Here is a 57,671-nt window from a genome sequence, read left to right as displayed (position 1 = left end):
GCGTCAACGATAATGCTGCGCCCGGCTCCCAAAGCGCGCTCGCTGCGGACCAGGAGTTCGCGGTAGGTGGCGTCGGTCCAGCTTTGGCTGTAGATCCCTTCGCCATACTCGCTCCCATCTTTTCCAGACAGTGCGATCTCTTTTCTGACCACATCGGAGAGGGCGGATTCAAGCCCCAGTTCCAGCGCCAGGGCTTGGGCAAAGGTGCTTTTGCCGCTCCCCATTAGGCCACAGGTTATGAAAAGCGTCGGCCTCAGCTGGCTGCGCAGCTGGTAGCCCCGTGCCAGGTGGAGATAGAGGGAGGCCTTCAGCTCCGCCTCTTTCTTTTCTCCCGCCGGTATTTCCGGCTCTTGCAGCTTGAAGCTTTCCACCTTGCCCCTGACAACGGCGCGATAGGTCTTGTAGAAATCCAGCAATGCCGGCATGCCCCGATCCCCGGTCTGCACCAGGTATTCATTCAGCAGCACGTCCCCAAGAAAACTCTTTCCATTATAATCCAGATCCATGAGCAGAAAAGCCAGATCCGCAGCCGTGTCACAGCAGCGGAACCGCTTGTTGAACTCGATGCAGTCAAAGATGCAGACAGTGTCAGTGAGACAGATGTTTTCAGAGTGGATGTCGCCGTCACACTCCCTGATGAAACCATTCCCTATTCTTTCCAGAAACAGGTGTCGGTTTTGATCCATAAAGTCACTGACCCATGACACGAGTTGCTGTAGCTGACACCTGGATATGGTAATTCCGACAAAGTTCTCCATCTGCCGGAAATTCTCTTGCCAGTTGTATGCAATGCTGTCGAGGCTGCCATAGCTTGCCGTTTCGGGGCTTTGTTCCGCGTTCTTGTGGAAATCGGCAATGGTCACTGCAATACGCCGCATATCCGAATCGGTGGCGTTATTCTCCCTGAGCAGGACATGCAGCATGCGCTCTTCCGGCAATCTTTTCATCTTGACCGCATAATCGATGATAGTTCCTTCACCGTCTATGGCTATTCCCGCCCGAGTTTTCCTGATCTCCACCACGCCCAGATAAATGTCGGGGCAGAGCCGGCGGTTCAAGCGGACCTCTTCGTGGCAGTAGAAACGCCTTCGGTCCAAGGTGGTGAAATCGAGAAAGCCGAGATTGACCGGTTTCTTGATCTTGTAGACGAAACGATCAGTCACCAACAGAAACGACACGTGGGTCTGCAGGAGGTTTACCGAGGAGGTGCTTTCAGGGAAGGCTCGCAGATTCAGCAATGATCTTATCCACTTCTGAGCCATTGTCAGTCCTTAAGCGTCTGAATTCATTTGCAAATGGTATCACATTAAACCTGCATGGCAACCGGCGGCTCATGATAAAGTTTGTTTGACGCTCCTACCTATTTATGTTAGCTTTTCTACTGCTGTAAGCGCTCCAAGTGCAGCTGGTTTTCAGACCAATCTCCACCCGATTGCCCATTGGTAATATGACCTTATCCCGAGGCTGTTTCGTAACCGGAAACCACATGAAAAAAGCGTTTTACCTTCTCATCCCACTGTTCCTTCTCGTTCTTCCGGGATGTGCCGCCAGTCGCGTCCAAGAACATCCTCCTCTTCAATCCCGGGCTGTTCAGCCGGCATTGGACATCGCCGGATCCCGGGCCAAATACATCTTCTCCATGTCACGCCTCCATCTCCTGGAGGGTGACCTGGACGGCGCTCTGTCGCTACTGCAAGCTGCCGCCGAGGCGGACCCTCAATCAGCCTATATCCATAAGGCCGAGGCGCAGATTTACCTGCAGATGAACCGTTACCAGGATGCCCTGCAGGCCTGCGAAAAGGCCATAAATCTCGATCCAAGCTTTGCCGAGGCCCAGATCCTGGCAGGAAACATCCTGGTGGCCCTGCAACGGGACAAGGACGCCATTCCCTATTACAAAAAGGCCATAGAGCTCGATCCCACCAAGGAAGACATATACCTTCACCTGGCCATTGCTTATGTGAAGACCTTCGAGTATGAAGGGGCCGTCAATACCCTCAAAGCATTGATCAAGGTTTCGCCCGATTCTGCACTTGGGTATTACTACCTGGGCAAGACCTATGATCAGATGAAACTGTCAAACGAAGCCATCAACTACTACAAGAAAGCAGTCGAGCTGAAACCGGATTTCGATCAGGCACTCATAGACCTTGGTATTACCCAGGAAATGCAAGGTTTGACCAAAGAGGCGATCGGTACCTATAAGGAACTGTTGAAGGCAAATCCAGCAAATCATACCGTGGTACAGCATCTGGTTCAGCTCTATATACAACAAAAAGATCTGGAACCCGCCCTGGCCCTTCTGCAGGACCTGGCCAGGAACAACATCGGCGGACAGGAAACCCACCGCAAGCTGGGGCTTATCCTGCTGGAGATGGAGCGGTACGAGGATGCTATTACCGAATTCCGCGACATCCTGCGCCAGGATCCGGAGGCTTATCAGGTCAGATACTACCTGGCATCCACCTATGAGGAGATGGAAGACTTCGAAACGGCCATAGAGGAATTCAGGAAAATACCCTCTTCATCTAGCTATTACTATGACGCTGTCGGCCATCTGGCCTACCTTTACAAGGAACTGGGCCAGGAAGCCAGAGGTATCGATATCCTCAAGGAATCGATCGCTGCGCAACCGGGCAAAATCGAACTCTACCTGAACCTGGCCGGACTCTATGAATCCATGGACCGTTTTGTCGAAGGGTTGCAGGTGCTTTCCGAGGTCGAGGAGAAATTTCCCAATGACCCGCGCCTTAATTTCCGCATGGGTGTGCTATACGACAAGATCGGCAACAAGGATGCTTCCATTGCCCGGATGAAGAAGGTTCTACAGCTGACCCCCAACGATGTGCAGGCATTGAATTACCTGGGGTATACCTATGCCGAGCTGGGAGTCAATCTGGATGAGGCGTTGCAGTATTTGAAGAAGGCCGCCGCACTCCGTCCGGACGACGGCTTCATCATCGACAGCCTGGGGTGGATATATTTCAAGATGAAGCACTACGATCAGGCGGTCTACCAGCTGGAACGGGCTGTGGATCTGGTAGACGGCGGCGACGCCACCGTCATCAGCCATCTGGCCGAGGTCTACTATGCGAAAAAGGAATACCGCAAGGCTCTGGCGGGATTCCGTCGTGCCCTGAAGCTTGAGCCTGACAACAGGGGCATTGCTGAGAAAATCAAAAAAATCATGGTGGAGACCGGTGAAAAATGAAGATCGGCCTGATAGCCTGTCTCTGCCTGTTCGTTATCGCCCTCCTTTCATCCTGCACCGACAAGAAAACACCCACTCCCGCCGCCAGGACCGCCGGTACTCCGGCGTATGGGGATGCGATCGTCATTGGCTCCATTGGTGAGCCTTCCACCCTTGTCCCTATCCTTGCCTCCGACTCCGCTTCCAGCGACGTGTCGGGGCAGATCTACAACGGGCTGGTACGGTACGACAAGAATCTGAAGCTGGAACCGGAGCTGGCCGAATCATGGGATATATCCGCCGATGGGCTGACGATTACCTTCCACTTGCGCAAGGGGGTGACGTGGCACGACGGACAACCTTTCACTTCCCGCGATGTCCTCTATACCTACCGTGTCACCATTGATCCGAAAACCCCCACAGCCTACGCTGAAAATTTCAAACAGGTAAAAAAAGCGGAGGCCCCCGATGCCTACACATTTCGGGTTACCTACAGCAAGCCTTTTGCTCCGGCCCTGGAGTCGTGGAGCCAGGCGATGCTTCCAGCCCACCTGCTGGAAGGGAAGGACATCACTAAAAGCGAACTGGCCCGTCACCCAGTGGGCACCGGACCATACCGGCTCAAGGAATGGATCGCCGGACAGCAGCTGGTCCTGGAATCCAACCATCATTACTTCGAAGGGCGCCCCTGGATCGATCGCTACGTTTACCGCATTATCCCCGACAGCTCCACCATGTACATGGAACTGAAGGCCGGCGGGCTCGATTACATGGGCTTGAGCCCCGTGCAGTACCAGCGGCAGACCAATACACCGGAGTTTCTCTCCCTGTTCAACAAGTACCGCTATCCCGTTTCGGCCTACACCTATCTGGGTTATAACCTGCGCCATCCCCTTTTTCGCGATAAAAGGGTCAGGCAGGCCATTGCATCGGCCATCAATAAGGATGAGATCGTCCAGGGGGTTCTGCTCGGCATGGGACAGGTGGCCCACGGCCCCTATAAACCGGGGACATGGCCTTACAAGGCCGACCTTCGGGATCTTGGCTACAATCCGGAACGGGCGAGAAAGCTTTTGACTGAGGCCGGCTGGAAGGAAAAGAATGCCGCCGGCTTTCTGGTGAAGGATGGCCGCCCTTTTTCCTTTACCATCCTCACCAATCAGGGAAACGACCTGCGTCTGAAGACCGCCCTGATCATCCAGCAGCGCCTGAAGGATGTGGGGATCCAGGTGAAGATCAGGGTGGTGGAGTGGGCCTCGTTTCTGAAGAATTTCATCGACAAGGGAGACTTCGAGGCACTGGTCATGGGCTGGACCATACCCCCGGACCCCGACATCTTTGACGTCTGGCATTCCAGCAAGACCGGCCCCAAAGAGCTCAATTTCATCGGATTCAAAAACAGCGAGGTGGACCGGCTTATCGAGCAGGGGCGGAGCACCTTCGATCTTGCCGAGCGGAAGCGCTGTTACTTCCGCATTCAGGAAATTCTCGCCGATGAGCAGCCCTACACCTTTCTCTATGTGCCCGATGCCCTGCCTGCCGTCAGCGCCCGTTTTCGCGGTATAGAACCGGCACCGGCAGGGATCATGTACAACTTCATCAAGTGGTATGTTCCAAAGGAGGAGCAGCGCTACTGATGGCCTACTATCTCGCAAAACGTCTGTTACTAATGATTCCGCTTCTCATCGGCATTACCGTCATTACCTTCGGCGTCATCCATCTTACGCCGGGTGAACCGGTGGAGATGCAGACGGCCATGAACCCCAAAGTTTCGGCAGAGGCCAGGGACCGTCTGCGCAAGTATTACGAGCTGGACAAGCCGATCCACGTCCAGTACTACCGGTGGGTTTCCCGTCTGGTCCGCCTGGATCTGGGCAAGTCATTCTCTCCCGATGGCCGGCCGGTGGCGGCCAAAATCCGGGAACGGCTCCCCATCACTATAAACCTGAACATCATTTCCCTGATCCTGGAGTTTGCCCTGGCGATTCCCATCGGCGTTATGGCCGCCACCCACCGTAACGGTCCACTGGACCGCTGGACGACCGTCTTCGTCTTTCTCGGCTTCGCCACACCGCTGTTCTGGCTGAGCCTGATCCTCATGTACCTGTTCGGCATCCAGTTTGGCTGGCTCCCCATTTCCGGCCTCCATTCCCTGGGATACGCCACCCATGGCTTCTGGTGGCAGCTGTGGGACCTGGCGAAACATCTGGTTCTGCCGGTAAGCGTCGCCACCTTCGGCAGCCTGGCCGGGCTGTCACGGTACATGCGCAGCGGCATGATCGATACCCTGGGCCAGGACTACATTACCACCGCCCGGGCCAAGGGGCTTTCGGAGCGGGTCGTGGTCTACAAGCATGCCCTGCGTAACGCCCTGCTGCCGGTCATCACCCTGCTTGGGCTTTCGGTCCCCGGACTGATCGGCGGCAGTGTCATCTTCGAGAGCATCTTTTCCATTCCCGGCATGGGACAGCTCTTCTACCAGGGGGTCATGGCCAGGGATTATCCGCTGGTCATGGGCATCCTGGTTATCGGTGCTGTCCTGACCCTTCTGGGCAACCTTCTGGCCGATTTGGGCTATGCCCTGGCTGATCCTCGCATCAGGCACGGCAGGGGAGGGGCGTTATGACCAGGCGGGACAGCTATTTACGGGATGTGGTCTTAAGACGGCTGCGGAGCAACCCCCTTGCCGTTTCGGGCGGAATCGTGGTCCTGGTCATGTTCCTCGTCTCATCTCTGGCGCCGGTGATTACCCCTTACCAGCCGAACACCCTGGATGCCTACCATGTGCTTCTTCCCCCCTCGGCAAGCCACTGGTTCGGCACCGACGATCTTGGGCGCGATGTTTTCAGCCGCATGGTCTATGGCGCCAGGGTTTCACTCAAGGTTGGTTTCGTTGCGGTCGGCATCGCCACGGTCATCGGCACCATCATTGGTCTCATTGCCGGTTACTACGGTGGCTTGGTGGACAGCCTGCTCATGCGCTTCGTGGACATCATGCTCTGCTTTCCCACATTTTTCCTCATTTTGGCCATTGTGACGATCCGTGAGCCCTCCATACTGAACATCATGCTCATCATCGGCTTTACCGGCTGGATGGGGGTTTCCAGGCTGGTGCGGGCGGAGGTCCTTTCCCTGCGCGAACGGGATTTCGTCCAGGCGGCCCGGGCCATGGGCTGTTCGGACCTGCGCATCATTTTCCGACACATTCTGCCCAACGCCATGGGGCCGGTGCTGGTCTATGCCACCTTGGGCATCGCCACGGCCATTCTGACCGAATCCTCCCTCTCTTTTCTCGGTATCGGCGTGCAACCACCCGAGCCCAGCTGGGGCAATATCCTTGCCTCGGGAAAAGAGTTTCTCGAATTCGCCTGGTGGCTTTTTCTCTTTCCGGGGCTGGCCATCACCGTTACCACGCTCTCCTACTACTTGGTGGGTGAGGGGATCAGAGATGCCCTTGACCCGCGCAACGTACGGTGATTAAATAAAAACAATGAGGTGCTGCCATGGCAGAGCGCTGCGATGAGGATTTTGAAACTCTTCGACTGGATAAAAACGACTTCGATCCCGGCACACTGGAGGATGAACTGCGCATTGACGGATTATGCAAGGATCTCCTGCTCCGCTTTTATGAAGAAACCTGTGCCCAGGGAGTTCCTGCGGCAGAAGCGACAGCCCTTGCTTCCTCAGCCGATTATTTCATCCGCGACTTCGTCCTTTCCATCAAACAAATGAACATCTTCAGCGAGCGTCCCGGCATTATCAGGCAGTTTGCCGGGAACTGGTACATCGTCAATACCCTTGAACCCGATGCTGCCGAAATTGAGCGTCATTTACAAGGGATACGGGCCTTTTACCGTTTTCTGCACGGACATGGGCTGATCTCCCTCCATTACCTGCAGACCATGGAGCGGGAGTGCGACGAGCGGGACTTTTACGCGAGCCGCATCGATTCGTTCTGGGATATCCAGGGGGACGGGTATGGAGAATGGGAGCGGCAGTGTTCCCTGAGGGACCAACCACATTAATAGCGAGGGGAGGGTACAGGTCATGAAGAGCTTTCGCATCGTTTTTCTGTCGCTGCTGCTCATGTGCCTGGGGAGCGGCTGTGCCATCAATCCTGAGAAGGTCGGCGGTTTCAACCTCATTTCCGTGGATGAAGAAAAACAGCTGGGGGACAAGTTTGCTGCCGAGATTGAGAAGGAGCAGAAGGTGGTGAACGACCCGGAGGTCCAGGCATACATAAACAGGGTGGGACAAAAGCTTCTGACCGGCGTGGAGAAGGTGGAATTTCCATACACCTTCAAGGTGGTGAAGGATGACAGTATCAATGCCTTCGCCATTCCGGGGGGGCATACCTATGTCAATACCGGTCTCATCAAGGCTGCCGACAATGAGGACGAACTGGCGGCTGTCATGGCCCATGAGATCAATCATGTGGTGGCGCGCCACTCCACCAGGCAACTGACCCAGCAGTACGGTTATTCACTGTTGCTCCAGCTGGTGCTCGGCCAGAACCCCAACATGCTGGCCCAGCTTGCTTCCCAGGTCTTCGGCAAGGCGGGATCATTGTATTACAGCCGCGGCATGGAGAGTCAGGCAGATTACCTGGGGGTTAAAACCATGTACAATGCTGGTTACAACCCTGTCGGCATGGAGAAATTCTTCAAAAAGCTCCAGGCGGAGAGCCAACAGGAACCGGGCAAACTGACCAAGTTTCTCTCCTCTCATCCACTGACTTCGGAGCGCATCCAAAGCGTCGATGCGGAAATCGCCAAGCTTCCCCCCAAGTCCTATCAGCCTTCGCCGACTGAGTCCGAATTCACGAAGATAAAGGCGAAGGTGCAGAAACTGTGACTGAAGAAAAATGGAGGGGGGTGGCAGTACGGCTGGAAAACCTGCTGACGCGGGTTGAAGGTTTGATCGACCGGTTCGATCCCCCGACCGTGCATGAGCCCGAGCTTTTCCACCGTTACCATGCCTTTCGCTGGCAGAGAAACGGCAGCGGCGGCCGGTTGGTCGCCGTTGCCAATCCCCATCTGGCCGATCTGGAAGACCTGGTGGGGATAGATCCGGTTATCCGGGAACTGGTGAGAAATACGGCCCAGTTCGTCGCCGGTTATCCCGCCAATAATGTTCTGCTCTGGGGGGACCGGGGGACCGGCAAGTCGTCATGCGTCAAAGGCCTGTTGAAGCCATATGGCGGGCAGGGATTGCGCCTGGTCGAGATCCAGCGCGGCGATCTGCTCTGTCTGCCGGCCATCATCAACCTGATCCGCACACTTCCCTACCGTTTCATTCTTTTCTGCGACGATCTTTCCTTTGCCGAGGGGGACGCTTCCTACCAGGAACTGAAAACCCTCCTCGACGGGGGAATCGAGGAGCATCCCGCCAACATGCTCATCTACGCCACCTCGAACCGGCGCCACCTGATGCCGGAACGGATGGAAGACAACCTGAACATGGAGATACACCCGGAGGAGGCCGTATCGGACAAGCTTTCCCTGGCCGACCGCTTCGGCATAACCCTGGGTTTTTACCCATTCAACCAGCAAACCTATCTGGCCATCGTCGAGCACTATGCTGCGCGGAGGGGGATAGGGATGGAGCAGGATGAATTGCACCGGGAGGCATTGCGTTGGGCAATGTCCAAAGGACAGCGCTCGGGGCGTTCTGCCCGACAGTTCATCGATGACCTGTCGGGCAGGCTGAAGATCAGGATATAATCAGCGATTTCAGATTCTCCAGCAGGTCGCGCAGGACATCGTAGCCGCTCTGCCAGAAATCGGGGGCAGCCAGGTCGATGCCGGCCGATCTGACGGTGTCCGCCGGCGATTTCGAGCCGCCGCTGGCGAGGATCTCCCGATAGACGGGGATGAAAGCCTCTCCTTGCTCCAGATACCTGCGGTAGAGGGAGAGAACCAGGAGTTCGGCAAAGGTGTAGGAGTAGCAGTAGAAACGGGCGTGGATGAAGTGGGAAATATAGCTCCACCCCCAGCGGTAGGGCTCGATCATTTCCACCGCATCGCCGTAGAGCCGGGTATTTTCCTCCCACCAGAGCTCACAGAGCCGTGTAGCTGTCAGGAGCCCCTCCTGCCGCTCCAGATGCATCCGTTCCTCAAAACGGGTGAGGACATTCTGGCGGAAGGTGGTGGCGATAATGTCCTCGATCTGGGCACAGAGCAGGGCAATCTTCACCTGTGGGTCGCTTTCCTTCTCCAGCAGATGCCGGGTGAGCAGCATTTCGCCGAAGACGGACGCCGTTTCCGCCAGGGGGAGCGGGGCGTGGTAATTGACCATGATCTGGCGCTGGGCCAGGGTGAAATGGATGCCGTGCCCCAGTTCATGGACAATGGTAGCCACATCCCGGAGGTTGCCGGTGAAGTTGAGAAGCACGTACGGGGGAAGGGAGGGGGTCATCCCCATGCAGAAGGCACCGCCGCTTTTTCCTGTCCGTGGCATTGCATCGACCCTCCCTTCGCGGAAAAATCCCGCGGCAATCTCCCGGAAATCGGGGGCAAAGCGCCCATATGCCGCCAGTGCCAGATCGCGCGCCTCTTCCATGGCATATTTCCTGCCGGTCTCTCCGATTGGTGCATAGACATCGGTATTTTTCAGGCGGTCAATCTTCAGCAGTTTTGCCTTGATGCGGAAGTAGTCCTGGGCCAGCGGATAGTTAGCCTCAGAGACGGCCATCAAACGCTCCACTACCTCCGCCGGAATCTCGTTGCCCAGGTTGGTTGGCTCCATGGGATGGCGATAGCTGCGCAGCTCCCGGTCCTGGCCATGGTCGAGGGCAATCGTGTTGAAGACCGATGAAAAGACGATGGCGTTTTCTTCATGGCGCCTGAGAAAGACGGTAAAGGCCCGTTCCCTCACGGCTGCCTGGGGATGATGCAGCAGGCCGAGCAATTCCTCACCCGTGAATTCCTGTTCTTCACCGTCAAGCTCCATCGTATATTTGAATGAGGCCGATACTTCATCAAAGAGGCGGGAAAAGGCTTCGGCGCCGGTGAGGCTTTTTTGCTTGAGCAGGGCCTCCTCCCGCTCCGGCAGCATGTGGGGGCGGAATTTACGCTGGCTTTCCAGATAGTGTCTGTACTCGGCCAATCGCCCATCAGCTGCATACACTGCAAAAGCAGACTCGTCCATTTGGATCAGCTCCAGGTCGAAGAAGAGAATTTCCCGGCTCATTTGATTGCCGAATTCCGCTGCTTTCTGGGAGAGGCGCTTGTTGGTTTCGTCTTCCGAATCGGCGGCAAAGAGCAGATGGGCATAGAGCTGCGGCTTGACGACCAGCTCTTCCAGTGCCTCGTAATGTTTCAGGGCCTGCAGCAAATCTGCCACATCCAGTCTGGCCACCTTGCCGCGATAGCGCTCCCTGAATGCAGCGGCTTCAGCAATTGCTCGTTGGAAATCGGCTTCCAATTCAGCAGAGCCGGGTCCGGGATAAAGGAGAGTCGTATTCCATACCAAAGCATCAGCATTCTTGTTTTCCATGGGTTTCTCCGGTAGAGGGGGATTGATTCCTGTTCGGACAGGTTCAATTGGATGGTAGTGCATGGGGGGGGGGCTGTCAAGAAAGCAGCCGCAGCGAATGCGCCAGATGCGGCAATAAAAAAATAACGTGGAGATGATAATGGGACGACAAAAAACGCTTTTGACCGTACTACTGCTGCTGACACTTGTGCTTTCAGCCTTCAGCCATGCCGGTGCCGCCTCGCTTTTTGAACGATCCGCTGCCGAGCTGGAGACGCGCCTGAAAAAAGCTTCCGCCGACGACTATACCTTCGTTGTCCTCGGCGACAGCCGGGACAACGATGCCGTCTTCAGGAAAGTGCTGGCCAAGGCGGCGGCATATCAGCCGCTTTTCATCCTGCACCTGGGGGATTATTCCAGCACGGGGAGCATCAAGGCGACGGAACAGTTTCTTTCCCTGCTTCTTAAAACTGCTCCCGGTGTACCGGTTTTTGTCGTGCCGGGCAATCACGAAAACATGGAGGTCTTCCTCAACAGAATAGGGCCGCTGCACTTTACCCTGGAAAGCAAGAGGCTAGGGTTGAAGGTCATCGCCCTTGATAATTCCAACTATCAGCTGCAGAAAGGGGAGTTCGATTACCTGCAGGAGCAGCTGCAGGGAAAGCTGGCCACTACCTTCCTCGCCATGCATGTGCCGCCGAAAACGAGCAAGTGGGATTGGCATACCTTCAGCAAAGGTGCTGCGGAACTGGAGAAGCTAATAGCCGGCAGCGGTATTGACGGGATCTTCTTCGCCCATGTCCATCTCTATGCCAGGGAAGAGATCAACGGCATTCCCCATATCATTTCCGGCGGAGCGGGTGCGCCGCTCGTCAGGCTCCGTTTCCCGGGTGAGCCGGTGTATCACTTTGTGGTGGTCAGGGTAAAACGGGGGAAAGCGTCGATGGAGATGGTCAGCGTGGATTGAGTGCAGGACTGGAGAACTCCTGCCTCACAGCATGAGGATCTTCTCCCTGAAGATGAGGATCTCGAAGGCGAGCACGGCCTTGGCCAGAAGCCGGTGCAGTTCGACGAACTTTTCACCCAGATCGGTCTCTCCCCCATCCACATAGAGGACCATGACTACACGACCGGAGACGATCAGGGGGAGCATCAGGGCGGCAGCGGGTCTGTCGCCTCCCATGCCGTTGATCATTATCATGTTCTCGGCGGTTTCGGGGATGGAGCCCAGGTAATAGGCCATACCATCGGTCACCGTTTTCAGCACCGACTGTCCCATGAAGGGGACTACCAACTTGCCGAAGTCATGGATTTCCTGGCCCCGGTGGACGCCTCTCCAGCCGAAGGCCGCGTCCCCCCTGATGACGAACAGAGCAACTCGCCTGAACTCCTGGCTCAGGTATCCCACCAGGATATCGGCAATTTCTTCACGGTCATCAACCTTGGCCAGGGTCTGTGAAACCAGGTCGATGGAGTAATGGCCCACCCGCCGCACCAACTCCTCGCTGTCGACAATTTCAACTTCCTCCAGATGCTCTTCCCCAGTTAGAGAGAGAGCGGTCTTTGCGGCAGGCTCGGGGGGCGCCACAGGTTTATGTTCCATGGCCGGAGCAGCAGCCGGCTCTGCCAACGGCTTGGATTGAGGCTTTTCGGCCGACTTCTCCTGCTCGATCCTTTGCAAAATATGTTGATAGCGCTGGTCCACCTCATAGTTGTAGTATTTACCCAGTGCCTGAACCAGGCGAACCTCTGGAGCCGCAACCGGATTGATGATGTAGCCGGTCATGAAGGAGATGTCGTCGATGGCTTTTAGGTCGGCCGGATCGGACATGACCATGTACAGGCGTTTCTTGTCACGGTGGATGGGGATGACGCCGTACCGCAGGGCCAGTTCCTTCGGTATCAGGGCGATGGTTTCGGATGGGATGTTAAGCAGCCGCTCGGCACCAACATAGGGGACCGCCAGTTTCTTGCCCAGGAACCGGGCGAGGTCATCTTCTTTGACATAGCCCAGCTCAATGAGGCTGGTGCCGATCTTTCCGCCATAGAGAACGCGGTTTTTCAGGGCTTCTTCGAACTGGTCCCTATTGATGATTCCGGCGTTGAGCAGCATGTCCAAAAGTGTGATGCCCATGGTGTCCTCCACGAAAAAACAGTCCGGACGTGTCAACCCTTATTGCAGAACCTCATGGTAAGAGGGGGCTGCTGCAGGATTAACCGGATTTTCTCGGCCCGCGTCAGGCGCTTGATTTCAATTTCTCTTTTGCCGGCGCTGCTTCTGGAATGCCCCGACTCCACATAAACCAGTTTCTCGGGGGTATGAAGGCGGAAATACTTCGCCCCCCGTTTTCCTGCATGATCGGCGAATCTTCGTTCCACATCGGTGGTAATTCCGGTATAGAAGGAGCTGTCCGAACATTGGATCACATAGACATGCCACTGAGTGGTGCCAGTGTCCACTGCTACGGCTACCAGTTCTCACCCAGAAGCTCGAAGTGCGCCTGGGGATGATTGCACGCTGGGCATTTGTCGGGGGCGTCGGTGGCGTTTTCGTGGATGTAGCCGCAGTTGCGGCAGCGCCAGACCACAGGACGGTCCTTTTTGAAGACGGTGTTGTTAGCGATGTTCGCCTTCAGGGCCAGGTAGCGCTTCTCGTGCTGCTTTTCCGCAACGGCAATGGCCATGAAAATGTCGGCAATCTCGGGGAATCCCTCTTCCCGGGCCACTTTGGCAAAGCCGGGATACATCTGGGTGTGCTCGTAATTTTCGCCCCCCGCCGCTTCTCCCAGGTTTTCCAGGGTGGTGCCGATTACCCCGGCAGGAAACGCGGCCGTTATCTGGACCTCTCCCCCTTCCAGAAGCTTGAAGAGGCGTTTTGCATGCTCTTTTTCCTGGTTTGCCGTTTCTTCGAAGATGTCGGCAATCTGGACGAAGCCTTCATTTTTCGCCTTGGATGCAAAGTAGGTGTAACGGTTGCGTGCCTGGCTTTCGCCGCAAAAAGCGGTAAGGATGTTCTTTTCCGTTTGGGTACCTTTGATGGACATGATCACCTTCCTCCTTCGCATAAGATCGCTGCATTGTAGCACAACGGCTGCCGAATTCAACGGTAGTGGTCGTGGCGGCAGCTTCTTTTTCCTGCTGAATTTGCATTTGGGGTGAGAAAGAATCTATAGGGCGGGGTCATGCGGTGGGGCCGGGCATGGCGCCCGGTCCCACCTGTTGGCGACACTACTTGTTGTGACCTCTACCTTTACCTTTGCCGTGGCTTCTACCCTGGTCAGGAGCGCCACCTCCGGGGGCACCGGTGAAGGAGAGATTGCCGCTCTTCAGGGCATGGAATTCGGGTGAACCGGGTTTTATCCCCAGTTCCTTGGCCATCACGCCCCATCCTTTGCTCTTTTTGGCCTTATATGTCTGGAGAACCGTATCCGGGTTTGCATGGGCCATCTGGCCCAATTGCAGGACCATGAAGGCGTCGGCAGGAGCCGCTACCGTCCTGACGATCTGCTCAACCTGGGGGACCGGCACGCCGAACTGGGCGCCCAGCTTGACGTTGAATGCCCCCAGGTCAGCCCTGGCCTGTACGTTGAGGCTGGACAGGAAGTCGTCCAGTCCTGCGTGGGCCACGGCAGCCACGCCGGTGACGAGAAGGAAGAGCGTTGCTACGACAGTCTTTTTCATTGCGTTACCTCCCGATGAAAATGATAGCCGAATCCTTCGGGATCAGGCTGACCTCTGTATACACCCAAAGCTTTTCGACACCAAAGGGAAAATCTTAAGTACCTTTTAAGAAATGACTGACTGTAGCCCTACTCTGAAAAATCGCCGGCAAAATCCATGGCACACATGGATCGAAAAACCGGGTGTTCACCGCAGGCTGCTCCCACCATGGTGAATTTGCGGTCAAAAATATTCTTCCGGTGCCCCCGGTCAGGCACGCCATCGTCGATGATTAGCTGCATGACAATCAGGCGCGCTTCTGCGGGGCCATAGCCTATGTTCTCGCCGATTTTCCCGGACCATCGGCCATGGCGTTCGATCCGTTCCTTCATGTTTCCGCTCCTGGCGTTGTGACCGGTGCTGCCCGTTTCTTCCTGCTCTTTCACCAGATCTGACGCTGCAGACGCCAGCCCATCGGACCATTTGAGCGGCGGGAGCGGCTTGACGCGGGAAAGGAAGCGTATGGCCTCGTCCACCGCCTTGGTTCCTTCCATTGTAACTACCTGGGTGCGGCGGTCAGGGCGGTAATTTTTACCGTGGAACTTCCGGCGCAACTGTTCCAGATGTGAAACATAACCTTTCGGATTGGTCCTGGCCAGGTTCAGTTCCGAAAGCACCCCGCGTGCAATGGGTGCCCCCAAGGCAGGGACAGCGGTGAGAAGTGCCGCGGCGATAAGAAAATATGCAGCAAGTCTGACTGTCAAGGCAGCTCCTGGTCATGCAGATAATAACAAAGCAAAAAGGCCCGCTTCGCAGCAGGCCTTTGTTGGTGGTCTTTCAATCCATCATGCGCATTCGCTGTAGCCGCAGACCCGGCAGACGGCGCATCCCCCTTCGTGCTCGACGATGCCGCCGCATTCGGGGCAGGCACCCCGGTCAAAGGCGGCCTGCTCGATGCCCATGTCGATGCCGCTCTCCTGCATGTGCGCCTGAATCGCCTTGGCAACGGCATCGGCGCAGGAGAGGACCTTGTTGTCGCCGAAACCGGCCGGGCAGTGGCAGGAGATACCCAATAGCTGCTTGATGACTTGGCGGGCCTGGATTCCGCTACGCCAAGCCAGTGATACCATGCGGCCGATGGCCTCGCTCTGGGAAGCGGCACATCCGCCGGCCTTGCCCATGGTGGTGAAGAGTTCGAAGAGCCCCGACTTGTCCTCGTTGACCGTCACGTAGAGCGGGCCACAACCGGTCTGCATCTGGTAGGTCCAACCCTTGAGCGCCTTGGGCCGCTCGCGCTTGTGGGACCGTTTTTCTTCGGCGACCGGCAGTGTTTTAGGCGCTTCCTCCTTTTTGCCGGTGGAAAGCACCTGCTCATCCCTGGAGCCGTCGCGATAGATGGTTACCCCTTTGCAGTTGGTCTCATAGGCGAGACGATAGACCTTTTCCACATCGTCGATTGTTGCCGTATTGGGGAAGTTGACCGTTTTACTGACGGCATTGTCCGTATGCTTCTGGAAGGCGGCCTGCATGGTGATGTGCACTTCCGGCGTGATGTCGTGGGCGGTGACGAACACATTCTGCACATTCTCCGGCACTTCCGCGATATCGTGGACGGTACCGTGTTCGGCGATCTTCTGCATCAGTTCTTCCGAATAGAAACCTTCTTTTTTGGCAATCTCCTCGAAGATCGGGTTTACCTCGATCAGGATATTCTTGTCCATTACCTGGCGGATGAAGGATACGGCAAAGAGCGGTTCCACCCCCGATGAGGCGTTGGCGATGATGGAGATGGTGCCGGTGGGGGCGATGGTGGTGATGGTGGCGTTGCGGATAGGCTCGCTGCCCGGCTTGTCATAGATGGAACCCTTGAAGTTGGGGAAGGGGCCACGGACCTTGGCCAGCTGCACGGAGGCAGCATGTCCCTCGTCGTTGATGAACTTCATGACCTTTTCACCAAGCTCGATGGCTTCCTGAGAGTTGTAGGGGATGCCGAGCAGGATCAGCATGTCGGCCCAGCCCATGACACCGAGGCCGATCTTCCTGTTTGCACGGGTCATGGCATCGATCTGCTCCAGCGGGTAATTGTTCACCTCGATGACGTTGTCCAGGAAGTTCACCGCCAACTGGACGACTTCCTTGAGGCGCTGCCAGTTCATTTCACCGTTTTCCACCATCTTGCCCAGATTTATGGACCCCAGGTTGCACGATTCGTACGGCAGCAGCGGTTGTTCGCCGCAGGGGTTGGTGGATTCGATCTGGCCGATGTGCGGGGTTGGGTTGTCCTTGTTAAGCCGGTCGATGAAGATGATGCCCGGTTCGCCGTTTTCCCAGGCTTGCTTGACGATCCGGTTGAAGACCTTGCGGGCGTTGAGGCTGCCGGCTATTTCGCCGCTGCGGGGGTTGATCAGGTTATACTCCCGATCGGCATCCACCGCCTTCATGAATGCTTCCGTGAGACCGACGGAGATGTTGAAGTTGTTCAGCTGCTTCTGGTCGGCCTTGCACATGATGAAATCCATGATGTCCGGATGATCGACCCGCAGAATGCCCATATTTGCGCCGCGCCGCGTACCCCCTTGCTTGATGGTTTCGGTGGCCACATCGAAAACCCGCATGAAGGAGAGGGGACCGCTGGAAATGCCGGTAGTGGACATGACCATGTCGTTGGCCGGGCGCAGGCGTGAGAAGGAAAAGCCGGTGCCGCCGCCCGACTTGTGGATCAGGGCGGTATATTTGACCGCATCGAAGATCTCGTCCATGGAGTCGCCGACCGGCAAGACGAAACAGGCGGAAAGCTGCCCCAGTTCACGTCCTGCGTTCATCAGGGTGGGAGAATTGGGGAGAAATTCGAAAGATGTCATGATCTGGAAGAATTTATCTGCAAGGGCCGCCACGTCGACCTTTTTATCGAAACGTGCATCTGCAGCGGCAATGGCTTCGGCAACTCTGCGAAACATATCGACGGGAGATTCCAGTACCTTACCGTCCTTATCCCTTTTCAGATAGCGCTTTTCCAGGACGGTGACGGCATTTTTCGATAAACCGGGAATACTTCCCTTCGTTGTTTTTTTCATGTGTCTCTTCTCCCTGATAATATAATAGTATTTCAAAAACGACACTACATTTAGTGTGACGGCATGAAATAAACCACAACATATATGGCCTGTCAAGCACATTTCGTAAGAGTTTGATTCGCCGTCAAAAGTGCCGGAGGAGGGCAGCGTTCTGATTTACAAGGCAGGCGAATTGTGCTATCAGTTACCGATTATTTAATTTTTATGGAGCAGGTATGGCGGCGAGGGATATGGAGCGAGAGGCGCTGGAGGCGCAAGTCAAGGCGCTGAAAGAACTGATAGAGGTAGCAAAGGCTGTGGTCTCCACCCTGGATCTGGATACGGTACTGCAGGCTATCCTGACGAGCGCCATGCATTTCGCCGAGACTCCGGCCGGCAGCATCGGCCTTTACGATGAAGCAAAGCAGGAACTGTCTTTACATGCCCACTCCGGACTCACTGCCGACTTCATCAAAAAGGAACGCTGGGATGTGTCTTCGGGGGGGTTGACCGAACAGGTCCTCAAGGCCCGGGAGATATTTTTCGTTGAAAACACGGCTACCGCCAATTTTGCCCAGAATCCCATTATGGTCAAGGAGGGAATCCAGTCGCTGGTCTGCGTCCCCCTGGTGTTCAGCGACCGGGTCATGGGGGTCCTGTATCTGGATGATTTCGTTCCCCGCGTTTTCGACCGGGAGCGGATGAACCTTCTCTCAGTGCTTTCTTCTTTTGCCGCCATGGCCATTTACAACGCAAAGCTGCATAACAGGACAAAGCTGCTCGCTATTACCGATGCCCTGACCGGCCTCTACAATCACCGTCACTTTCACCAGATATTCAGCACTGAAATGGGCAGATGTAAACGGTATCATAAGGACCTTTCCATCATCATGCTCGATGTGGATGACTTCAAAAAATTCAACGACAATTTCGGTCACTCCACAGGCGATCTGATCCTGTCTACAATTGGCGAGCTTATAGGGGGAACCCTCCGGGGGGTCGATTATGCTTTTCGCTATGGCGGAGAAGAATTCATCGTCCTTCTGCCTGAAACGCGCCTTGAGCAGGCGGTCCAGGTTGCGGAACGGCTCCGGCAGATAATCGAGACTGAGACCAAGTCAAAATTCATCACCCATGCCGGACGAGGGGTCACGGTCAGTGTGGGGGTCGCCTCATATCCAGTGGATGCGGATAATAAGGACAAACTGTTCGAAAAGGTGGATACACTCCTGTACCAAGCCAAGGTATTCGGCAAGAACAAGGTTTACTACAGTGGGGAGGAGGCGGCGGTTTAAATGCCGACGTCGTGCCGTCATGGTTTTCATCACCAATAGATTCAGCAGGCGGGCCGCTGCAGCAGGATTTGCCCTCTTTGCAGCACTCGCCTTTACAGAAACCGCAGGGGTGGCCGACACCGGCCTTCCCACGACGGAGGGCTCGCGTCGCGTACTGTCCCCGGCTGCCGATAATACCTATAAGAACCGGACCATAACCGAAGACACGACCTGGAAGGGTACGGTGCTTGTGGAAGGTGGGCTGGTTCTTGCTTCCCAGGCGACACTTACCATAGAGCCCGGGACGACGGTTATTTTTGCGCCGTCATCTTCCGGAGAAAAGGCGGTCTTTCTGGTCCACGGCAGAATTCAGGCTCTGGGAGGGGCGGACAAGCCGGTTGTCTTTACCTCGTCGTTTGCCGAACCGTCAAAGGGCGACTGGCAGGGAATCGTCATCATGGCCAGTGAGAAGAAGAATTCCCTGGAAAACTGCCGGATAACAGGTGCTGAAGCGGGAGTGGAGGCGCTCTTTTCGCGGGTAACCTTGAGGAACGTCAACTTTACCGCCTGCGGCACCGGTGCCAGAATTCAGGACTGTATGGCGGTCATGGTCGGCGGCGGGGCCACCGGCTGCGGCATCGGCCTGAATTTGCTGGACACCGAGGCCGACGTACGTGATGCCGTCTTTTCAGAGAATGGCCAAGCCATCCTTTCCCAACAGTCTTCCCTCTACCTGGGGGGGGCCACAATTTCCGGCAACAGTCTTGAGGGGATCAAAATCCAGGGGGGGCGCATCAGGATTGTCGGCAACAGTATCAGTGACAACGGCAGCGGCATGACCCTCATGGAATGCGAAGGCACTCTTTCGGGCAATAAAATCCTCAAGAACAGCGACGTCGGGGTATCCCTGGCAAAAGCCAGGGTCAAAGCGACCGGCAACGATATCTCCGGTAACGGCAAGGTGGGACTGAGGGTGGAGGATGGCAAGGGGGCTGCCTGGGGCAACACTCTTGCCGACAACGGCGACTACGACCTCTATAATGGGGGAACGGAAGATTTCAAGGCAATGGGCAACTGGTGGGGAGATACGCCCGCAATAGAGAGGCGCATCTATGACAAGAGGAGCGATTCATCGGTGGGCAGAGTACTTTATGTGCCGGTTCTCCAGGCCAAACCCCAAGCCGACCTGTAGGTCGTAACTTTTGATTACAATATTTTTTCCGAGGGAGAATCATGCGCTTTGACGGCCGGGGGGCGGGAAGCCTCAGAGATGTCCACATAACACGCAACTATCTGAAGCACGCGGAAGGATCGGTGCTGGTGGAATTCGGAGACACCAAAGTTATCTGCACTGCGTCCGTAGAGGCTTCGGTCCCGCCGTTTCTGCGCGGCAAGGGAACGGGCTGGGTGACGGCCGAGTATTCCATGCTCCCCAGGGCTACCCACAGCCGCTCGCCACGGGAGGCGGCCAAAGGAAAGCTGGGGGGACGGACCCACGAGATTCAGCGGCTGATCGGCCGCTCCTTGCGGGCGGTGGTGGATATGACTCTCCTGGGAGAGCGAAGCATCATCATCGATTGTGACGTCATCCAGGCCGACGGGGGCACCCGCACCGCTTCCATAACGGGGGCCTACGTGGCGCTCTGCGATGCTCTGCAGGGGCTGGTGGCAAAGGGGGAGTTGTCTTCCCTGCCAATCCGTGAGGCCGTTGCCGCCGTCAGTGTCGGCATCGTCGGCGGAGAGGCCGTCCTCGACCTCAATTACGTGGAGGATTCCGCTGCCGAAGTCGATATGAACTTCGTCATGACCGATTCCAACCGTTTTGTAGAGATCCAGGGCACTGCCGAGGCTGAACCCTTCACCATCGAGCAGATGGAAGCCATGCGCACCCTCGCCATGGGCGGCATCAGGCAATTGTTCCAGATCCAGCAGGCAGTGCTGGCCCCATGAAAGAGCTGGTCGTCGCCACCGGCAACAAGGGAAAGCTGCGGGAAATCGAGGAGCTGCTGCGAGGAGATGTGGAAAAACTTCTTTCGCCGCGGGATTTCTCCTCTTTTCCAGTTGTCGACGAGGACGGGCTGACCTTCACAGACAATGCGGTTAAAAAAGCTATGGCTGCTGCAGTGGCGACCGGCAAGCCGGTCATAGCAGACGACTCGGGGCTGGTTGTCGATGCCCTGGAGGGGCGTCCCGGCGTCTATTCCGCCCGGTTCGCCGGGGAAGGGGCCGGCGACTGGGAAAACAACGAGAAATTGCTCCGGGAATTGGCTCGGATTCCTTCGGCGGAGCGCTCGGCCGCCTTTCATTGTGTGGTTGCCCTCTGCTTCCCCGACGGGACCTGCCGTACCTTTGAAGGACAGTTGCGGGGCATGATTATCGACACTCTGCGGGGGAGTGAAGGGTTCGGCTATGATCCCTTATTCCTTGTACCCGAGTACGGGCTCACCCTGGCCGAACTTCCCTTGGAAATAAAGAACAGGATCAGCCATCGGGGCAAAGCACTTGCGGACCTGAAGAAATTCCTCATGTCGTCCAGGCCCCGATGAATTCTGTGCGAAAAAAGCCTTGCAGGTGTCCCGATCCTGTGCTATAAAGTTTGTCTTCGATCGGGGTGTAGCGCAGCCTGGCTAGCGCACCTGCCTTGGGAGCAGGGGGTCGGAGGTTCGAATCCTCTCACCCCGACCACTTGTGCGCCTGTGGCTCAGTTGGATAGAGCAACGGACTTCTAATCCGTAGGTCAGAGGTTCGAATCCTCTCAGGCGCGCCATTTACCCATATGGTGGCTATGGTGAAGCGGTTAACACAAACGACTGTGACTCGTTCATACGTGGGTTCGAATCCCACTAGCCACCCCAACTAAATCGAAGCCCCGTCGCAAGCGGGGCTTATTGTTACCTGCAGACAAGCGAGATTGGCGGAATTGGCAGACGCACCAGACTTAGGATCTGGCGGGGTGACCCGTGGGAGTTCAAGTCTCCCATCTCGCACCATTTAAGCAATCTGAGAGGTTTGACCGAAACGGCCAAACCTTTTTTCATGGGCAAAAAAACCGCAAGAGGATGAAGATGACAGGAAGAGTATTGGCTGCAGGCAGTGAGATAGATTCCATGTGTACACGATGCAAGGCCGTGTATAACCATACGATTATCGCCATGGTAGGGGGACGTGTCGCACGGGTGAAATGCAACACCTGCGGCAGCGAACATAATCATCGTCCCGAGAAACCGAAGGAAGAAACCAGGGTGCGAAGGACCACCTCGGGAGTTGCTCAGGCGCCCCGGCCGAAGCTGAGAAAGGATGCCGGTGATATGGACCGTGAAGAGTGGGAACGGCTTTTTCACACCAAGGATACCGGAAAGGCGATCTCATACGATATGAACGGCTCTTTCAAGGTGGACGACCTGGTGGATCACCCTGTTTTCGGCTTCGGCGTGGTTTGTTCACGCCAGCAGGGGAAGATCGAGGTGCTCTTCAACGTGGGCAGGAAGCTGCTCCGCTGCAAATAACCTAGCGAGGCATAAAGACAAAAGGCGCAAATGGCCTGGGTATCCAGGCCGTTTGCGCCTTTTTATTGTGCTGCTTTTAGATTCTACTTGCGGACGCGGAATCCTGCCCTTTCCCAGGCGCTCCGGTCGTCAGCCCCTTTGTTTTTTCCTGTTGCAGGGCTGGTCTCCGCTTTCTTCCGTTCTCCGCCCGTTTCAGCTTCCTTTATGGACAGGGAAATTCGCTTCCGTTGCAGGTCTACGGCAAGCACCTTCACTTTGACGATCTCTCCCACCTTGACCGCCTCGCTTGCCTCCCTGACAAAACGCCGGGAGAGGTGGCTGACATGGACGAGCCCGTCCTGGTGGACGCCGATGTCCACAAAGGCACCGAAGGCGGCCACATTGGTCACCGTTCCCTGGAGGATCATTCCTTCCTGCAGGTCGTTGATTGTGGTGACGTCGTCGCGCAGGGTGGCCGTTTCGAACCTGGCCCTCGGGTCCCGCCCCGGCTTTTTCAATTCCTCCACTATATCCCTCAGGGTCGGCAGTCCTACCTGCTCGGTCACGTAGCGCTTCAGGTCGATCCTTCCCACTAGCGAGGGCTCCTTCACCAGTTCGGCAACGGTCGTGGAAAGATCGTTGGCCATGGTTGCCACCAGGGCATAGTTTTCCGGGTGGACGGCGGTGTTGTCCAGTGGATCCTCCCCATTTCTGATGCGAAGGAATCCTGCTGCCTGCTCGAAGGTTTTCGGGCCGAAACGGCTGACCTTGAGCAGTGTCTGACGGGAAGCAAAGGGACCGTTTTGGTCGCGGTGGCTGGTGATGGCCCTGGCCTGGGTTTCGTTTAGACCGGAGACATAGGAAAGGAGCGCCCAGGAAGCGGTGTTCAGATCGACACCGACGAAGTTGACGCAGGATTCCACCACCGCATCCAGTGCCTTTTGCAGGGCATTCTGGTTCACATCATGCTGGTACTGGCCTACTCCGATGCTTTTCGGATCGATCTTGACCAGTTCGGCCAAGGGATCCTGGAGGCGCCTGGCGATGGAGATGGCCCCTCGCACCGTCAGATCCAGATCGGGGAATTCCTCCCGGGCGATGTCCGAGGCGGAATAGACGCTGGCTCCTGCCTCGTTGACCACCACCACCGGCAGCCGCAGCCCTGCTTCTCCCACGGTCTGTCTGACGAAAAGCTCCATCTCCCGGCCGGCAGTGCCGTTGCCGATTGCCACCAGCTCGCTTTGGTGGCTGGAAATCATGCGCAGCAGCTCTTTTTTTGCCGGCTCCACATTGCCGCTTCCCGTGTGGGGGTAGATGGTGCAGTGGCCGAGAAAGCGGCCCGTTTCATCCACCGCCGCCAGCTTCGAGCCGGTCCGCAGCCCCGGATCGATCCCCAGCACCCGTTTGCTTCCGGCGGGGGGAAGTAGGAGCAGGTTCTTCAGGTTTTCGGCAAAGACGGCAATGGCCGCTTCATCGGCGCGGGTCTTCGAATCCAGCCGCAATTCCACTTCGATGGAGGGGGCGATCAGACGACGGTAGGCATCTTCGGCAATGCTTTCCAGAAGCGGGCGGAAGATGCTGTCCCCCTTGATCAGGCGGGATTTCAGTCCGGCCAGGATTTCCTCTACCGGAGCGATGATGGAGAGGAAGAGAAACTCCTCCTTTTCTCCCCGGCGCATGGCCAGCATGCGGTGCGATGGAATGGACTTCAAGGGCTCCTGGTAATCGTAGTACATCTCGAATTTGCTGACCGTCTCCTTCTTCTCCGGTGCCACCCTGGACGAAAAGATTCCCTGCTCCGCGGAAACGCGCCGGACAAAAGCTCGTGCATCGGCATCCTCGCTGAGTCGCTCGGCAAGAATATGCCCCGCCCCTTCCAGGGCGGCGGCCGCGTCGGGCACTTCCTTCCCGGGGTCTATGAACGGCGTTGCCGCCTCTTCGGGGGTGCCGGCAACAAGTTCCTGGGCAGCGACCACATCCGCCAGCGGTTCCAGCCCCCGCTCTTTGGCGATTGTTGCCTTGGTGCGCCGTTTTGGCTTGTAGGGGAGATAGAGGTCTTCCAGTTCCGTCTTCGTCCTGGTCTGCTCAATGCGGATCTGCAGTTCCGCCGTCAGTTTCCCCTGCTCGCCGATGGTTTTGAGGACGGTACCTTTCCGTTCTTCCAACTCGGTCTGGTAGGTGAGTTGGTCTTCGATCTGGCGGATCTGCACCTCGTCCAGCTCAAAGGTCAGCTCCTTCCGGTAACGGGCAATGAAGGGGACGGTCGCTCCCTCCTGGAGAAGAGTAACCGTGTTGGCCACCTGCTTGGGGGCGAGTCCAGTTTCCTCGACAATTACCCCTAAAATTCGTGCCAGCTGCTGGTCTGTCAGTGTCATATCTGATTTCCTTCCGGTTATGAATCTGGATACCTTTGTGAAAAGGCAAAATTGATACACGTTTTATCGGAACCGGGCAAGCAAAAATTATTTCATCCCGGCAGCGCCCGGTGAAGGAAAACCGCCAGAAAACAGCGCCGTCGTTGACTTTCCTCCCTTTATCTGCTAGAAACTACAGGCTTCTTTCACTTTCGTACGAACAGGACCTCCATGGAGTCTTTTTTCCTCAAGCTGTCCATAATGCTCGTTCCGGCGCTGATGGCCATTACCTGCCACGAGGTCTCCCACGGCTTCATTGCCGACAAGTTCGGCGACAATACCGCCCGCCAGATGGGGCGGTTGACCCTTAACCCCTTGAAACACCTGGACATCTTCGGGACACTGATGATCTTCATCGTCGGCATCGGTTGGGCGAAGCCGGTGCCGGTCAACTTCAACAACTTGAGGCATCCGAAAGGTGACATGGTCTGGGTAGCCGCAGCCGGCCCCATTACCAATTTCATTCTGGCAGCGGTGTCTGCCCTGGCCCTGCGAGCCCTTGCCGCTCTTACTTTCGATGGGGCAGCCATCCCCGGATTCCGGATGTTCATGGAACCGGTGGCGCTAATGCTCGGTTTCTCCGTCTACATCAATCTGCTGCTGGCCATTTTCAACCTGATACCCATGCCGCCGCTGGACGGCGGGCGGGTTGCCGTGGGGCTACTGCCGTACCGGCAGTCCGAGGCCTTTTCCCGGCTTGAACCGTACGGCATGATCATTATCATCGCCCTGGTCTTTTTTACCGATATTTTCAGCCATGTGCTGATGCCGGTGTTGAGCGCCGGTGTACACCTCCTGGCAGGGCCGCAAAGCAGCCTCGTCTTCAGCGTCACCAGTCTGCTGATGCGCTGAGGTGGGGTTGGTGTACAAATCTTCCAAAGGAGCAGTACCACATGAAAAACAAACGTATCGTCAGCGGCATGAGACCGACCGGAAAGCTGCACCTGGGCCATTACCACGGCGTGCTTTCTAACTGGCTCCAGCTGCAGCAGGAATTCGAATGTTTCTTCTTTGCTGCCGACTGGCATTCGCTGACCACCGAATACGCCAATACGGAAGGGATCAGGGACAATATCCGCGACATGGTGCTCGACTGGCTCGCCTTTGGCATCGATCCGGAGAAGAGCACGGTCTTTATCCAGAGCCGGGTGCCGCAGCACGCGGAACTGAACCTGGTCCTCTCCATGATCACCCCCGTCTCGTGGCTGGAACGCAATCCCACCTATAAAGAGATGCAGGAAAATCTTACCACCAAGGACCTTTCCACCTTCGGATTTCTTGGTTATCCGGTGCTGATGGCTGCCGACATCATCGTCTATAAATCGGCGAGGGTTCCGGTCGGTCAGGACCAGATCCCCCACCTGGAGCTTACCCGGGAGATCGCCCGGCGGTTCAACTATCTCTATGGCGAGGTCTTCCCCGAGCCTGCTGCGCTGCTTACCGAGACCCCCAAGGTGGTGGGGCTGGACGGGCGCAAGATGAGCAAGTCTTACGGCAATGCCATTTTCCTTTCCGATACTGCCGAAGAGACTCGGAAAAAGGTCATGTCCATGGTGACCGATGCCCAACGCCCGCTGCGCAAGGATCCCGGGGAGCCGGATCGCTGCGTGGCCTTCACCCTGCACAGCCTCTATGTGAGCGAGGAGAAACGGACCGAAATCGTCAGTGCCTGCCGCAGTGCCCAGATCGGCTGTGTTGACTGTAAGAAGATCCTCGCCCAGTGCATGATCGACACCCTGGCTCCATTCCGCAGCCGCCGGGAGGAGCTGTCACAGCAGCCGCAATACATCGACGAGGTTTTGGCCAAGGGGGCCGTCAAGGCTGCCGAAGAAGCGAGTAAAACCATGGAAGAGGTCAGGGCGGCCCTGAAGGTATAGGGAAGACTCGACTTTATGACTGAAAACTCCCTCTTTGCCGCCAACGCATCCTACCAGGTCAATATCGAGGAGTTCGAGGGCCCCCTGGACCTGCTTCTCCATCTGATCAAGAAGAACGAAGTCGATATCTACAACATCCCCATCGCCGCCATAACCCGGCAGTATCTGGATTACCTGGACCTGATGAAGGATCTGAATCTGGATATTGCCGGTGAATTTCTTGTCATGGCCGCTACCCTTCTCCAGATCAAGTCGAAGATGCTCCTGCCTGTGACCGCCGAAGAGGAAAACGAGGAGGAAGAGGAAGACCCACGGGCAGAGCTTGTGCGCCGGCTCCTGGAATATCAGAAGTACAAGGAAGCCGCCATTACCCTCGGTCAGTGCGAATTGCTCGGCCGGGACCTCTTTGCCCGCAAGTTTTCCGCCCCGGAGTTGGCGTCCTTTGAAATAGAGGAAGAGCCTGCGGAGGTGGAGCTGTTCGAACTCATCGAGGCTTTCCAGCGCGTGCTGGCCAAAGTGTCGCCGGACAGCTTTCACGAGGTGGGGGCGGACGGCCTCTCCATCGCCGACCGGATTGCCGAGGTCTTAGCCCTGCTGGAAGGGGAGGAAGCGGTTGCCTTCGAGTCCCTTTTCATCGGCGATGTTACCCGGGACGGACTGGTCATCACCTTCCTTGCCATTCTTGAGCTGTGCAAGCTGAAGATGATCAGGATTACCCAGGCCAGGGACAGGGGCACCATCTGGATCATGCCCGTTGCGGTCTCCGGCGATGGGGACGCTGTGGAAGATGAAGAAGGGAATATCCATGTCGGTAAATCTTAAATCCATAGTCGAGAGCCTGATTTTTGTTTCGGATCAGCCGGTCTCTCTGGACAAGCTCTGCGGCGTGCTCGAAGAGCACGAACGGCCGGAGATCCGGACGGCGCTGGAGCAGTTGGTGGATGAATACCGGGAATCGGCACGGGGGATCGTTCTGGTCGAGGTGGCGGGTGGATACCAGCTCCGCAGCCGGCCGGAGAATGCCGATTACCTCCGTCGTCTGACCCGCAGCAAGACAACCAAGTTCAGCCAGTCGGCTCTGGAGACCCTGGCGATCATCGCCTACCGCCAGCCCATCACCCGTGCCGAAATAGAATACCTGCGCGGCGTCGATTCGGGCGGCGTCGTCAAGACCCTGCTGGAGAAAAAGCTCCTGAAGATCCTCGGCAAGAAGGACATTCCGGGCAAGCCCCTCATTTACGGCACCAGCAGGGAATTCCTAGAAATGTTCAACCTGAAGGACCTCTCCAGCCTCCCTTCCCTGAAGGAGATCCAGGAACTGGCCCCCACGGATGCCTTTTCCGCCCAGCAGGACCTGCCTCTGGATGAGCCGGGAGAGTCTGATCAATAGCAGGCTGGCGGTATCCGGCACTTGTGGTACTATTCTCTTGATCTGCCGGTTCATGGAACCGGGGATATCCAGCAACGGGAGGCGCCATGATTCGTCAGCCGGCAGTGGCAGGTCAGTTCTACACCGACAATCCCGACAAACTGCGCGCTCAGCTTCAATCCATGGTCGTGGCAGCACCGGAGAGGGAAAAGGCCCTGGGGGTCATATCTCCCCATGCGGGCTACATGTATTCCGGTGCCGTGGCCGGCGCGCTGTTCGGCCAGGTGAGGATTCCCCCGACTGTCGTCATCCTCGGCCCCAATCATCACGGCATCGGCGCCCGGGCCGCCCTTTTTCCCGAGGGGAGCTGGCAGACCCCTCTGGGGAGTGTCCCCATCGACAGCGTCCTGGCGGGGCTTATCAGAAAGCATGCTCCCCTGGTCGAGGCCGATCACAAGGCACACCTTTTCGAGCACTCCCTTGAGGTGCAACTTCCCTTTCTCCAGTTTCTCCGCCCGGACGTGACCGTTGTCCCCCTTTGCCTCGGTTTCGGCGATTTCAAGAGCTGTCAGATCCTCGGCTCGGGCATTGCCGCAGCCATACGGGAATACGACAAGGAAGTCCTGATCGTGGCCAGCAGCGACATGTCCCATTACGAGTCCGCCGCTGCTGCAAAAAAGAAGGACGAGCAGGCGCTGGAGAAGGCGCTTTCCCTCGATGGAGAAGGACTGCTGCAGGTCTGCCGGGAAAAGGACGTCACTATGTGCGGTGCCGTTCCGGCAACGGTGATGCTCGTGGCCGCCAAGAGCCTGGGAGCAACGACGGCCAGGCTGGTCCGTTATGCCACCAGCGGCGATGTTACGGGGGATAACCGCCAGGTTGTCGCCTATGCTGCCATGACGGTAATCTGATGGAGGTCATTACCACCCACGTAAATGCGGATTTCGATTGCCTAGGGGCGATGGTTGCGGCCAAGATACTCTATCCCGACGCGCTGATGGTTTTTTCCGGAGCCCAGGAAAAAAGCATGCGCGACTTTTTCCTCAAGTCCACCGGTTATGCCCTTAATTTCACCAGGTTGAAGGATGTGGACCTAACGGCCATCACCCGCCTGATCATCGTCGATTGCCAGCACTCCTCGCGCATCGGCAGGTTCGCCGAAATCCTGCACCGTCCCGGGTTGGAAATCCACATCTACGATCACCATCCCGAATCGTCCGGAGACATTGTCCCCACCGGCGGCGTCATCCGCGCCAGCGGCTCTTCCACCACCATCCTTACCTCACTTCTGCGTGAACAGGGGGTGGAGGTGAACCCCACCGAAGCGACCCTGATGATGCTCGGCATCTACGAGGATACCGGCAGCCTCATCTTTCCCTCCACCACGACTGAAGATTTCCATGCCGCGGCCTGGCTGCTGGAGCACGGGGCCAGTCTCAACACGGTTGCCGATTTCATTACCCAGGAACTGACCGCTGAACAGGTTTCACTGTTGAACGACCTGCTCAAGTCCTTGAAAACCACAGAGCTTCACGGGGTGGAAATCTCCATCGCCCAGGCGTCGGTGGATTATTACATCGGCGACATTGCCGTCCTTGCCCACATGATGCGGGATATGGAAAATCTTGAAGCTCTTTTTGTCGTCGTCGGCATGGCGAGCCGGGTTTACATTGTTGCCAGGAGCAGGATTTCCGAGGTCAATGTCAGCGAAATCCTTCAGGAATTCGGCGGGGGCGGCCATGCGTCTGCCGCTTCGGCTGCCGTTAAGGACCTGACCGTCATCCAGGTACTGGAGAAGCTGGAAAAAGTCCTGCGGGCGAGGGTCAACCCGAGACGGACGGCCGGAGACATCATGTCCTCTCCGGTAAAAACCATCGACGCCGGGGCAACCATGGAAGAGGCCAGGGAGATGCTGACCCGCTACAATGTCAACGCCCTGCCGGTAGTGAAAGATGGCCGCCTGGCAGGCATCATCTCCCGGCGTATTGTGGAAAAATCACTATACCACAACCTGGGCCAGGTGCCGGTTACCGATTACATGCATTCGGAATTCATGACCGCCACCCCCGGCACCGGCATCAAGGAGATCCAGGACTACATGATCGGGCGCAACCGGCGCCTGGTCCCGGTCCTCGACGACGGCCGGCTGGCAGGGGTCGTGACACGCACCGATATCTTGCGCTATATGCACAACGGCGAGGATCTTTACGATCTCGCCCGGGCCCCCGTGCCCATGAAGAGCAAGGAGATGCGGGGGCTCATGGGCAGAACCCTGACTCCGCGGATTCTACAGATACTGCACGATCTGGGCACGGTGGGGGACAGCCTCGACGTGCCGGTCTACGCAGTGGGGGGATTCGTCAGGGACCTCTTGATGTATGTGCCCAACCTGGACGTGGATGTTACGGTGGAAGGTGACGGCATCCTCTTTGCCGAAACCTTTGCCGGCCGGTTCGGCTGCCGGGTCAAGAGCCACGATAAATTCGGCACGGCGGTCATTGTCTTTCCCGACGGCTTCAAGATCGATGTGGCCAGCACGAGGTTGGAGTATTACGTTTCTCCAGGGGCCCTGCCTACCGTCGAGCGTTCCTCGCTTAAAATGGATCTTTACCGCCGCGATTTCACCATCAATACTCTCGCCATCAGGCTTAACGAATCTCATTTCGGTGTCATGCTCGATTTTTTCGGTGCCCAACGGGACTTGCAGGATCGCTTGATCCGGGTGCTGCACAACCTTTCCTTCGTGGAAGATCCGACCCGCGTTTTCCGGGCCATCCGCTTCGAGCAACGGCTCAATTTCACCATTGCCAAGCACACGGAGAATCTCATCAAAAATGCGGTGAAGATGGATTTCCTCGAAAAACTGGGGGGGAAACGGCTTCTGGCTGAGCTGGTCCATATCCTGCGGGAAAAGGAGCCCATCAAAGCCATCGAACGCATGGCGTCCTTCGGCCTGCTCCGCTTCATCCATCCTGTGCTGGAATTGACGAGCCGGACGCGGATCCTGCTGGAAGAATCCCGCAGGATCCTCACCTGGTTCGATCTTCTCTTCCTCGACCGCTCCTATGAACGCTGGGCAGTATATTTCCTTGTCCTGTGCGAATCGTTGACCCATGACCAGCTGTGGGGGACCTGTACGAGGCTTTCGGTCAGCGAGCACTACCGGGAGAAGCTGTTCGAGACCCGCAGTCAGGGAGAGGAGGCTTTGGCAGCCATGGAAAAAAAGGCTGTCAGGAACGGCACCATGGCAAACAGCGAGGTCTTTTTCCTGCTGAAAGATCTCCCAGTGGAAGTCCTGCTCTACCTGATGTCAAAAACCGGCAGCGATGAGGTCAAGAAATGGCTCTCACTCTATTTCACCAAGCTGCAGAACATCCGCTGTTTCATCACCGGTCATGATCTGCGACGCCTGCATGTGCCGCCGGGGCCTGTCTACCGGGAGCTGCTCGACCTGGTGCTGAAGGCGCGGCTTGATGGCAAGGTCACCAGCCGGAAAGAGGAACTGGAGCTGGTCAGGCACAAGTTGAAGAAAATGTAGCAAATTTGCAACACTCTCACCTCCAAATGGCTTACTTTCGCTTTCCGGTGCCCCTTATCACATCAACATTACTCTCCATCAGGTACAACTGTTCCATGTCGGACCCGTTCCGATTCTCCCGTTCAGCCTTTCATCGAACCGAAACCTGCGTATCTTCCGAGATGTGCTCAACAATAATATCAGCCGAGTGGCTGCATTAATCAGATTTGGTTCGGATATTGCTGCCATGTGACTGTTTGGATAATCCCGGGAGCGAAAAATGAAGAGACTAAGAACATTTACCCTTCTGCTGACGGCAGTTCTGCTGACGATAATTGCTGCCGTCCCCTCCTTTGCTGCGGATGATCACAAGACCCTGGAAAGAAACCCCTTCAAAGAGATATTCACCAATTCAATCTATGGAGGTTTGGCCGGAACGGTGGTCGGCGGCGCCCTGCTTGCCTTTACCAGACATCCGGCAGACCACGTTGACCGTCTGGCATATGGCGCTGCGGCTGGAGCCCTTCTTGGCGCAGGTTACGGTGTCGTCAAGGCGACCCGCTCCCTGATGGAAGTTGAAGACGGCAAGGTGAAATTCGCCATGCCGACCATTATGCCAGACATCAAGGAAACCAATTCGAGAGGAAAAACCCCTGTAGTTGTTATGGCTGAATTTCTACGGGGAACCTTCTGAGGATTTTGTAGGAGGGATTGCAGCTGTTGATGGGGCCGGTGACGGCCCCTTTTTTTTATGCTGTATGAATTAATCGGTTCAGATGCCGATCTCGCGCAGCATCAGTGCCGTTGCCGGGTCGGCTTCAAGGGTCGTAACCAGTTCCTGCACCAGGGCATGCTGGTCGAGGCTCTCGCTTCTCGGGAAGACCCCCAGGAGCGGAGCACCGGAAAGGGAACCGAGCAGGTGTGGTGCATATTCCTCGGCGGTATCTGGAATAGCGGGATAATTGTTGACGATGATCCCCCGGACGGGGATGCCCATCTGCCGGGCGGCGAAGGTGGTGAGCAGGGTGTGGTTGACAGTGCCCAGGTTGGGCCTGGCGACAACGATCAACGGCAGACCCAGATAGTTGATCAGGTCTGCAGTCAAGAGTCCTCCGGCCAGGGGTACCATCAGCCCCCCCGCACCTTCGACGATGACAAAGTCGTATTTAGCCGCCAGCCGCTCATAGGCAGCCTTGATTGCCGAAAAATCGATACGGACCTTGTCCCGTTCGGCGGCCATCGAGGGGGCCAATGGTTCCCTGAGCAGGTATGGGGTCACGTCCGGGTCGCTTTCCCGGGCATGCACTGCCCACTTCAGTAATTCCGCATCTTCGGAAATCAGATTGCTCCCCACCTGGATGCAGCCACTGGTAACCGGCTTCATGACTCCGACCGACAATCCTCTGTTACTTAGAAGTCGCGCTATCACAGCCGAGACTATGGTTTTGCCCACACCGGTATCGGTACCGGTAATGAATATTCCCTTATTCAATGCCATTCTTCGGCCTCCATTGACATAAATGCCGCTAATCGCAGCAGTTTGCCACCGAGAGGTTCAGGTCCTTGAGCATCTGCCAGTCTTCTTCGGCTGCCCGGCCGGTGGTGGTCAGGTAGTTGCCGATCATTGTGCCGCTGGCACCGGCAAAGAAAATCCACGACTGCAGGTCGCGGAGGTTCTTCTCTCTCCCCCCGCAGATGGAAATTCGCTTCGTGGGGAGAATCAGACGGAAGAGGGCGATGGTCTGCAGGCATTCCATGGGGGTGATGTTGTGGGCCCCTTCGAGCCTGGTGCCGGGGATGGGGTTGAGGAAGTTGAGGGGAATGGAGTCAACATCAAGTTCCCGGAGGGTAAAGGCCATCTCGATTCTCTGGGCCGCGCTTTCGCCGAGGCCGAAGATCCCCCCGCAGCACACCTTCAGTCCCGCCTGTTTTGCCACACGTACCGTTTCCACATCTTCCTCGTAGTCATGGGTGGTGCAGACGTTGGGGAAAAAACTGCGGGCGGTTTCCAGGTTGTGGTGATATGTTTCCACTCCGGCTGCCACGAGGGCAGATGCCGTTTCAGCGTCAATGATGCCCAGGGAACAGGATGGGGTGATTCCCGTCTCCCGACGGATGCGGCGTACCGCATTGCAGATCCGGTCCAGTTCGTCCCCCTTTTTGACCGAGGTGCCGCTGGTTATGATGCCGTAGCAGGATGAGCCGCTTTTTTCGGCTTCTTTGGCGCAGGCGACCATACGTTCTTCGTCGATCAACGAATAGACTGGGGCGTCGGTTCTATGGTGTGCCGATTGGGCGCAAAATGAGCAGTTTTCGGGGCAGCGGCCCGATTTGGCATTGATGATGGAACAGAGGAATACTTTGTCCCCTACGAAATGCTCCTTGATGCGGTTTGCGGCGCAAAAAAGTGGAAACAGGGCGGACCCGCTCAGATCGGCAAGCTGCAGCGCCTCTTCCCGGGTGATGGTGCCTCCATTTCCAATGCGGTCAGCCAATAGGTCAAGATTAATGGTCATCGGGATATCCTCCGGGTTCTTGATTAACATAGTGGATAAATGTTGTCAACCATGTTTGGGTTTTTGGTTGACGAAAACGTCCTGAACCTATGGTACAAGGAGGGATGGAGAACGAAAAATCCCCATCTGCCGGTCCTTTCAGGATAATGGCATATGGGGATTTCGTCAGCAGACCAGGGGAAGAGGAATCAGGCTTTTTTTGCCTTCGCCTGACCTTTGGCGGCTTTTTTGGTCGCGCCTGCTTTGGGAGTGGCTTTGGTAGCAGCTTTTGCCGGTTTGGCTGTCTTGGCCGGCTTTTCATCGGAAGTGGCCTTTGCCTTGATGTTGGCAGCCCTTACTGCCCTGGCCTTTGCCAGATTGTCGGCAAGGCCGCGTTCCTGGGCCATTTTCCTTCTGGCTTCAGAAAAGTTTTTGGCAGTAAGTGCTTGCGACGACGGGATCCCGAACTGTTTCCGGTATGCTCCCGGCTTCATGTCGTGCACCTGGGCCAGATGGCGGGCGAGGGTTTTCATGCCTGTTTTGCCGCAGATCATGCAGGAAACCTGGTCGGGCTGGAAAGCTTTTTTCAGGGATATGGCGGGCTTGCCTTCAGCTTCTGCCGTAGCTTCTGCGGGTGCTTCCAGTTTCTGCAGTGCAGCGTGAACTTTCTGCAATTCGGCAATCAGTTCTTCACCGGACATTTCAGATACGGATGCATGTGAAGAAACTATGCTTGCTGTCAGTTCCAACAAGGTTGAGGCCATTTTACTTCCTCCTTTGTCAAGACAAGAGAATGTTTAATTCAAGGTTTTTATATTTAACTATATTATTTCTTCAAATCAAGAAAAAAGGTTAACTAATTGATAAAAAGCATTGACTGTTCAGAGACATATTTGCTAATTTGACCTGCCGGAATACCGGAGCGTTCAGTAACAAGGAAACATTCCCATGGCAATGATCACCATCGATGAGCAACGCTGCAAAGGTTGCGGCTTATGTACCATAGCATGTGCACAGAAGCTGCTTGTTTTGTCCGACAAGATAAACAACCAGGGCTACACTCCCGCCCGTATCAATGCGACTGACAGGTGCACAGGCTGCGCTCTCTGTGCAGAAATCTGTCCAGATGTCGCCATTGCCGTCTTCAGGTAATCCATAGTATCCCATTCTGGTTCAAGCCGTTTCTTCCATAGTCATTCCTGTAGAAATTGCTTACCTGTTTCAGTACCGGAGGTTGTTTTGACAAAGCGTCTGTTCGTCAAAGGAAACGAGGCGGTGGCCATGGCTGCCATAGAGGCAGGCTGCCGCTATTACTTCGGATATCCCATTACACCCCAGAGTGACATCCCTGAATATCTTTCCCGGGAGCTGCCCAAGCTCAATGGCGAATTTATCCAGGCTGAAAGCGAAATCGCTTCAATCAACATGCTCCTCGGTGCTTCTGCCACCGGTGTCAGGGCCATGACCTCTTCCTCAAGTCCGGGAATTTCCCTCAAGCAGGAAGGGATCTCTTATATGGCAGGGTCGGAACTTCCCGGCGTCATCGTCAATATTTCCCGCTCGGGCCCTGGTCTGGGGGGGATCGATGCTTCCCAGGCCGATTACTTTCAGAGCGTAAAAGGGGGAGGGCACGGCGGTTACCATATTATTGTCCTGGCTCCTGCTTCGGTTCAGGAGATGTACGACCTCACCATGCTGGCGTTCGATCTCGCGGATATCTACAGGATGCCGACCATGATACTGGCAGACTCGGTCGTGGGACAGATGAAGGAAGCCTTGATCGCCAACAAACGGCCGGTGCGGGATCTGCCGGCCAAGGATTGGGCGGTACGCGGCAAAGGGGGAGGGGAGCAGCGCGTGGTCAAATCCCTCTATCTTGGTGATGGGGAACTGGAAGCCCATAACTGGAAGCTCCATGCAAAGTACCAGGCGCTGAAGGAGCAGGAGGTGCGCTGGGAGGAATACGAGACGGCTGGCGCTGAACTGCTCGTCACCGCATTCGGTTCGACGGCGAGAATTGCCAAAACGGCTATCATGATGGCCCGGGAAGCAGGGCTCAAAGTCGGCCTGCTGCGCCCCATCACCCTGTTCCCTTTCCCGGAAAAGGCGCTGCTTGAGCAGACCAAAACCTGCAAGAAGGTTCTCGTCATGGAACTCAATGCCGGACAGATGGTGGAAGACGTCCGGCTCTCCGTGGCCAGGGATGCAGAAGTCAGCTTCTACGGCAGGCCCCCGGGAGCCGGTTCGTTGCCCACACCAGAGGAATTGCTCGAACAGATCAGGAAACACTTATAGACAGTGAGGAGAGAGGCGTGAGGGGTGAGGAGTAACCCCGAACCTCGAACTTCGAACATCGAACTTTTAAGAGGATTGTTATGCAGCAGGTTTTTAAAAGACCGACAAGCCTGAAGGACGTGCAGACACATTTCTGCTCCGGCTGCCACCATGGAACCATCCACCGTTTGGTTGCCGAGGCGATCGACAAGTACGGCGTACAGGAGAGGACCATCGGCGTCGCATCGGTGGGTTGCTCGGTTTTTCTTTACGGCTATTTCGATATTGACGTGGTCGAGGCGCCACACGGGCGTGCTTCGGCGGTAGCCACCGGAGTGAAACGGGCCAAGCCCGAAAACTTCGTCTTCACCTACCAGGGAGACGGTGACCTGGCTGCCATCGGCACGGCAGAGATTATTCATGCCGCCAATCGTGGCGAAGATATCACTGTTTTCTTCGTCAACAATACCACCTACGGCATGACCGGAGGGCAGATGGCACCGACGACACTGGTGGGGCAGAAGACCTCCACCTCTCCCTATGGCAGGAACAAGGCCAAGGACGGTGCCCCCGTCAGGATGGCTGAACTTCTTGCGCAACTGGAAGGAGTCGCCTTCTCTGCCAGAGTGGCGGTCAACTCTCCAAAAAATCTGATTGACGCAAAAAAACAGATTCAGAAAGCCTTCCAATACCAGGTGGAAGGAAAAGGCTTCTCGTTCATCGAGGTTCTATCCGCCTGTCCGACCAACTGGGGGATGAATCCCCTTGCCGCCAACGAGCGGGTCGGAACAGAAATGATCGACTATTTCAAGCTCGGTGTGTTCAAGAACTTGTAGGAGTATTCCCATGCGACAGGATGTGTTCATATCGGGATTCGGCGGGCAGGGAGCCCTTCTGGCCGGCAACCTCCTTGCCTACGCGGCCATTATCGAGGGCAGAAACGTCTCCTTTTACCCTTCCTACGGGGTGGAAAAACGCGGCGGTGCGGCCATGTGCACGGTAGTCATCGCCGACGGAGAGGTGGGATCTCCCATTGTCGGTAATCCCTCGTTCATGATCATTCTCAACCAGTCCTCCCTGGACAAATATGGCGCCAAAGTCAAGCCTGGCGGCGTCTGCATCGTCAACTCCAGCCTGGTCAGCACGGAAAACTTTCACCGTTCCGATATCCAGGTCATCGAGATACCCATGAACGACATGGCCATGGATCTGGGCGACGCCAGGATGGTCAATATGATCGGACTCGGCGCCTATGTGGAAAAATCCGGCGCGGTATCCCTTTCCGCTCTTGAGAATGGGCTCAAGGAAGTCCTTCCCGAGCGGAATCATCGCTTTATACCCGCCAACATCAAGGCCATCGAGGCCGGAGCTCTCAGGGCCAGACAGTAGCTTCACCCGGATTCGGGAAAAATTGTTGACGAGCGCAATCTGAATCTGCTATATAAGGCGTTCATGTTGGGGTGTCGCCAAGCGGTAAGGCAACGGACTCTGACTCCGTCATCCAAGGTTCGAATCCTTGCACCCCAGCCATAAAAAATAAAAGAGCGAAGCGTGAAAAGTGAAGGGTGAAAGGAATACAAAAGCTTCCGGGAATTATTCTCCATTCACAATTCAGCGGGCGTTCCTTTTCCGGTCCCATCGTCTAGCGGTTAGGACACCGGCCTTTCACGTCGGTAACAGGGGTTCAAGTCCCCTTGGGATCACCAGTCATGAACAGTAACCTCCAACGGGGATTGCTGTTTTTTTTTTTGTTTGTCGCTGCCACTAACCATTCAGGAAAAGAGCATGAAAAAGAGCATTAGCTGTTTTATTGTGACCCTATTGATCTTCATCGTTGCCGTGCCCGCATTTGCCCTCTCCATGGATGAAGCCAAGCAGAATGAGAACCAGGGTGTTTTTATCGGTGAAACCAAGCAGGGGATACCCCTTACGGAACTGAACGAGCCGATGATCGTTCCCGGCAAGGGTGGCAGTGCTGACTTTTCCGGCAGCAGGATGCCCGGCGAAGTGGATAGAAGTCTGACCGGCAAGGATTTGCTCGGTGGCGAGCGGATTCCTGCCGAAAAGACGAATCTGCTCAAAGAAAAAGAAAAGGCGAAGGAACCTAAGGCAAAGAAGGCAAAGGTATTCCTCAAGGTCGAACCGGGGGACGGATTGGTTCGGCTCAGCTGGGACGTGAAGGGCCTGCAGGTAAGGCCGGGCGATCCTCCGGTAAAATTCACCCTCTTTTACGGCCTGGAACCGGGGCGATATGAAAAGAAAATCGAGGTGGGTAGCGTTCGGGAATACACGCTGCGCGGACTCGTCAACAATTATATCTACTATGTGAAGGTACAGGGAACTGCTCAGACCAAACAGGAAACCGAAGCGGAAGAAGAAAAGGTTGCCGAGCAGGTGATTTTTTCCAACGAGGTAAAGGCCACGCCGCTTGCTGCCGGAGAACAGGGCTCCCAACTGGAAAAAGCCTTTGCCAGGAAGGTGGCGACCTTTCAGGACAACCTGGAAGCGGACCCGTTTAAAAGGGAGTTGAAGCAGTTCGGTTACGATTTCTTCCAGAACAGCCTCGCCACGTTGACCATGAGCGACAACCTTCCCGTCGGGGGGGATTACATCATCGGTCCGGGTGATTCCCTGCGGGTCGACCTGTGGGGAACACTGCAGGCCAGGTACGATGCTGTAGTGGACCGGAACGGCGAAATAACCCTGCCCAAGGTGGGTACCGTGAAGGTATGGGGCATCAATTATTCCCAGGCAAAAGATGTCATCAACAAGGCCATATCCCGTTACTACAAGGGCTATGAGCTCAATGTGACACTGGGGAAACTGCGGACCATTCAGGTATATGTGGTGGGCGAAGTGGAATCTCCAGGTACCTACTCGGTCAGTTCCCTGGCGACAGTGATCAATGCCCTTTCCCAGGCTGGGGGGCCCTCCAAGAACGGCAGCCTGCGCACGGTGCGCCTGCTGCGGGGAGGCAAGCTGGTGCAGGAAGTGGATCTGTACGACATGCTGCTTGGGGGCGACCGCAGCAAGGATGTGCGTCTGGAAAACGGCGATACCCTGCTGGTGCCGGTAATCGGACCGGTAGCCGCCGTGGCCGGCGAAATCAAGCGTCCGGGCATTTATGAACTCCGCGGCAAGACCTCCCTGTCTCAGGTGCTGGACTTTGCCGGGGGCATCACTGCCGCCGGCGATACTGCCAGGGTCCAAGTCGAGCGGTTTGAAGGAAACAAGGCCCGGGTGGTACAGGATTACGAAATTAAACCGGGGCAGAGTGGACTCGATCTAGCCGCCATTGCGATGCAGGATCAGGATATGATCAAGGTATTCCCTGTTTTCAAGGCGCTGCGGCACGTGGTGACTCTCAAGGGAAATGTGGTCCGCCCAGGTGAATACCAGTACAAGGAAGGGATGCGCATTATCGATTTGATACCCTCATTTGCTGCCCTCCTGCCCGATTCCTACCTTGAGTCCATCGAAATCTCACGGATGGTGCCACCCGATTTCCACAAGGAAACATCGTCGGTGAACCTGCGCAAGGCCCTGCAAGGGGATGAAAAGGAGAATATCCTGCTCCTGGAGCAGGACTCCATCAAGATCTTTCCACGTTCGGAGATGGAAGAAAAGCCGATGGTCTCCATCAACGGCGAAGTCCTCAATCCCGGCACCTACGACTACTATCCGCGCATGACCGTCAGGGATCTTCTCACCGCCGCCGGCAGTCCCAAGAGAAACGCATTCCTGGAGAATGCCGAGCTGACCCGGATCAGGGTAGAAGAGGGCAAGGCACAGGTGAAGCGGAAGATGGTCGACCTGAAACGCGCCATGGCGGACGACCCGGAGCACAATCTGGTGCTCGAAGCCGACGATGTTCTCAGTGTCAGGTCCATTCCCCAATGGCTCGATACGGAAGACCGCTTTGTCACACTCAAAGGTGAATTCCGCTTTCCCGGCATCTATTCCATTGCCAAAGGGGAGCGGCTGGATTCGGTCATCAGGCGGGCCGGCGGATTTACCCGGGAAGCCTACCTGAAGGGGGCCAAATTCACCCGGAAATCGGTCCAGGAAAGCCAGCAGAAGCGTATGGAAGAAGTCATAGCCCGCAGCGAACAGGACATCGTCAAGAAACAGGGGGAACTGGCTTCGCTGGCTGCATCGAAAGAAGAGCTGGAGGCCACCAAGGCATCACTGGAGGGGCTGCAGAAGAACCTTGAGCAGCTCAAGCAGAAAAAGGCGGAGGGGCGCGTGGTGGTGCATCTGGTTTCGGTTGAGGACCTGTCCAAGACCCCCTACAACCTGGAGATGTCCGGAGGAGATGTGCTGGAGGTTCCTCCCGTTCCCAGCGTCGTCAACGTCATGGGGCAGGTCTACAACCCGACCACCTTCGTCCATCTTCCCGGCAGCACGGTAGCCTCGTATCTCAGCCAAGCCGGCGGGCCGAATCACGATGCGGAGGAGGACGATATGTATATCATAAAAGCCGACGGTTCCGTGGACAGCCGCCAGCAATCGAAATTCGGCATTCGCTGGAATGAAGACGACAAGAGTTGGAGCTTCGGCAGCTTCATGTCCAAGCCGCTGAATCCCGGGGATACCCTGGTCGTGCCCCAGAAACTCGAGCGGACCGCCTGGCTCAGAGACATCAAGGATATCACGACCATTATTTCGCAGATTGCCCTTACTGCCGGTACGGTCTTTATCGGCCTGAAATAAGAGGATGGGGATGGAAACGAATAGAGACGAGCTGCAAGCGGAAGAGGAAATCAACCTTCTCGATCTCCTCAGGGTTATCGTCAAGCGCAAGAAGCTGATTATCAAGGTCTGTGCGGCTGCGGTGGTGCTGTCGGTCGGATTAAGCCTGACCATGCCCAATGTATATACGGCCACTGCCCGGGTCCTGCCGCCGCAGAAAGACTCGGGGGGCGGTATCTCTGCGCTGCTGGGACAAGTGGGGGGACTGGCCGGCCTTGCCGGTGGTGCCCTCGGCGGGAGTTCCGACCTCTATCTGGGCATTCTGAAAAGCCGCTCCGTTGCCGATGCCGTCATTAAGAAGCTGGACCTGCAGAAGAAATTCGAATGCAAAAGCCTTGATGAGGCGAGGCTGGCCCTGGCTGGCGTTGTAAAGACCCAGGCCGGTAAAGACGGTATCATTACCATCACTGCCGACAACAAGGATCCGCTGCTGGCTGCGACCCTTGCCAATACCATGGTCGCCGAACTGGGAAACAGGAGCGTTCAGCTTAACCTGACCAAGGCGGGGACCGAGAGGAGCTTTCTTGAAAAACGCCTGGATCTGGTGAAGGATGACTTGGCCAAGGCGGAAAACAGCCTGCGTGACTTCCAGGAAAAAAACAAGATGTTGAAGGTTGATTCCCAGGCCGCCGCCTCCATCGAAGGGATTGCTAAAATCAAGGCAGAGATCGTCGCCAAGGAGGTGCAGCTAGCCTCCCTCAAATCCTTCCAGACCGATGAAAGCCCTGACGTGCAACTGCTCAGGACCTCCATTGCCAAGCTGCGCAACCAGGTGGGGGCTTTTTCCGGCAACAGCGCCGGCGATGTCATTCCGGCGGTGGGCAGTGTGCCCAACCTGGGGCTGGAATACGCCCGGAGGCTGCGGGAGGTGAAGACCCAGGAAGCCATATACGAGCAGCTGAAAAAACAGTACGAGGTGGCCAAGTATAACGAGGCTAAGGATTCGTCCTCCATCCAGGTGCTGGACGATGCGGTGGTGCCTGCCAAGAAGAGCAAGCCGAAACGCTCATTGATCGTGCTGCTTTCAACGGTTACCGCCTTTTTCCTGTCGGTCTTTGCCGTTTTCGTTCAAGAATATTTTGATAAAATGTCCGATGAGGACCGGGGGCGCTGGAACGAGATCAAGGATGCCCTGACCTTTACCCGGCGGCAACGGTCGTAGCGTTTGTGTCAAGAGCCCTTCCGGCAATGTATGATATACGATAACCCTCCTCAGGTGACTGTTTCCGTCGTCTGGGGATTTATCGTTTATTGGCTCATCTGTCTAGCAGGGCAGCGGTGTTGAAAAATAATCGGTTCCACAAACAGGGGTCTATGTGCAAAGGCTGATTTATCTTTTGGTGGTCTTGACGCTTTGTTCTTCACCGGCACTGGCTGCCGATGACAATCTCTTCAACAGTACCACGGCCATCAAGGATGAACTGGGACGTCTGGGTCAAGAAGCGGTCCAGGTTGCAGCAGCACCGGTAGATCGGGAGAATATCTTCGGTACGCTCGCCGCGGCGGGAGCCGTAGGGCTAACCTATTACTTCGATGACGATATCAGGTCGAAGGTCATGGGACTCAAGGGAAAGAATCTGGATCGGGCGACCGATGCCGGCAGTTTCGTGGGCAGTCCCTATCTTCATCTTGGCGTGGCTGCTGCCTTTTACGGCGGCGGCGTCCTGGCGGGTTCCGAAAAATACCGGAGCCTGGGGGAGATGCTCGGCGAGTCGCTGATCCTGGCCGATGCCACCACTTTTCTTCTCAAGGAAGGTTTCGGCAGAGGGCGCCCCTTTAAAAGCGGGGACAAGGCCGATTTCAAACCATTTTCCTTTACCACCGATTACGATTCCATGCCTTCCATGCACACCGCCAGCTCATTTGCCATGGCATCGGTGGTTGCCAGAACATCCGACAGTTTCAGCGTCAAAATGCTCGCCTATTCCGCTGCCGGATTCGTCGGCTTTTCACGTATCTATCAGGATAAACACTGGGCCAGCGACGTATTGCTGGGGGCCGTCATCGGTGAACTCTGCGGCAGGGTCGTGACCAATTACCATGCCGGCAAGAACGCCTCCAGGTTGACCATTGCGCCTGCCGTGTCCACAGATGGCGCGTCCCTGGCCCTCATCGGCAGATTTTAGAATAACGGAGGAGTCATGCCTGCCGCGGTTATTTTCGATTTCGACGGTATCATAGTGGATACGGAGCCGCTTCATTACAAGGCCTTTCAGGAGGTACTCGTTCCTCTTGGCCTTGGTTACTCCTGGGAGGAGTATGTGGGGCATTATATCGGATTCGATGATCGGGATGCCTTCCGGGAAGCCTATGCCGCCGGAGGAAAGGCCCTCGATGCCGATGAGCTCAGTATGATGATCGGCAAAAAGGCAGCTGCCTTCAACTGCATCATTGCCGCTGGGGTAACCCCATTCCCAGGGGTGGTGGAACTGATCCGTACATTAAAAGGTACCTGCCCGATCGGCCTTTGCAGTGGCGCCCTTGCTTCCGATATTGCACCAATCCTTCAGCAGCTGCACATCGGTGGTGTTTTCGACATACTTGTCACCGCCGATGAGGTGGCAGCCAGCAAGCCCGATCCGGAAAGCTACCAGCTTGCCGTGAAAAGGCTTGCGGAGGCATTTCCTGCGCTGAGCATTGCCCCTGCCCGTTGCCTTGCCATAGAGGATACCCCAGCCGGTATTGCCTCCGCCACCGCTGCCGGGCTCAAGGTCCTCGCCGTGACCAACAGCTATCCCGAAGAGAAACTTGGGGCTGCTGCCAGGGTGGTCGAATCTCTGGTGGGGATCGACCTCACCGGACTGGATGCCCTTTTTCGCTAGCTCAATGAAACGGTTGCCCATCGATGATATCCTTCCCCAGTTGCTGCAAGCCGTTCAAGAAAATCCTGCCGTTGTGCTCCAGGCGCCTCCGGGGGCTGGAAAAACGACGAGGGTGCCGCTAGCGCTGCTGCAGGCCCTTCCCAAGGACAGCAGAATCGTCATGCTGGAGCCTCGCCGTCTGGCGGCCGCCAATGCCGCTCGATGGATGGCTGCCCAGCTGGGCGAGACGGTGGGAAAAACCATCGGCTACACTATCCGTTTCGAACGAAAAGTCTCAGCTGCAACTCGTGTCGAGGTGGTCACCGAAGGCATCCTCACCCGGCGTTTGCAGACCGATCCACAACTTGCCGGGGTTCAACTGGTCATCTTTGACGAGTTCCACGAAAGGAACCTGCAGAGCGATCTGGCTCTGGCCCTCTGCCGCGACGCCCAGCTCGGCCTGCGCCCTGACATGAAGCTAATGGTCATGTCCGCCACCCTTGATGGAGCGCCCATAGCACAGCTTCTTGGTGCACCCCTTCTGACCAGCGAAGGGCGCAGCTACCCGGTGGATATCCGCTACCTGCCCGCAGAGCCCAAAGGGCGAACCGCGGATATAACTGCAGCCGCCATTCGCAGGGCATTGGCCGAGACGGAAGGAGACATCCTCGTCTTTCTGCCGGGGGGGGGAGAAATCAGGCGCTGCCAAAGCCTTCTTGACGGCACGGTGAAAGCTGCTGTCCACCCCCTGTACGGCGATCTTCCGTATGCCAGGCAGGAACAGGCCATCGTGCCGGGCCCAGGGCGTAAAATAGTGCTCGCCACCAATATTGCCGAAACCAGTTTGACCATCGAAGGGGTGAGGGTTGTCATCGACAGCGGCCTGTGCCGCCAACTGCGCTTCGATCCTGCCACCGGCCTCAATCGATTGGTCACCACCCGCATATCCGCAGCGTCAGCGATCCAACGGGCCGGCAGGGGCGGTCGTACAGCGCCTGGTATCTGCTACCGCCTCTGGATGGAGCATTCCCAATCGACGCTCATTCCCTTCACCACCCCCGAGATACGCTCTTCGGATCTTTCTTCACTTGCCCTGGAGCTGGCCTTATGGGGGGAGAACGATGCCGCTGCCCTGTCGTGGCTCGATGCGCCGCCCGCTGCCAACCTAGCCGAAGCCCGTGAACTGTTGAGAAAACTCGGAGCTCTCGACAGTAATTTTCTCATCACCCAACTTGGCCGCAGCATGGCCTTACTGCCGGTTCATCCTCGCCTGGCCCATCTCATTATCGAAGGGAAGCGAAGGGGATACGGGCGAGTGGCTTGCGATATCGCCGCGCTTCTCACCGAGCGGGATGTTTTTTCCTTCAACCCTGCCGACAGACCTGAAACCAGCGATAGCGATATCGTCGATCGGCTTGAACTCTTGTCTGACTGGCGAAAGGGGGGGAGGGTAGGAAAGCTTCCCGACCACCAAAGCATCTCGACCGTGGACCGCTTGGCCATGCAATTGCGGAAACAGGCAGATTGCAACGAGGCTGCTCTTCCGCTAACTGCTGCAACTGTAGGGCTTTTGCTGGCACTGGCCTATCCCGATCGCGTCGGTCAGCAGCGGGAGGCGGGTTCTCCTCGCTACCTGCTTGCCAACGGCAAGGGGGGAACCCTGAGCGGCAGGAGCTCTCTCCGGGATATTCCTTTCATCGTTGCCGTCGTCATGGAAGGAGGGGAGAAGGGAGATGGCCAGATACATTCAGCCACAACTCTGGATCTGGGCACGATACGCAAGGAATTTGACCGTGAGATCCAATGGCTGCGCGTAGTGGCATGGGATGAAAAGTCACAGAGGGTGCTGGCCCGGGAGGAGGAGCGCCTTGGTGCTCTTGTCCTGGCGACGAGACCGATTGCTCCTACTGCAGAGGAGACGGCAACCGCTCTGCTAGATGGAATTGCAGCCGGTGCAGGGCTTGCTGCCCTGAATTGGACCAACCGGGTGGAACAGTTTCGGCTGCGGGTTCATTTCCTTTCCCGAGTCTTTCCCGATGTGGGGCTGCCTGATTTTTCAGCGGATAATTTGTTGCGAATACTGCCCCAATGGTTGGGTCCGTTCCTGGGCGGAGTTAAGACAAAATCGGAACTCCATGCAATTGACATCTTGGCGCCACTGAAGCACTTGTTGGATTACCCACAGCTTCGCTTCGTGGAAGAGCAGGCGCCGGCGCACGTCACCGTCCCCAGCGGTTCGTCAATTCCACTTGAGTACTCCGAAGACGAGCCGCCGGTGCTGGCGGTGAAGCTGCAGGAGCTATTCGGTCTCGCCGACACTCCAACTGTGGCCGAAGGCCGGGTAACCGTAACGCTCCATCTTCTTTCCCCGGCACGCCGCCCCATCCAGGTGACACAGGATCTGCGGAATTTTTGGAATGCCACCTATCCGCAAGTAAAAAAGGAGTTGAAGGGGCGCTATCCGAAACATCCCTGGCCCGACGATCCCTGGAATGCAGTGCCGACGCGGAAAACGAAGCCACGGGGCTGACAGTACCTTGAAAAGTGTTGCAGGGGGCTATTGGGGAAGGTTGGTGAAGACGATGGTGCCGTTCTTTTCCACGAACCGCTTGATCTCGTCATGCCGAATGCGACTGGCGGCCATGGCGGCATTTTTGAAGCTGCCCTGACGGTCTTCGATGTAAGCCTGGGTCAGGTTCGTGCCGTTTTTCCACAATTCAAAATGAAGGTGGGGGCCGGTCGAGCGGCCGGTGGATCCGGAGAGGGCAATGATCTTACTGGCATCGACGGTCTCTCCTTCGGACACGAGCAGTACGGAATTGTGGCCGTAGAGAGAGGTCATGCCCCCCTCGTGCTCGATGATGATGAGATTGCCGTAGCCGCCGCGGTTGCCGCTGAAGGTTACTGTCCCCGGCGCGATTGCTTTGACCGGTGTTCCCGAGACGACGGCTATATCGACGCCGCTGTGATGCCTTAAATTGCCGTCAATGGGATCATGGCGCCAGCCGTAGTTTGAGGAAATCCTGCCGGTAAGAGGCAGATCCAGTTGCTGTTGCTGGTTCTCTTCTTCATGGGCAGTAGGCTTGGTGGTTTCCAGCACGGCCTTTTTCAGGGGGACTTTTTTCCTTTGGGGGGGGCGCCCCGGCGCCTCTTCTTTCATGATTTTAACTGCCCCGACAGTGGTGGGGGTATTGGTAAAAACTTCCACCCCATCATCGGTTTGCAAACGGTAAAAGTCGGCATGGGCGGTAAGGGAGAAAAAAGGCGGCGCCAGTGTGAGAAAAACGATATTTCGCAGGGAGAGCCGCATGTCCGTGAGCTGATTCCTTGTGCAAGTATGAAAACGTGATCACTATACAGTGTTAACAGTCGATTTACAAGTTTATGGAGGTTTCAGTGCGAATAGCGGTGGTTGGTGCAGGAGCCCTGGGTTTGTATTATGGAGCGATGCTGCAGAAAGGAGGAAATGACGTCCGTTTTCTTCTGCGGCGCGATTTGGAAGCGATCAGAAAGAAGGGGCTCAGCGTATTCTCAATCAACGGCAATTTCCGGCTCTTTCCCGTTGCCGGCTACGGAAGCAGCCAGGAGATTGGATCGGTGGACCTGGTGCTTGTGGGACTGAAGACCTTCGCCAATCACTCATATCGTGAGCTCATAACGCCGCTCCTGAGGGATGACAGCATCATCCTTACCTTGCAGAACGGCCTCGGTAACGAAGATGCCCTTGCCGAAATTTTCGGCGGCGACCGGGTCATGGGGGGCGTGGCATTCCTCTGCTCCAACAGGGGAGAGCCGGGCGTGGTACATCATCTGGGGGCAGGCCGGATCATCCTCGGCGAGCATTCGCGAAGGGAAATGGAGCGGGCGGAAATGGTTGCAAACCTTTTCAGTGATGCGGGCGTACCCTGTTGTGCCGTTGCCGACCTGAAAAAGGCACGGTGGGAAAAACTGGTCTGGAATATCCCCTTCAACGGCACCTGTGCATTGTTGCAAAAGCCGGTCAACGTTCTTCTCAGCCATCCAAGGACGCGCCAGTCTCTTCGCGAAATCATGGTCGAGCTCATCAAGGCAGCGAACTCTCAAGGTCTTTCTTCGCCGATATCGTTGGATTATGCCGAAGAAATGCTTGAATTTACCGACGCCATGGGGGCCTACAAGCCCTCCATGCAGATCGACCGCGAAGAGGGAAGGGAGCTGGAGCTCGACGCCATTTTTGCCCAACCTCTGGCTGCAGCCCGACGGAAAGGGGTTGCCATGCCGCGGGTGGATCAACTGCATGCATTCCTTGAGGAGGCAACCCGCACAGCATGAACTTGCCGGATGACTATATATTAGGCAGATTGCTCCGATTTGCCTAAGATGTGGGCTTGTGTGGCATCATCTTTGTTGCTGCTCATATGTAACTTGTCAATTCTACAGTAGAATCTTTGATTGCAGCCATTGGCAAAAGAATTGCTATACTTTCCACAGCTGCAAGATCACGATCCTTGGCTCGAGTTGATTAGCCTTGCATTTTAGAGGCAAGGCACATATAATCCGCTCGCTTTTGAGCAAAACGGATTCGGGGGGTGAGATCGTTGAAAAAAGTCGAAGCCATAATCAAGCCTTTCAAACTTGATGAAGTCAAGGAAGCACTGAACGAGATTGGCATTCAAGGGATAACCATCGCCGAAGTCAAAGGCTTTGGTCGCCAGAAAGGCCACACCGAACTGTATCGCGGTGCCGAATACGTGGTCGATTTCATCCCTAAAATCAAGATCGAGATTATCGTCAGCGACGAAGTTGTGACGAAGGTCATCGATACCATCGAACAGGCTGCCAAAACCGGCAGAATCGGAGACGGAAAGATTTTTGTGACCCCTGTGGAAGAAGTAGTCAGGATCAGGACCGGTGAGCGGGGCGAAGACGCTCTGTAGACTCATTTTTAAAATATTTAAAAAGGAGAGATTTTAGATGACACCAAAACAGGTAGTAGAATTTGCCAAAGAAAACGGCGTACTGATGGTCGATTTCAAATTCATGGATTTTGTCGGTATTTGGCAGCACTTTACTGTGCCCATGAGTGAATTCGGTGAAGATACCTTTGAAGAAGGGCAGGGTTTCGACGGTTCTTCCATTCGTGGCTGGCAGCCGATCCATGCTTCCGATATGATCATCATTCCTGATCCGAACACTGCCAAATTGGATCCATTCTGCGCTATTCCGACCCTGAGTCTGATCTGCAACATTTTCGATCCGATCACCAAGGAAGACTACAGCCGTGACCCGCGTAACATCGCCCGCAAGGCAGAAGCCTACCTGAAATCCACCGGCCTTGCCGATACCGCTTATTTCGGGCCTGAAGCCGAATTCTTCATCTTCGACGACGTCCGTTATGACTCCAGTTCCAACCAGTCCTTCTATGTTGTTGACTCTGTGGAAGGTACCTGGAACAGCGGCCGTGAAGAATTCCCCAACTTGGGCTACAAGCCCCGCCACAAAGAAGGCTACTTCCCCGTTTCTCCGACCGACTCACAGAACGACCTGAGAAACGAGATGGTCATGGAGCTGCAGAAAGTCGGCATCCGCGTCGAGTGCCAGCACCACGAGGTCGCTACTGGCGGCCAGGCAGAGATAGACATGCGTTTCAACTCCCTGGTTGCAATGGCTGACGACCTGCAGTGGTTCAAATACGTCATCAAGAACGTGGCCAACAGGAACGGCAAAACCGTAACCTTCATGCCGAAGCCTCTCTATGGCGACAACGGCTCCGGTATGCACTGCCATATGTCCCTGTGGAAAGAAGGTACCAACCTCTTCGCCGGTGACGGCTACGGCGGTCTTTCCAAGATGGCTCTCTACTATATCGGTGGCATTATAAAGCACGCCCGCGCACTGTGCGCCTTCACCAACCCGACAACCAACTCCTACAAGCGTCTGGTTCCGGGCTTCGAGGCTCCGGTAAACATGGCTTATTCCAGCCGTAACCGCTCCGCTTCCCTGCGTATCCCCATGTTCTCGTCTAATCCCAAGGCGAAGCGCATCGAGTACCGTACGCCAGACCCTTCCTGCAACGGCTATATCGCTTTTGCCGCCTTGCTCATGGCGGGCCTCGACGGTGTCGAGAACAAGATCGATCCGGGGCAGCCGCTGGACAAGGATATCTACGGACTTTCTCCGGAAGAGCTGGCCGACATCCCTTCAGCTCCGGGGAGCCTGGAAGAAGCCCTCAACGCCCTCAAGGACGACCATGAGTTCCTCCTAAAAGGGGACGTCTTCACCCCCGATGTCATCGAGAAATGGATTGAGTACAAGACCGAAGCAGAGGTCAATCCGGTCCGCATGCGTCCGGTCCCCCTCGAATTCGCCCTTTACTTCGACATCTAAGATTTTCGCCGGAACAGCAGCAACGAAGGGCGGGAGAATTTTTCTTCCGCCCTTTTTTAATCCCTTGACAGTCCCGAATCTATCCTTTAACTATCACTGCTGTAGCAATCACAAATTCAGGAGTAAGCCATGTCAGAATTCAACAACGTCACCGTCGTAAAAGAGGCCAACATCTTCTTCAATGGCGGCGTTACCAGCCGCACCATCATCTTCCCGTCGGGGGAAAAGAAGACTCTCGGCATCATGATGCCGGGAGAGTATGAATTCAAAACGGCCGCTGCCGAACTCATGGAGATTCTCTCCGGAGACCTGGATGTGCAGATTGGCAATGCTCAGTCCTGGCAGCCGGTGAAAGGCGGTGAATCCTTCGAGGTGCCGGCAAATTCCAGCTTCAGAATGAAAGTGAAGACAGTTGCTGATTACTGCTGCTCGTTCCTTGCCTGACAAGGGGGCATTCCCATGGATTCCATCGGAATGACAGCCGGTGCCGCCGTCGGGCGTTTTGCCCCATCCCCCACCGGTCCGCTCCATCTGGGGTCTCTTGTGGCGGCACTGGGAAGCTACCTTTTTGCTAGGCATGCCTCGGGACGCTGGCTGCTGCGTATAGAAGACATCGACATGCCCCGGGTTGTTCCCGGTATTGCCGACGACATGCTGGCTACCCTGGAAATCCTCGGTTTCCAATGGGACGGGGAGGTACTCTATCAGAGCCGAAGGACTGAGATATACAATGATGCCTTGCAGGAACTGATCGACAAGGGGATGGCCTACCTGTGCGGCTGTACACGTTCTGAAATAGCTAAAATCGCGTCCGCGCCAGTTCCCGGCTCCGATGAAATTGTCTATCCCGGTCTTTGCCGCGACGGCATAGCACCAGGCAAAGTGGAGCGTGCCTATCGGGTAAAGGTTTACGATGAGGTCATTTCCTTTGCCGACGGCATAATGGGACGCTATAGCCAGGTACTGACCGCCTCCTGCGGCGATTTCGTCATCCGGCGTGCCGACGGCCCCTTCGCTTATCATCTGGCTGTTGTCGTTGATGATGCGGCAAGCGGTGTCAATCAGGTGGTGCGCGGTTCGGATCTGTTGACCTCGACCCCCAGACAGATCTACCTTCAGCGGCTCCTGGGCTATCCGCTTCCATCGTATGCTCATCTGCCCCTGGTAACCGGTCCTGACGGAGCAAAATTGAGCAAGCGGGACAATGCCGTTTCCCTTGCCGCAAACATCGATCTGCGCAAGGAAGGGGGCAGGCTCCTCTTGGCGGCCCTTCGTTTTCTCGGACAGGAACCTCCCGTATTTCTTGTTGGAGCTCCGCCGCAGGAAATCCTCGATTGGGGAGTACTCCATTTCAACCCAGAGAATATACCCCATGTTTCTTCACCGTTCCCAGCCGTATGACCTCCTCAATAGGCCTCAGGCAGGAATTTGCGGGATGGGTGTTATGCGCCGCTCCTGCTGGAGCCATTGAAAAAAAAGTAAATGGTAGAAAAAAGTGTTGACTCGGTCGGAACTGTTTGCTATAAGTAGGAACTCGTTGAGCGGGAATAACTCAGTGGTAGAGTGCAACCTTGCCAAGGTTGAAGTCGCGGGTTCGAACCCCGTTTCCCGCTCCATTTAAAAAACAACTACCGAGGGTAGTTATCAGATAGAGCCCCTGGCTTTGACCTAAACTTTAATAAAAGTGGCGGCAAAGACAGGGGCTTTTGCTTTTCTACTAGTTCAGGAAAAGTGAACAACTTTTCATGCTTGACAGGCAGTTGCTGTTATCACAATATTTGTCGTGGTACTGCCACGAAACCACATCGCCCAAAGGAGAATTCATGACTGATCCACGTGAACTTATCGCTGTTTTACTCGAACTTAATGCTACGGAAGAGCGCAGTGTGGCTAGCTTCACCCCGGGACTCGTCGGGATGTTCGGTTCCCTCGCCCTGATGAACCGCTTCCTGGCCGATATAGACGTCGCATTGGTCAAGGGCTCCATCTCCGCTCCGCTCAAGGCGCGGTCGAAAAACCTCACAAGGACATTCATTCCGCAAATGGCTGGGATCAATTCCATCACCGATCTGTCCAAGGTGGAAGTTTCCGCCGAAAAGCTCCGAACCGTTTGTTCCGATTCCCATGAATCGAGAGGCGAGGGGGTAAAAGCGATTCTTGCCGCGCTAATTTCCATCCTGGACTCAGCCTGCAACATCAATTGAACGCGTTCCCTGCAAGGAACCGGTCTCTCCTCAGGATTTCTCGCTTCTGATTCGGTGCATTTTGAACATTTAACTCGCCCCCAACATTTCAATCATCTTCGTGACGCGCTGTTTCCATAATATTTCCGGGACAGCGCGTTTTTTTTACTACCTTGATTTATAGCACGCCGCGATCTTACTTCTTAATGCTAATTGACTTTTTTTAATATACCGTTAGAGTAAAAAAGACCAGTTAGGCTACCGTTGCGGCATCATACGGAGACATTGTGGCTGAACAAAATATATCCGACCACCGACAAGAGCAACCATCGGAATATCCCCAGCGACAGGGCCGCAGGAAAACCCTGATCTGGCTTGCCGGGATACTTGTGTTCCTCGCTGCTGTCTTGTATGCGGTGTCTTTCTTCTTTGACGAGCCCATGCGGCGCTACACCGAGCAGACGGCAAACAAACACCTGAAAGGCTATTCCGTAAGGCTTGCCGGACTGCACGTGCAGTTCCTGGGAGGAATCGTGACGCTGGACGGGCTGCATATCCTCCAGGATGCTAACCCGGTGCCCCCCATTGCCCAATTTCCTAAGATCAAAGGCACCATAAGCTGGAGAGACCTTTTGCACGGGAGTGTCGTGGCAACCATCGATATGGACCGCCCCAAGATGCACATAGACCTGCAGCAGCTCAAGAGCGAAATGACCAGCGAGCGGAAGCTGAAGGACAAAGGATGGCAAGAGGCAATCGAAGCGGTCTCTCCTCTGAAAATCAACAATTTTACGGTCAGGGACGGCTCCATCACCTATGTGGACAAGACCGGCAAGCCATTGCATCTGTCCCGGCTCAACGTTACCGCTGGCAACATCCGCAATGTCCGGGTCAAAGAAAACGTCTACCCTTCGACTCTGCACATGGATACGGCCATCTTCGGCACGGGGAGGGGACAGTTCGACGGCAATGCCAACTTCCTTTCGAAACCGGTACCGGGCATCAAGGGGACTTTTAAGCTGGAGAATATTCCGCTGGATTATTTCAAGCCGGTGGCTGCTCACATCAACCTTTCCGTGCGCAACGGTGTTCTTTCCCTCAAGGGCAATGCGGAATACTCTCCTTCCATTGCCAAAGTCCATGTGGAGGACCTGCTCTTCCGTGGTCTGGAGATGGACTATGTCCATTCGGCAGCCACGGCGAAAGCGGAGAAGAAACGGGCCGGGAAGGTGGGGAAGGCGGCGGGAAAGGTGAGCAACAAGCCGCAGATACAGCTTCGCATCGACCGGATGAGGCTTTCGGGGAGCAACATCGGCGTCATCAATAAAGATGCGAATCCGGCTTACCGCGTCTTTCTTGCCGATACGGATTTTTCCATGACCAATCTGACCAACCACTTCATCGAAGGTCCGGCCAAGGCCGAGCTTTCCGGAAAATTCATGGGCAGCGGCATTACCAAGGCTTCGGCAGAGTTCAGACCTGAGAAAAAGGGGCCCGATCTGGACCTGCTGGTGAAGATCGAGAACACCAGGCTCAAGGACATGAACGACCTATTCAGGGCTTATGGCAATTTCGACGTCTCGGCCGGATTTTTCCTATTCTATTCAGAACTTCATGTGCGCAACGACAAGGTCTCGGGGTACCTGAAACCTTTATTCAAGGATATAAAGGTGTACGACAAGCGGAAAGACAAGGAGAAGACGGTTTTTCACAAGCTGTACGAGATGCTTATCGGTGGGGTGGCCAAACTCCTGGAAAACCCGCCGCGGAGAGAGGTGGCAACGGTAGTCGATATTTCCGGACCGGTAAAAAAGCCGCAGATGAGCACATGGCAGGTACTGGTGGAGTTGGTGACGAATGCTTTTTTCAAAGCTATCCTGCCGGGGTTCGAGAGGGAGGTAACCTCTGGGAATCGCTGAGCATGTTGGCGAAGCGTACTGACTGGACGTGGACATGGATATTCCATCTGCAGGTAAAACGAGAATCTTGATAAATCTGGGCAGCTTTCTTCTGGGAAGAGCGCTGCAGGGGATCATTGGCACCAATCCCTCTTTCGAGACATTCGTCGCCACTGACAGCAGATCGAGCTCCCTGTTCGATCCCCATCATATTGTAGTGGACGTCTTTGCCTTGGCGAAAGAACCCCAGTCCCAATGGCCGAACGCCAGGATGATCCTAATCGATACCGGGCTGCCTGAGGATGAGCTCATATCTCTCCTGCTGCACCACAAGTTTTATGGAGTCGTCTCGACCGATACCCCCCCTGAAATGTTCTCCAAGGTGCTCCATACGGTCAACAGCGGACAAATCTGGATCGACAACGATAAAATCAAGGCCCTGCTCCACAACCAGCAGTTCCATCAGAAACCGGCCGGCCGTGCAAATCTCAGCAAGAAAGAACAGGATATCGTGGCCTTTATCGCCCAAGGGCTGAAAAACCGGGAGATTGCACAAAAGCTCTGCATCAGCGAGCAGACGGTAAAGACGCATATCAGCCGCATCTTCAAGAAGGTCGATGTCTCCTGTCGTTCCCAGCTGGTCCCCCTGGCCCTCAAACTGCGTATCTGAACGGTGATCCCGACGCCTTCCATCCCATATGCTCCACCGGTAGTAATCCCTTTGACACGGTAATTAATGCACCTAAGGTTGATTGTTGCCGCCTCTTTTAAAATTATACTGTAACCATGTCTGTCTCAGCTCAGGGGGCGCCTATGTTTTCATTCCGCCGTTATTTCAAACTGGGCGATATCAGTTACAAGGAGCTGGGAAAAAGGGTCTACAGACAGGTGATTGACCATGGCTGCGCTACTTATGCTGCAGCCATGGCCTACTACCTGCTCTTTGCCCTGTTCCCGTTTTTTCTTTTTCTGACCACGTTGATCGGATACCTGCCCATTCCGGGATTACTGGATTTCATTCTCGGCACCATGCAGCGATTTCTTCCGGGAGAGGCTTTCAGTCTGGTTCAGGACAACGTGAAGTCCCTTTTCGGCAACAAACAGGGGGGGCTCTTGTCGCTGGGGGTCGTTCTGGCCCTCTGGACTTCCTCCAATGCTGTTACTTCCATAATGGAAATTATGGATCGACTGTACCAGGTGAAAGAGGGACGCCCCTTCTGGAAGGTGCGGCTGACGGCAATTGCATTGGTTGCGGTTCTGTCGGTCCTCTTTATACTGTCGCTAGTACTGCTGATGTTCGGCCCGAAGCTCGGCTCTCTCATCGCCGGCATTTCCGATCTTGGACACGTTTTCGAGATTCTCTGGAATGTCCTCATCGTGCCGGTGACCCTTTTCATGCTGATGTTGGCACTGGCCATCATCTATTACTTCACACCCGATGTGGAGCAACAGTGGAAATGGATCTCTCCGGGGGCAGTGATAGCCATTCCCATCCTGATCGTCGCTTCCCTGGCATTTTCCTTTTACGTCAACAACTTCGGTTCCTACAACAAGACCTACGGCAGCATCGGTGCCGTTATCATCTTGCTGTTCTGGCTGTATATCAGCGGGTTCATCATCCTTGCGGGAGCGGAAATAAATTCGGTCGTGGAGCATTCGTCGGAGGAGGGGAAAGAACCGGGCGAAAAGGTGGAGGGGGAGCGTGCCGGCAATTCGATGCCGGGAAGAGACAAGGGCTGAATGATCAGCCCCTGGGTATCGGCCGTTTTTGTCCTTCATCATCAACAGCCACGTACGTGAATGATGCCTCGGTAACCATGAACAACGGGTGTTCCTTCCCGTTACACATGGCGCGCAGCACCGGTTTTACCCATACTTCCAGCCTGATGGTCACCGAGGTATTGCCTGTCTTGACTGCTTTACCGTAACAACAGACCACATCACCGACCTTGACAGGCTTGATGAACTTCATGGCGTCGACAGCGATGGTAACACAGCGCCCGCCGGTTATTTCTATGGCCATCATGCCGCCGGCAATGTCCATCTGCGACATGATCCAACCACCAAAGATATCGCCGTTGGCGTTGGTGTCGCCCGGCATGGGCGATGTTCTCAGAAGCAGCTCGCCATCAGGTTGTGCATTGTCACTTGGCATGTTCCCTCCACATGTTTAAATTTCGTGTCATAAAAGGCCAATCAAATATAACGCAATTTTTTCAGTTTCCTCGCCCGGTCCATAAAAATTTAGCAGATTGAAATAATACATCGTTTGTACTATAAATAACGGGACACCTCCTTGTCCAGCTATTTGGTTCAGGAGTTGAAGCGAACGTTGTTTTGGAAATAGGGTTTATGGATAAGGATACCAAAATGAACGGATGTAACCCTGAGAGCGGCAGTTCCGGGGTCATCAGGCTCGATACCGACCTCTGCATCATCTATCTGGACCAAGCGGCAGCAGCCATGCTGGAGCTACCTTCTTCCAGCCCCGTTGGTAAAAAAATCGACGAGGTTGCCGATCTGGCAAATCTCGGCAATCTGATGCACGGGGGGATCAGTTTCAGCGATCAGGTCATCCTGGTCGGCAAGCGGCGCATTGCCTGCGATTTCGTGCCGATCATGGAAAACGATCTGATGGTCGGCGGTGTTTTGTCACTGCTCAGGTTGATCCCGGACAATGGCAGCGATACCGACGATTCTCTCAAGGAAATCCTTCGCTCAACCAGCGCCTTCATGAACTTCGATTATGACGGCATTATTGTCGTCGACCGCAAAGGCATTGTCGTCATGGTCAACCAGTCCTTTGCCAATCTGTTGGATACCACACCACAGGCGATGATCGGCAGGCATGTGGATCGGGCCTACCGGAACTCCCAGCCTTCTCATCTGCCCGCGGTCATGGAATCAGGCAAGCCCGACCTGGGAATCATCCATTACTTCAACGGCAAACAGGTCTACGCAAACCGTTTCCCCCTGATCAAGGACGGCAGGGTTATCGGTTGCGTCGGCAAGATCCTCTTCATGGATATTCGGGAAATTCCCCTCATTGCCCGGCAGTTGCAGGCCGAGCCGGAAAGTCAGGTTCACCATCCCGCTGTGAACAGGAAGGAGATCTTTTTCAAGTACAAGTATGACAGTAACAGCATCGTCGGTCAGAGCAGGAAGATTCAGGACCTGAAAGAAACCCTGCTCCGAGTTGCCCAGAAACACTCCAACGTGCTGCTTCGGGGGGAAAGCGGCACCGGCAAGGAACTCTTTGCCCATGCCATTCATGCTGCCAGCGCCCGTCATTATTCGCCTTTCGTTAAGGTGAACTGTGCAGCCATTCCCGAACACCTCCTGGAATCGGAACTTTTCGGTTACGCGGAGGGGGCATTTACCGGGGCAAAAAAAGGGGGGCAGATCGGCAAATTCGAACAGGCCCACACCGGCACCATATTTCTCGATGAAATAGGGGATATGCCCCTCTACATGCAGGTGAAAATCCTGCGGGTGCTGCAGGAAAAAGAACTTACCAACCTGGGAAGCACGAAGCAGAAAACGGTTGATGTGCGTGTTGTTGCAGCTACCAACCGCAATCTCGAACA

At 55.7% G+C, this 57,671-nt stretch carries 53 protein-coding genes and 7 tRNA genes (2 of these 60 cut by a window edge); 46 read left to right on the top strand and 14 right to left on the bottom strand.

The genetic code is table 11. The features are described from left to right. On the bottom strand, positions 1-1,238 hold the 5' portion of the coding sequence (locus tag ML541_RS05070) for a bifunctional aminoglycoside phosphotransferase/ATP-binding protein (protein WP_243371367.1). It extends 301 nt beyond the left edge of the window; only the first 1,238 of its 1,539 coding nucleotides appear in the window; its start codon is at positions 1,236-1,238; the stop codon falls past the left edge of the window. 248 nt (positions 1,239-1,486) lie between these two features. Between ML541_RS05070 and ML541_RS05065 the strand changes: the two genes are divergently transcribed. The 7 genes from ML541_RS05065 to ML541_RS05035 are packed head-to-tail and all read left to right on the top strand — an operon-like array spanning position 1,487 to position 8,913. Continuing rightward, the gene (locus ML541_RS05065) at positions 1,487-3,211 is read left to right on the top strand and encodes a tetratricopeptide repeat protein (RefSeq protein WP_243371366.1); all 1,725 of its coding nucleotides are present in this window, start codon (positions 1,487-1,489) and stop codon (positions 3,209-3,211) included. After that, positions 3,208-4,827, top strand: a complete 1,620-nt coding sequence (locus tag ML541_RS05060) for a peptide-binding protein (RefSeq protein ID WP_243371365.1) — start codon at positions 3,208-3,210, stop codon at positions 4,825-4,827. Before ML541_RS05065 ends, ML541_RS05060 begins: the two co-directional genes overlap by 4 nt. Next, positions 4,827-5,816 carry an ABC transporter permease gene (locus tag ML541_RS05055; RefSeq protein ID WP_243371363.1) on the top strand — a complete coding sequence of 330 codons (990 nt, stop codon included), beginning with the start codon at positions 4,827-4,829 and terminating at the stop codon, positions 5,814-5,816. Before ML541_RS05060 ends, ML541_RS05055 begins: the two co-directional genes overlap by 1 nt. Further along, positions 5,813-6,667: an oligopeptide ABC transporter permease gene (opp4C, locus tag ML541_RS05050; protein WP_243371361.1), complete on the top strand. Its 855-nt coding sequence runs from the start codon at positions 5,813-5,815 to the stop codon at positions 6,665-6,667. The genes ML541_RS05055 and opp4C overlap by 4 nt, the downstream gene beginning before the upstream one ends. 26 nt (positions 6,668-6,693) lie before the next feature. Beyond that, positions 6,694-7,215, top strand: coding sequence for a hypothetical protein (locus tag ML541_RS05045; protein ID WP_243371360.1), 522 nt, complete (start codon positions 6,694-6,696; stop codon positions 7,213-7,215). A gap of 22 nt (positions 7,216-7,237) precedes the next feature. Beyond that, complete coding sequence (locus tag ML541_RS05040) at positions 7,238-8,044, top strand: M48 family metallopeptidase (protein ID WP_243371358.1); 807 nt, start codon at positions 7,238-7,240, stop codon at positions 8,042-8,044. Further along, positions 8,041-8,913, top strand: coding sequence for an ATP-binding protein (locus tag ML541_RS05035; RefSeq protein ID WP_243371356.1), 873 nt, complete (start codon positions 8,041-8,043; stop codon positions 8,911-8,913). The genes ML541_RS05040 and ML541_RS05035 overlap by 4 nt, the downstream gene beginning before the upstream one ends. Here the strand turns inward: ML541_RS05035 and ML541_RS05030 are convergent. After that, a complete protein-coding gene (locus ML541_RS05030) occupies positions 8,903-10,687 on the bottom strand; it encodes a M3 family oligoendopeptidase (RefSeq protein ID WP_243371354.1) in 1,785 nt (594 codons plus the stop codon). The two genes, ML541_RS05035 and ML541_RS05030, sit on opposite strands and share 11 nt — an antisense overlap. Positions 10,688-10,826: 139 nt before the next feature. On the opposite strand from ML541_RS05030, the gene ML541_RS05025 reads away from it, so the two are divergent. Continuing rightward, positions 10,827-11,633 carry a metallophosphoesterase gene (locus ML541_RS05025; RefSeq protein WP_243371352.1) on the top strand — a complete coding sequence of 269 codons (807 nt, stop codon included), beginning with the start codon at positions 10,827-10,829 and terminating at the stop codon, positions 11,631-11,633. 24 nt (positions 11,634-11,657) lie between these two features. On the opposite strand, the gene ML541_RS05020 is transcribed toward ML541_RS05025, so the two are convergent. The 6 genes from ML541_RS05020 to ML541_RS04995 all read right to left on the bottom strand — a co-directional run bounded on the left by ML541_RS05020 (position 11,658) and on the right by ML541_RS04995 (position 17,400). Then, positions 11,658-12,800, bottom strand: a complete 1,143-nt coding sequence (locus ML541_RS05020) for a general secretion pathway protein GspE (RefSeq protein WP_243371351.1) — start codon at positions 12,798-12,800, stop codon at positions 11,658-11,660. 32 nt (positions 12,801-12,832) lie between these two features. Next, a complete protein-coding gene (locus ML541_RS05015; RefSeq protein WP_243371350.1) occupies positions 12,833-13,126 on the bottom strand; it encodes a GIY-YIG nuclease family protein in 294 nt (97 codons plus the stop codon). Between the two features lie 8 nt (positions 13,127-13,134). Then, a complete protein-coding gene (gene rbr, locus ML541_RS05010; RefSeq protein ID WP_279342358.1) occupies positions 13,135-13,710 on the bottom strand; it encodes a rubrerythrin in 576 nt (191 codons plus the stop codon). A 184-nt stretch (positions 13,711-13,894) separates the two neighbouring features. Further along, positions 13,895-14,347, bottom strand: coding sequence for a hypothetical protein (locus tag ML541_RS05005; protein ID WP_243371349.1), 453 nt, complete (start codon positions 14,345-14,347; stop codon positions 13,895-13,897). A gap of 128 nt (positions 14,348-14,475) precedes the next feature. Then, positions 14,476-15,090: a CAP domain-containing protein gene (locus ML541_RS05000; protein WP_243371348.1), complete on the bottom strand. Its 615-nt coding sequence runs from the start codon at positions 15,088-15,090 to the stop codon at positions 14,476-14,478. A gap of 81 nt (positions 15,091-15,171) precedes the next feature. Next, positions 15,172-17,400 (bottom strand): vitamin B12-dependent ribonucleotide reductase, encoded by a 2,229-nt coding sequence (locus ML541_RS04995; protein WP_243371346.1) that lies wholly within the window; start codon positions 17,398-17,400, stop codon positions 15,172-15,174. Between the two features lie 215 nt (positions 17,401-17,615). Here ML541_RS04995 and ML541_RS04990 point away from each other — a divergent pair, with 215 nt between their 5' ends. From ML541_RS04990 to ML541_RS04950, 9 genes are all read left to right on the top strand, one after another. Continuing rightward, positions 17,616-18,674, top strand: a complete 1,059-nt coding sequence (locus tag ML541_RS04990; protein WP_243371345.1) for a sensor domain-containing diguanylate cyclase — start codon at positions 17,616-17,618, stop codon at positions 18,672-18,674. Between the two features lie 19 nt (positions 18,675-18,693). Further along, positions 18,694-19,845: a right-handed parallel beta-helix repeat-containing protein gene (locus ML541_RS04985; protein ID WP_243371343.1), complete on the top strand. Its 1,152-nt coding sequence runs from the start codon at positions 18,694-18,696 to the stop codon at positions 19,843-19,845. 41 nt (positions 19,846-19,886) lie between these two features. Then, positions 19,887-20,603 (top strand): ribonuclease PH, encoded by a 717-nt coding sequence (gene rph / locus ML541_RS04980; protein WP_243371341.1) that lies wholly within the window; start codon positions 19,887-19,889, stop codon positions 20,601-20,603. Beyond that, on the top strand, positions 20,600-21,199 hold the full coding sequence (locus tag ML541_RS04975) for an XTP/dITP diphosphatase (RefSeq protein WP_243371338.1): 600 nt from the start codon (positions 20,600-20,602) through the stop codon (positions 21,197-21,199). The genes rph and ML541_RS04975 overlap by 4 nt, the downstream gene beginning before the upstream one ends. 61 nt (positions 21,200-21,260) lie before the next feature. Continuing rightward, positions 21,261-21,338: transfer RNA gene (locus ML541_RS04970), tRNA-Pro, on the top strand. A 5-nt stretch (positions 21,339-21,343) separates the two neighbouring features. Beyond that, a tRNA-Arg gene (locus ML541_RS04965) sits at positions 21,344-21,420 on the top strand. Between the two features lie 12 nt (positions 21,421-21,432). Next, positions 21,433-21,508: transfer RNA gene (locus ML541_RS04960), tRNA-His, on the top strand. Between the two features lie 50 nt (positions 21,509-21,558). Further along, positions 21,559-21,643, top strand: a tRNA-Leu gene (locus tag ML541_RS04955). Between the two features lie 75 nt (positions 21,644-21,718). Then, positions 21,719-22,159: a hypothetical protein gene (locus ML541_RS04950; protein WP_243371336.1), complete on the top strand. Its 441-nt coding sequence runs from the start codon at positions 21,719-21,721 to the stop codon at positions 22,157-22,159. 83 nt (positions 22,160-22,242) lie between these two features. Here ML541_RS04950 and ML541_RS04945 read toward each other — a convergent pair whose 3' ends face one another. Then, on the bottom strand, positions 22,243-24,513 hold the full coding sequence (locus ML541_RS04945; RefSeq protein ID WP_243371335.1) for a Tex family protein: 2,271 nt from the start codon (positions 24,511-24,513) through the stop codon (positions 22,243-22,245). Between the two features lie 210 nt (positions 24,514-24,723). On the opposite strand from ML541_RS04945, the gene ML541_RS04940 reads away from it, so the two are divergent. From ML541_RS04940 to ML541_RS04910, 7 genes are all read left to right on the top strand, one after another. Continuing rightward, entirely contained in the window at positions 24,724-25,404 is a 681-nt protein-coding gene (locus ML541_RS04940) for a site-2 protease family protein (protein WP_243371334.1), read from the top strand. A 41-nt stretch (positions 25,405-25,445) separates the two neighbouring features. Then, positions 25,446-26,429, top strand: a complete 984-nt coding sequence (trpS, locus tag ML541_RS04935) for a tryptophan--tRNA ligase (protein WP_243371333.1) — start codon at positions 25,446-25,448, stop codon at positions 26,427-26,429. 15 nt (positions 26,430-26,444) lie between these two features. Continuing rightward, positions 26,445-27,251: a segregation/condensation protein A gene (locus ML541_RS04930; protein ID WP_243371332.1), complete on the top strand. Its 807-nt coding sequence runs from the start codon at positions 26,445-26,447 to the stop codon at positions 27,249-27,251. Next, complete coding sequence (scpB, locus tag ML541_RS04925) at positions 27,235-27,819, top strand: SMC-Scp complex subunit ScpB (protein WP_243371331.1); 585 nt, start codon at positions 27,235-27,237, stop codon at positions 27,817-27,819. Before ML541_RS04930 ends, scpB begins: the two co-directional genes overlap by 17 nt. Positions 27,820-27,905: 86 nt before the next feature. After that, complete coding sequence (gene amrB / locus ML541_RS04920; protein WP_243371330.1) at positions 27,906-28,709, top strand: AmmeMemoRadiSam system protein B; 804 nt, start codon at positions 27,906-27,908, stop codon at positions 28,707-28,709. Next, positions 28,709-31,336, top strand: coding sequence for an A-adding tRNA nucleotidyltransferase (locus tag ML541_RS04915; RefSeq protein WP_243371329.1), 2,628 nt, complete (start codon positions 28,709-28,711; stop codon positions 31,334-31,336). The genes amrB and ML541_RS04915 overlap by 1 nt, the downstream gene beginning before the upstream one ends. Before the next feature lie 259 nt (positions 31,337-31,595). Continuing rightward, positions 31,596-32,009 (top strand): hypothetical protein, encoded by a 414-nt coding sequence (locus tag ML541_RS04910; protein ID WP_243371327.1) that lies wholly within the window; start codon positions 31,596-31,598, stop codon positions 32,007-32,009. A 78-nt stretch (positions 32,010-32,087) separates the two neighbouring features. Here ML541_RS04910 and bioD read toward each other — a convergent pair whose 3' ends face one another. The 3 genes from bioD to ML541_RS04895 form a co-directional block, all read right to left on the bottom strand. After that, entirely contained in the window at positions 32,088-32,813 is a 726-nt protein-coding gene (gene bioD / locus ML541_RS04905) for a dethiobiotin synthase (protein WP_243371324.1), read from the bottom strand. Positions 32,814-32,841: 28 nt separating this feature from the next. Beyond that, positions 32,842-33,831 carry a biotin synthase BioB gene (gene bioB, locus ML541_RS04900; protein ID WP_243371322.1) on the bottom strand — a complete coding sequence of 330 codons (990 nt, stop codon included), beginning with the start codon at positions 33,829-33,831 and terminating at the stop codon, positions 32,842-32,844. Positions 33,832-34,019: 188 nt separating this feature from the next. Beyond that, a complete protein-coding gene (locus ML541_RS04895; protein WP_243371321.1) occupies positions 34,020-34,574 on the bottom strand; it encodes a MucR family transcriptional regulator in 555 nt (184 codons plus the stop codon). A gap of 184 nt (positions 34,575-34,758) precedes the next feature. Here ML541_RS04895 and ML541_RS04890 point away from each other — a divergent pair, with 184 nt between their 5' ends. The 11 genes from ML541_RS04890 to hrpB all read left to right on the top strand — a co-directional run bounded on the left by ML541_RS04890 (position 34,759) and on the right by hrpB (position 46,167). Then, the gene (locus tag ML541_RS04890) at positions 34,759-34,962 is read left to right on the top strand and encodes a 4Fe-4S dicluster domain-containing protein (RefSeq protein ID WP_243371320.1); all 204 of its coding nucleotides are present in this window, start codon (positions 34,759-34,761) and stop codon (positions 34,960-34,962) included. A gap of 87 nt (positions 34,963-35,049) precedes the next feature. Beyond that, positions 35,050-36,105, top strand: a complete 1,056-nt coding sequence (locus ML541_RS04885) for a 3-methyl-2-oxobutanoate dehydrogenase subunit VorB (RefSeq protein WP_243371319.1) — start codon at positions 35,050-35,052, stop codon at positions 36,103-36,105. 80 nt (positions 36,106-36,185) lie between these two features. Beyond that, on the top strand, positions 36,186-36,920 hold the full coding sequence (locus tag ML541_RS04880) for a thiamine pyrophosphate-dependent enzyme (RefSeq protein WP_243371318.1): 735 nt from the start codon (positions 36,186-36,188) through the stop codon (positions 36,918-36,920). A gap of 10 nt (positions 36,921-36,930) precedes the next feature. Beyond that, positions 36,931-37,473, top strand: a complete 543-nt coding sequence (locus ML541_RS04875) for a 2-oxoacid:acceptor oxidoreductase family protein (RefSeq protein ID WP_243371317.1) — start codon at positions 36,931-36,933, stop codon at positions 37,471-37,473. A 67-nt stretch (positions 37,474-37,540) separates the two neighbouring features. Further along, positions 37,541-37,614 (top strand) — tRNA-Gln (locus ML541_RS04870). 101 nt (positions 37,615-37,715) lie between these two features. Beyond that, positions 37,716-37,790 (top strand) — tRNA-Glu (locus ML541_RS04865). 79 nt (positions 37,791-37,869) lie between these two features. Continuing rightward, a complete protein-coding gene (locus ML541_RS04860; RefSeq protein WP_243371315.1) occupies positions 37,870-40,797 on the top strand; it encodes an SLBB domain-containing protein in 2,928 nt (975 codons plus the stop codon). Positions 40,798-40,807: 10 nt separating this feature from the next. Beyond that, positions 40,808-41,998 carry a Wzz/FepE/Etk N-terminal domain-containing protein gene (locus ML541_RS04855; protein ID WP_243371314.1) on the top strand — a complete coding sequence of 397 codons (1,191 nt, stop codon included), beginning with the start codon at positions 40,808-40,810 and terminating at the stop codon, positions 41,996-41,998. A 154-nt stretch (positions 41,999-42,152) separates the two neighbouring features. Beyond that, complete coding sequence (locus ML541_RS04850; protein ID WP_243371313.1) at positions 42,153-42,962, top strand: phosphatase PAP2 family protein; 810 nt, start codon at positions 42,153-42,155, stop codon at positions 42,960-42,962. A 15-nt stretch (positions 42,963-42,977) separates the two neighbouring features. Further along, positions 42,978-43,658 carry an HAD family phosphatase gene (locus ML541_RS04845; protein WP_243371311.1) on the top strand — a complete coding sequence of 227 codons (681 nt, stop codon included), beginning with the start codon at positions 42,978-42,980 and terminating at the stop codon, positions 43,656-43,658. A gap of 4 nt (positions 43,659-43,662) precedes the next feature. Further along, a complete protein-coding gene (gene hrpB / locus ML541_RS04840) occupies positions 43,663-46,167 on the top strand; it encodes an ATP-dependent helicase HrpB (protein WP_243371309.1) in 2,505 nt (834 codons plus the stop codon). 27 nt (positions 46,168-46,194) lie between these two features. On the opposite strand, the gene ML541_RS04835 is transcribed toward hrpB, so the two are convergent. Continuing rightward, positions 46,195-46,947 (bottom strand): M23 family metallopeptidase, encoded by a 753-nt coding sequence (locus ML541_RS04835; RefSeq protein WP_243371307.1) that lies wholly within the window; start codon positions 46,945-46,947, stop codon positions 46,195-46,197. A gap of 86 nt (positions 46,948-47,033) precedes the next feature. Between ML541_RS04835 and ML541_RS04830 the strand changes: the two genes are divergently transcribed. From ML541_RS04830 to ML541_RS04785, 10 genes are all read left to right on the top strand, one after another. Next, positions 47,034-47,948 (top strand): putative 2-dehydropantoate 2-reductase, encoded by a 915-nt coding sequence (locus ML541_RS04830; protein WP_243371306.1) that lies wholly within the window; start codon positions 47,034-47,036, stop codon positions 47,946-47,948. 266 nt (positions 47,949-48,214) lie between these two features. Continuing rightward, complete coding sequence (locus ML541_RS04825; RefSeq protein WP_243371305.1) at positions 48,215-48,553, top strand: P-II family nitrogen regulator; 339 nt, start codon at positions 48,215-48,217, stop codon at positions 48,551-48,553. A 37-nt stretch (positions 48,554-48,590) separates the two neighbouring features. After that, entirely contained in the window at positions 48,591-50,003 is a 1,413-nt protein-coding gene (glnA, locus tag ML541_RS04820) for a type I glutamate--ammonia ligase (RefSeq protein WP_243371304.1), read from the top strand. A 129-nt stretch (positions 50,004-50,132) separates the two neighbouring features. Next, on the top strand, positions 50,133-50,447 hold the full coding sequence (locus tag ML541_RS04815) for a pyrimidine/purine nucleoside phosphorylase (RefSeq protein WP_243371303.1): 315 nt from the start codon (positions 50,133-50,135) through the stop codon (positions 50,445-50,447). Between the two features lie 15 nt (positions 50,448-50,462). Then, on the top strand, positions 50,463-51,404 hold the full coding sequence (gene gluQRS, locus ML541_RS04810; protein WP_243371302.1) for a tRNA glutamyl-Q(34) synthetase GluQRS: 942 nt from the start codon (positions 50,463-50,465) through the stop codon (positions 51,402-51,404). Positions 51,405-51,544: 140 nt separating this feature from the next. Next, positions 51,545-51,619, top strand: a tRNA-Gly gene (locus ML541_RS04805). A gap of 207 nt (positions 51,620-51,826) precedes the next feature. Then, the gene (locus ML541_RS04800) at positions 51,827-52,207 is read left to right on the top strand and encodes a hypothetical protein (protein WP_243371301.1); all 381 of its coding nucleotides are present in this window, start codon (positions 51,827-51,829) and stop codon (positions 52,205-52,207) included. Between the two features lie 266 nt (positions 52,208-52,473). After that, complete coding sequence (locus ML541_RS04795; RefSeq protein ID WP_243371300.1) at positions 52,474-54,105, top strand: DUF748 domain-containing protein; 1,632 nt, start codon at positions 52,474-52,476, stop codon at positions 54,103-54,105. Positions 54,106-54,139: 34 nt separating this feature from the next. Next, entirely contained in the window at positions 54,140-54,754 is a 615-nt protein-coding gene (locus tag ML541_RS04790; RefSeq protein WP_243371298.1) for a response regulator transcription factor, read from the top strand. Positions 54,755-54,897: 143 nt separating this feature from the next. Continuing rightward, positions 54,898-55,824, top strand: a complete 927-nt coding sequence (locus ML541_RS04785) for a YihY/virulence factor BrkB family protein (protein ID WP_243371295.1) — start codon at positions 54,898-54,900, stop codon at positions 55,822-55,824. Positions 55,825-55,828: 4 nt separating this feature from the next. Here the strand turns inward: ML541_RS04785 and yciA are convergent, their stop codons facing one another. Beyond that, the gene (gene yciA / locus ML541_RS04780; RefSeq protein ID WP_243371293.1) at positions 55,829-56,239 is read right to left on the bottom strand and encodes an acyl-CoA thioester hydrolase YciA; all 411 of its coding nucleotides are present in this window, start codon (positions 56,237-56,239) and stop codon (positions 55,829-55,831) included. A 215-nt stretch (positions 56,240-56,454) separates the two neighbouring features. Between yciA and ML541_RS04775 the strand changes: the two genes are divergently transcribed. Beyond that, positions 56,455-57,671: the 5' portion of a sigma 54-interacting transcriptional regulator gene (locus ML541_RS04775; protein WP_243371291.1), read on the top strand. Its footprint extends 550 nt past the window's final position; 1,217 of the gene's 1,767 nt are visible here — the first part of the coding sequence; its start codon is at positions 56,455-56,457; its stop codon lies beyond the right edge, outside the window.

The sequence above is a fragment of the Geotalea sp. SG265 genome, from assembly GCF_022808985.1.
Taxonomy (GTDB): Bacteria; Desulfobacterota; Desulfuromonadia; order Geobacterales; family Geobacteraceae; genus Geotalea.
This window is presented reverse-complemented; position numbering and strand designations above follow the sequence as displayed.

Excerpts from the sequence above, each read along its gene's own strand:
- ML541_RS05065 (WP_243371366.1), top strand. The coding sequence starts at position 1,487 with ATGAAAAAAGCGTTTTACCTTCTCATCCCACTGTTCCTTCTCGTTCTT.
- ML541_RS05060 (WP_243371365.1), top strand. The coding sequence starts at position 3,208 with ATGAAGATCGGCCTGATAGCCTGTCTCTGCCTGTTCGTTATCGCCCTC.
- ML541_RS05055 (WP_243371363.1), top strand. The coding sequence starts at position 4,827 with ATGGCCTACTATCTCGCAAAACGTCTGTTACTAATGATTCCGCTTCTC.
- opp4C (WP_243371361.1), top strand. The coding sequence starts at position 5,813 with ATGACCAGGCGGGACAGCTATTTACGGGATGTGGTCTTAAGACGGCTG.
- ML541_RS05045 (WP_243371360.1), top strand. The coding sequence starts at position 6,694 with ATGGCAGAGCGCTGCGATGAGGATTTTGAAACTCTTCGACTGGATAAA.
- ML541_RS05040 (WP_243371358.1), top strand. The coding sequence starts at position 7,238 with ATGAAGAGCTTTCGCATCGTTTTTCTGTCGCTGCTGCTCATGTGCCTG.
- ML541_RS05030 (WP_243371354.1), bottom strand. The coding sequence starts at position 10,687 with ATGGAAAACAAGAATGCTGATGCTTTGGTATGGAATACGACTCTCCTT.
- ML541_RS05025 (WP_243371352.1), top strand. The coding sequence starts at position 10,827 with ATGGGACGACAAAAAACGCTTTTGACCGTACTACTGCTGCTGACACTT.
- ML541_RS05020 (WP_243371351.1), bottom strand. The coding sequence starts at position 12,800 with ATGGGCATCACACTTTTGGACATGCTGCTCAACGCCGGAATCATCAAT.
- rbr (WP_279342358.1), bottom strand. The coding sequence starts at position 13,710 with ATGTCCATCAAAGGTACCCAAACGGAAAAGAACATCCTTACCGCTTTT.
- ML541_RS05005 (WP_243371349.1), bottom strand. The coding sequence starts at position 14,347 with ATGAAAAAGACTGTCGTAGCAACGCTCTTCCTTCTCGTCACCGGCGTG.
- ML541_RS04995 (WP_243371346.1), bottom strand. The coding sequence starts at position 17,400 with ATGAAAAAAACAACGAAGGGAAGTATTCCCGGTTTATCGAAAAATGCC.
- ML541_RS04990 (WP_243371345.1), top strand. The coding sequence starts at position 17,616 with ATGGCGGCGAGGGATATGGAGCGAGAGGCGCTGGAGGCGCAAGTCAAG.
- ML541_RS04985 (WP_243371343.1), top strand. The coding sequence starts at position 18,694 with ATGGTTTTCATCACCAATAGATTCAGCAGGCGGGCCGCTGCAGCAGGA.
- rph (WP_243371341.1), top strand. The coding sequence starts at position 19,887 with ATGCGCTTTGACGGCCGGGGGGCGGGAAGCCTCAGAGATGTCCACATA.
- ML541_RS04975 (WP_243371338.1), top strand. The coding sequence starts at position 20,600 with ATGAAAGAGCTGGTCGTCGCCACCGGCAACAAGGGAAAGCTGCGGGAA.
- ML541_RS04950 (WP_243371336.1), top strand. The coding sequence starts at position 21,719 with ATGACAGGAAGAGTATTGGCTGCAGGCAGTGAGATAGATTCCATGTGT.
- ML541_RS04945 (WP_243371335.1), bottom strand. The coding sequence starts at position 24,513 with ATGACACTGACAGACCAGCAGCTGGCACGAATTTTAGGGGTAATTGTC.
- ML541_RS04940 (WP_243371334.1), top strand. The coding sequence starts at position 24,724 with ATGGAGTCTTTTTTCCTCAAGCTGTCCATAATGCTCGTTCCGGCGCTG.
- trpS (WP_243371333.1), top strand. The coding sequence starts at position 25,446 with ATGAAAAACAAACGTATCGTCAGCGGCATGAGACCGACCGGAAAGCTG.
- ML541_RS04930 (WP_243371332.1), top strand. The coding sequence starts at position 26,445 with ATGACTGAAAACTCCCTCTTTGCCGCCAACGCATCCTACCAGGTCAAT.
- scpB (WP_243371331.1), top strand. The coding sequence starts at position 27,235 with ATGTCGGTAAATCTTAAATCCATAGTCGAGAGCCTGATTTTTGTTTCG.
- amrB (WP_243371330.1), top strand. The coding sequence starts at position 27,906 with ATGATTCGTCAGCCGGCAGTGGCAGGTCAGTTCTACACCGACAATCCC.
- ML541_RS04915 (WP_243371329.1), top strand. The coding sequence starts at position 28,709 with ATGGAGGTCATTACCACCCACGTAAATGCGGATTTCGATTGCCTAGGG.
- ML541_RS04910 (WP_243371327.1), top strand. The coding sequence starts at position 31,596 with ATGAAGAGACTAAGAACATTTACCCTTCTGCTGACGGCAGTTCTGCTG.
- bioD (WP_243371324.1), bottom strand. The coding sequence starts at position 32,813 with ATGGCATTGAATAAGGGAATATTCATTACCGGTACCGATACCGGTGTG.
- bioB (WP_243371322.1), bottom strand. The coding sequence starts at position 33,831 with ATGACCATTAATCTTGACCTATTGGCTGACCGCATTGGAAATGGAGGC.
- ML541_RS04895 (WP_243371321.1), bottom strand. The coding sequence starts at position 34,574 with ATGGCCTCAACCTTGTTGGAACTGACAGCAAGCATAGTTTCTTCACAT.
- ML541_RS04890 (WP_243371320.1), top strand. The coding sequence starts at position 34,759 with ATGGCAATGATCACCATCGATGAGCAACGCTGCAAAGGTTGCGGCTTA.
- ML541_RS04880 (WP_243371318.1), top strand. The coding sequence starts at position 36,186 with ATGCAGCAGGTTTTTAAAAGACCGACAAGCCTGAAGGACGTGCAGACA.
- ML541_RS04875 (WP_243371317.1), top strand. The coding sequence starts at position 36,931 with ATGCGACAGGATGTGTTCATATCGGGATTCGGCGGGCAGGGAGCCCTT.
- ML541_RS04860 (WP_243371315.1), top strand. The coding sequence starts at position 37,870 with ATGAAAAAGAGCATTAGCTGTTTTATTGTGACCCTATTGATCTTCATC.
- ML541_RS04855 (WP_243371314.1), top strand. The coding sequence starts at position 40,808 with ATGGAAACGAATAGAGACGAGCTGCAAGCGGAAGAGGAAATCAACCTT.
- ML541_RS04845 (WP_243371311.1), top strand. The coding sequence starts at position 42,978 with ATGCCTGCCGCGGTTATTTTCGATTTCGACGGTATCATAGTGGATACG.
- hrpB (WP_243371309.1), top strand. The coding sequence starts at position 43,663 with ATGAAACGGTTGCCCATCGATGATATCCTTCCCCAGTTGCTGCAAGCC.
- ML541_RS04835 (WP_243371307.1), bottom strand. The coding sequence starts at position 46,947 with ATGCGGCTCTCCCTGCGAAATATCGTTTTTCTCACACTGGCGCCGCCT.
- glnA (WP_243371304.1), top strand. The coding sequence starts at position 48,591 with ATGACACCAAAACAGGTAGTAGAATTTGCCAAAGAAAACGGCGTACTG.
- ML541_RS04815 (WP_243371303.1), top strand. The coding sequence starts at position 50,133 with ATGTCAGAATTCAACAACGTCACCGTCGTAAAAGAGGCCAACATCTTC.
- gluQRS (WP_243371302.1), top strand. The coding sequence starts at position 50,463 with ATGGATTCCATCGGAATGACAGCCGGTGCCGCCGTCGGGCGTTTTGCC.
- ML541_RS04800 (WP_243371301.1), top strand. The coding sequence starts at position 51,827 with ATGACTGATCCACGTGAACTTATCGCTGTTTTACTCGAACTTAATGCT.
- ML541_RS04790 (WP_243371298.1), top strand. The coding sequence starts at position 54,140 with ATGGATATTCCATCTGCAGGTAAAACGAGAATCTTGATAAATCTGGGC.
- ML541_RS04785 (WP_243371295.1), top strand. The coding sequence starts at position 54,898 with ATGTTTTCATTCCGCCGTTATTTCAAACTGGGCGATATCAGTTACAAG.
- yciA (WP_243371293.1), bottom strand. The coding sequence starts at position 56,239 with ATGCCAAGTGACAATGCACAACCTGATGGCGAGCTGCTTCTGAGAACA.